The 57,671-nt window shown below is 65.2% G+C and carries 45 protein-coding genes (2 of these 45 running past the window's edge); 28 read left to right on the top strand and 17 right to left on the bottom strand.

What is annotated here, in order from left to right; translation table 11 throughout:
* The 4 genes from hrcA to dnaJ form a co-directional block, all read left to right on the top strand.
* Positions 1-993, top strand: partial view of a heat-inducible transcriptional repressor HrcA gene (gene hrcA / locus B5X78_RS17800; RefSeq protein ID WP_079726053.1) — the 3' portion only. 63 nt of this gene lie to the left of the window's left edge; 993 of the gene's 1,056 nt are visible here — the last part of the coding sequence; its start codon lies off the left edge, out of view; it ends in the stop codon at positions 991-993.
* Between the two features lie 41 nt (positions 994-1,034).
* A complete protein-coding gene (grpE, locus tag B5X78_RS17805; protein WP_079726054.1) occupies positions 1,035-1,553 on the top strand; it encodes a nucleotide exchange factor GrpE in 519 nt (172 codons plus the stop codon).
* Positions 1,554-1,673: 120 nt separating this feature from the next.
* On the top strand, positions 1,674-3,596 hold the full coding sequence (gene dnaK / locus B5X78_RS17810; RefSeq protein ID WP_079726055.1) for a molecular chaperone DnaK: 1,923 nt from the start codon (positions 1,674-1,676) through the stop codon (positions 3,594-3,596).
* A gap of 137 nt (positions 3,597-3,733) precedes the next feature.
* A complete protein-coding gene (dnaJ, locus tag B5X78_RS17815) occupies positions 3,734-4,852 on the top strand; it encodes a molecular chaperone DnaJ (protein WP_079726056.1) in 1,119 nt (372 codons plus the stop codon).
* 44 nt (positions 4,853-4,896) lie between these two features.
* Here dnaJ and B5X78_RS17820 read toward each other — a convergent pair whose 3' ends face one another.
* Complete coding sequence (locus B5X78_RS17820; RefSeq protein WP_079726057.1) at positions 4,897-6,063, bottom strand: acyltransferase family protein; 1,167 nt, start codon at positions 6,061-6,063, stop codon at positions 4,897-4,899.
* A gap of 117 nt (positions 6,064-6,180) precedes the next feature.
* On the opposite strand from B5X78_RS17820, the gene B5X78_RS17825 reads away from it, so the two are divergent.
* From B5X78_RS17825 to B5X78_RS17875, 11 genes are all read left to right on the top strand, one after another.
* Positions 6,181-7,296 (top strand): prephenate dehydrogenase, encoded by a 1,116-nt coding sequence (locus B5X78_RS17825; RefSeq protein ID WP_229731089.1) that lies wholly within the window; start codon positions 6,181-6,183, stop codon positions 7,294-7,296.
* On the top strand, positions 7,293-8,006 hold the full coding sequence (locus B5X78_RS17830) for an MOSC domain-containing protein (RefSeq protein ID WP_079726059.1): 714 nt from the start codon (positions 7,293-7,295) through the stop codon (positions 8,004-8,006). The genes B5X78_RS17825 and B5X78_RS17830 overlap by 4 nt, the downstream gene beginning before the upstream one ends.
* Positions 8,007-8,015: 9 nt before the next feature.
* Positions 8,016-8,735 (top strand): 4-hydroxy-tetrahydrodipicolinate reductase, encoded by a 720-nt coding sequence (gene dapB, locus B5X78_RS17835; RefSeq protein ID WP_079726060.1) that lies wholly within the window; start codon positions 8,016-8,018, stop codon positions 8,733-8,735.
* 207 nt (positions 8,736-8,942) lie between these two features.
* Entirely contained in the window at positions 8,943-10,067 is a 1,125-nt protein-coding gene (carA, locus tag B5X78_RS17840) for a glutamine-hydrolyzing carbamoyl-phosphate synthase small subunit (protein WP_079726061.1), read from the top strand.
* On the top strand, positions 10,067-10,705 hold the full coding sequence (locus B5X78_RS17845; protein WP_139381621.1) for a hypothetical protein: 639 nt from the start codon (positions 10,067-10,069) through the stop codon (positions 10,703-10,705). Before carA ends, B5X78_RS17845 begins: the two co-directional genes overlap by 1 nt.
* A gap of 87 nt (positions 10,706-10,792) precedes the next feature.
* Complete coding sequence (gene carB, locus B5X78_RS17850) at positions 10,793-14,035, top strand: carbamoyl-phosphate synthase large subunit (protein ID WP_079726063.1); 3,243 nt, start codon at positions 10,793-10,795, stop codon at positions 14,033-14,035.
* An 8-nt stretch (positions 14,036-14,043) separates the two neighbouring features.
* The gene (gene greA, locus B5X78_RS17855; RefSeq protein WP_176140926.1) at positions 14,044-14,508 is read left to right on the top strand and encodes a transcription elongation factor GreA; all 465 of its coding nucleotides are present in this window, start codon (positions 14,044-14,046) and stop codon (positions 14,506-14,508) included.
* Between the two features lie 8 nt (positions 14,509-14,516).
* On the top strand, positions 14,517-15,464 hold the full coding sequence (locus B5X78_RS17860) for a phosphoglycerate mutase (RefSeq protein WP_079726065.1): 948 nt from the start codon (positions 14,517-14,519) through the stop codon (positions 15,462-15,464).
* The gene (gene recJ / locus B5X78_RS17865) at positions 15,461-17,230 is read left to right on the top strand and encodes a single-stranded-DNA-specific exonuclease RecJ (protein ID WP_079726066.1); all 1,770 of its coding nucleotides are present in this window, start codon (positions 15,461-15,463) and stop codon (positions 17,228-17,230) included. Before B5X78_RS17860 ends, recJ begins: the two co-directional genes overlap by 4 nt.
* A 90-nt stretch (positions 17,231-17,320) precedes the next feature.
* Complete coding sequence (locus tag B5X78_RS17870) at positions 17,321-19,192, top strand: VIT domain-containing protein (RefSeq protein WP_176140900.1); 1,872 nt, start codon at positions 17,321-17,323, stop codon at positions 19,190-19,192.
* Between the two features lie 141 nt (positions 19,193-19,333).
* On the top strand, positions 19,334-20,302 hold the full coding sequence (locus B5X78_RS17875; protein WP_176140901.1) for a DUF2135 domain-containing protein: 969 nt from the start codon (positions 19,334-19,336) through the stop codon (positions 20,300-20,302).
* A gap of 81 nt (positions 20,303-20,383) precedes the next feature.
* Here the strand turns inward: B5X78_RS17875 and B5X78_RS17880 are convergent, their stop codons facing one another.
* On the bottom strand, positions 20,384-21,601 hold the full coding sequence (locus tag B5X78_RS17880) for an acyltransferase family protein (RefSeq protein WP_229731091.1): 1,218 nt from the start codon (positions 21,599-21,601) through the stop codon (positions 20,384-20,386).
* A 153-nt stretch (positions 21,602-21,754) separates the two neighbouring features.
* Between B5X78_RS17880 and B5X78_RS17885 the strand changes: the two genes are divergently transcribed.
* From B5X78_RS17885 to B5X78_RS17905, 5 genes are all read left to right on the top strand, one after another.
* Entirely contained in the window at positions 21,755-22,636 is an 882-nt protein-coding gene (locus B5X78_RS17885; RefSeq protein WP_079726070.1) for a LytTR family DNA-binding domain-containing protein, read from the top strand.
* A 44-nt stretch (positions 22,637-22,680) separates the two neighbouring features.
* Positions 22,681-23,806 (top strand): peptide chain release factor 2 gene (gene prfB / locus B5X78_RS17890; RefSeq protein ID WP_139381622.1). Its coding sequence is split into 2 segments (ribosomal slippage): positions 22,681-22,755 and positions 22,757-23,806, totalling 1,125 coding nucleotides; the frame shifts between segments, so codons are not numbered across the junction.
* 135 nt (positions 23,807-23,941) lie between these two features.
* Positions 23,942-25,462 (top strand): lysine--tRNA ligase, encoded by a 1,521-nt coding sequence (gene lysS, locus B5X78_RS17895; RefSeq protein ID WP_079726071.1) that lies wholly within the window; start codon positions 23,942-23,944, stop codon positions 25,460-25,462.
* A gap of 325 nt (positions 25,463-25,787) precedes the next feature.
* On the top strand, positions 25,788-26,927 hold the full coding sequence (locus B5X78_RS17900; protein ID WP_079726266.1) for an HD domain-containing phosphohydrolase: 1,140 nt from the start codon (positions 25,788-25,790) through the stop codon (positions 26,925-26,927).
* A 5-nt stretch (positions 26,928-26,932) separates the two neighbouring features.
* Positions 26,933-29,140, top strand: coding sequence for an ATP-binding protein (locus B5X78_RS17905; protein WP_079726072.1), 2,208 nt, complete (start codon positions 26,933-26,935; stop codon positions 29,138-29,140).
* Between the two features lie 148 nt (positions 29,141-29,288).
* Here B5X78_RS17905 and B5X78_RS17910 read toward each other — a convergent pair whose 3' ends face one another.
* Together B5X78_RS17910 and B5X78_RS17915 are read right to left on the bottom strand one after the other, a co-directional pair.
* Positions 29,289-30,158, bottom strand: coding sequence for a crotonase/enoyl-CoA hydratase family protein (locus tag B5X78_RS17910; protein ID WP_079726073.1), 870 nt, complete (start codon positions 30,156-30,158; stop codon positions 29,289-29,291).
* A 235-nt stretch (positions 30,159-30,393) separates the two neighbouring features.
* A complete protein-coding gene (locus tag B5X78_RS17915) occupies positions 30,394-32,085 on the bottom strand; it encodes a long-chain fatty acid--CoA ligase (RefSeq protein WP_079726074.1) in 1,692 nt (563 codons plus the stop codon).
* A 58-nt stretch (positions 32,086-32,143) separates the two neighbouring features.
* On the opposite strand from B5X78_RS17915, the gene B5X78_RS17920 reads away from it, so the two are divergent.
* Positions 32,144-32,662: a nuclear transport factor 2 family protein gene (locus tag B5X78_RS17920; protein WP_229731095.1), complete on the top strand. Its 519-nt coding sequence runs from the start codon at positions 32,144-32,146 to the stop codon at positions 32,660-32,662.
* Positions 32,663-32,670: 8 nt separating this feature from the next.
* On the opposite strand, the gene B5X78_RS17925 is transcribed toward B5X78_RS17920, so the two are convergent.
* Both B5X78_RS17925 and acnA read right to left on the bottom strand, forming a co-directional pair.
* A complete protein-coding gene (locus B5X78_RS17925; protein ID WP_079726075.1) occupies positions 32,671-33,114 on the bottom strand; it encodes a hypothetical protein in 444 nt (147 codons plus the stop codon).
* A gap of 137 nt (positions 33,115-33,251) precedes the next feature.
* Complete coding sequence (acnA, locus tag B5X78_RS17930; protein WP_079726076.1) at positions 33,252-36,011, bottom strand: aconitate hydratase AcnA; 2,760 nt, start codon at positions 36,009-36,011, stop codon at positions 33,252-33,254.
* A gap of 221 nt (positions 36,012-36,232) precedes the next feature.
* Between acnA and B5X78_RS17935 the strand changes: the two genes are divergently transcribed.
* From B5X78_RS17935 to acnB, 3 genes are read left to right on the top strand one after another with little or no spacing between them, the layout of a single operon-like run.
* Positions 36,233-36,520, top strand: coding sequence for an AbrB/MazE/SpoVT family DNA-binding domain-containing protein (locus tag B5X78_RS17935; protein WP_079726077.1), 288 nt, complete (start codon positions 36,233-36,235; stop codon positions 36,518-36,520).
* Positions 36,517-36,927, top strand: coding sequence for a type II toxin-antitoxin system VapC family toxin (locus tag B5X78_RS17940; protein WP_079726078.1), 411 nt, complete (start codon positions 36,517-36,519; stop codon positions 36,925-36,927). The genes B5X78_RS17935 and B5X78_RS17940 overlap by 4 nt, the downstream gene beginning before the upstream one ends.
* Before the next feature lie 54 nt (positions 36,928-36,981).
* Complete coding sequence (gene acnB, locus B5X78_RS17945; RefSeq protein WP_079726079.1) at positions 36,982-39,573, top strand: bifunctional aconitate hydratase 2/2-methylisocitrate dehydratase; 2,592 nt, start codon at positions 36,982-36,984, stop codon at positions 39,571-39,573.
* Between the two features lie 77 nt (positions 39,574-39,650).
* Here acnB and B5X78_RS17950 read toward each other — a convergent pair whose 3' ends face one another.
* From B5X78_RS17950 to B5X78_RS17975, 6 genes are all read right to left on the bottom strand, one after another.
* A complete protein-coding gene (locus tag B5X78_RS17950; protein ID WP_176140902.1) occupies positions 39,651-42,716 on the bottom strand; it encodes a hypothetical protein in 3,066 nt (1,021 codons plus the stop codon).
* A 147-nt stretch (positions 42,717-42,863) separates the two neighbouring features.
* Positions 42,864-45,512, bottom strand: a complete 2,649-nt coding sequence (locus B5X78_RS17955) for an N-acetylmuramidase domain-containing protein (protein ID WP_079726081.1) — start codon at positions 45,510-45,512, stop codon at positions 42,864-42,866.
* Positions 45,513-45,643: 131 nt separating this feature from the next.
* Entirely contained in the window at positions 45,644-46,255 is a 612-nt protein-coding gene (gene hflD / locus B5X78_RS17960; protein WP_079726082.1) for a high frequency lysogenization protein HflD, read from the bottom strand.
* Positions 46,252-47,370, bottom strand: coding sequence for a tRNA 2-thiouridine(34) synthase MnmA (gene mnmA, locus B5X78_RS17965; RefSeq protein WP_079726083.1), 1,119 nt, complete (start codon positions 47,368-47,370; stop codon positions 46,252-46,254). The genes hflD and mnmA overlap by 4 nt, the downstream gene beginning before the upstream one ends.
* Positions 47,367-47,831, bottom strand: a complete 465-nt coding sequence (locus B5X78_RS17970) for an NUDIX hydrolase (RefSeq protein ID WP_079726084.1) — start codon at positions 47,829-47,831, stop codon at positions 47,367-47,369. The genes mnmA and B5X78_RS17970 overlap by 4 nt, the downstream gene beginning before the upstream one ends.
* Positions 47,832-47,840: 9 nt before the next feature.
* Positions 47,841-48,329: a hypothetical protein gene (locus B5X78_RS17975; RefSeq protein WP_079726085.1), complete on the bottom strand. Its 489-nt coding sequence runs from the start codon at positions 48,327-48,329 to the stop codon at positions 47,841-47,843.
* A 72-nt stretch (positions 48,330-48,401) separates the two neighbouring features.
* Here B5X78_RS17975 and clpS point away from each other — a divergent pair, with 72 nt between their 5' ends.
* Positions 48,402-48,728 (top strand): ATP-dependent Clp protease adapter ClpS, encoded by a 327-nt coding sequence (clpS, locus tag B5X78_RS17980; RefSeq protein ID WP_079726086.1) that lies wholly within the window; start codon positions 48,402-48,404, stop codon positions 48,726-48,728.
* Positions 48,729-48,853: 125 nt separating this feature from the next.
* Positions 48,854-51,136, top strand: a complete 2,283-nt coding sequence (gene clpA / locus B5X78_RS17985; protein WP_079726087.1) for an ATP-dependent Clp protease ATP-binding subunit ClpA — start codon at positions 48,854-48,856, stop codon at positions 51,134-51,136.
* Positions 51,137-51,231: 95 nt separating this feature from the next.
* Here the strand turns inward: clpA and infA are convergent, their stop codons facing one another.
* The 5 genes from infA to trxB all read right to left on the bottom strand — a co-directional run bounded on the left by infA (position 51,232) and on the right by trxB (position 55,449).
* Positions 51,232-51,450: a translation initiation factor IF-1 gene (infA, locus tag B5X78_RS17990; RefSeq protein WP_079726088.1), complete on the bottom strand. Its 219-nt coding sequence runs from the start codon at positions 51,448-51,450 to the stop codon at positions 51,232-51,234.
* 87 nt (positions 51,451-51,537) lie between these two features.
* Entirely contained in the window at positions 51,538-52,281 is a 744-nt protein-coding gene (gene aat, locus B5X78_RS17995; protein ID WP_079726089.1) for a leucyl/phenylalanyl-tRNA--protein transferase, read from the bottom strand.
* A gap of 134 nt (positions 52,282-52,415) precedes the next feature.
* A complete protein-coding gene (locus B5X78_RS18000; protein WP_079726090.1) occupies positions 52,416-53,549 on the bottom strand; it encodes a GNAT family N-acetyltransferase in 1,134 nt (377 codons plus the stop codon).
* 3 nt (positions 53,550-53,552) lie between these two features.
* Positions 53,553-54,458: a metallophosphoesterase gene (locus B5X78_RS18005; RefSeq protein ID WP_176140903.1), complete on the bottom strand. Its 906-nt coding sequence runs from the start codon at positions 54,456-54,458 to the stop codon at positions 53,553-53,555.
* Between the two features lie 37 nt (positions 54,459-54,495).
* Positions 54,496-55,449: a thioredoxin-disulfide reductase gene (gene trxB, locus B5X78_RS18010; RefSeq protein WP_079726092.1), complete on the bottom strand. Its 954-nt coding sequence runs from the start codon at positions 55,447-55,449 to the stop codon at positions 54,496-54,498.
* Between the two features lie 104 nt (positions 55,450-55,553).
* Between trxB and B5X78_RS18690 the strand changes: the two genes are divergently transcribed.
* Positions 55,554-55,709 carry a hypothetical protein gene (locus B5X78_RS18690; RefSeq protein ID WP_176140904.1) on the top strand — a complete coding sequence of 52 codons (156 nt, stop codon included), beginning with the start codon at positions 55,554-55,556 and terminating at the stop codon, positions 55,707-55,709.
* 28 nt (positions 55,710-55,737) lie between these two features.
* Positions 55,738-57,671: the 5' portion of a DNA translocase FtsK gene (locus tag B5X78_RS18015; protein ID WP_079726093.1), read on the top strand. The gene runs 442 nt beyond the window's last position; 1,934 of the gene's 2,376 nt are visible here — the first part of the coding sequence; it begins with the start codon at positions 55,738-55,740; its stop codon lies off the right edge, out of view.

Raw genomic sequence — 57,671 nt, forward strand, 5'->3', positions numbered from 1 at the left:
ATCTCGCGCTACATCCACGACGGTGAGCCGGTGGGTTCGCAGACCCTGGCCAAGTACGCCGGGCTGGATGTCAGCGCCGCGACCATCCGGAACATCCTGGCCGAGCTGGAAGAAGTGGGCCTGCTGAGTTCGCCGCACACTTCGGCCGGGCGCATTCCCACCGCGCAGGGCTATCGGGTGTTTGTCGACAGCCTGGTGCAGGTGCAATCGCTGGGCGAACCCGAGATCAGCCGGCTGCGCCACGAGCTGCCCGCCGGCGCGGGCACCCAGGCGCTGCTCGGCAATGCCTCGGAACTGCTGTCGGCGATGACCCATTTCGTCGGCGTGGTCAGTGCGCCCAAACGGGAGCAGTTCGCCTTCCGCTATATCGACTTCGTGCCTCTGGATGGGCGGCGGGTGATGGCGATCCTGGTGTTTGCCGACAATGACGTGCAGAACCGGGTCATCGAGCCGCGCCGGGTCTATGACCGCTCCGAACTGGAAAAGATCGCCAACTTCCTCAATACCCACTTTGCCGGGCGGCCCGTGTCCGAGATTCGCGCCACCCTGCTGCGCGACCTGCGCCAGGCGCGCGCGGAGATGGAAGGGCTGCTGGCGCAGGCGGTGGATCTGGCCGAACAGGCGCTGGCCCCTCCCGGCGACGACGTGGTGCTGGCCGGGCAGACGCGGCTGATGAGCGTGCATGACCTGTCGGATCTGGAACGCCTGCGCGAGTTGTTCGAGGCGTTCGCCCGCAAGCGCGAAATCCTGCAGTTGCTGGAGCGCACCCTGCGCGCGCCCGGCGTCCGCATCTTCATTGGTGAAGACACCGGCCTGGCCCGCCACGACAGCGTCTCGGTGGTCACGGCGCCGTACATGGCCGGGGGCCACGTGCTGGGCGTGCTGGGGGTGATTGGCCCCACCCGCATGGCCTATGACCGGGTCATCCCGGTGGTGCAGGCCGCCGCCGATGCGTTGGGCGCCGCCTTGAATCCGGACAGCCCGACCCAATAAGTGGGCTTTGCGCGGCCGGATCAGCCGCGACGGGACCTCAAATGAACCAGAACGAACACGACCTCGACCCGGGCCAGACGCCCGACCAGCCGGCTGCCGACAGCCCCCTGCATGCCGAACTGGAGACGCTGCGCAACGAGCTCGACCAGTTGCGTGCGAGCAGCCTGATGGAGCGCGCCGACCTGGAGAACCAGCGCAAGCGCGTGCAACGCGACATCGAGACCGCGCGCAAATTCGCCAACGAACGCCTGCTGGGCGAACTGCTGCCGGTCTTCGACAGCCTGGATGGCGGCCTGGTGGCCGCTGGCCCGGAAGCCGGCCCGCTGCGCGATGGCCTGGAACTGACGTACAAGCAGTTGCTCAAGGTGGCCAACGACAACGGCCTGAGCGTGGTGGATCCGGTCGGCGAAGCCTTCAATCCCGAACATCACCAGGCCATCAGCCAGGCCGACGTGCCCGGCGCGGCGCCCGGCAGCGTGGTGCAGGTGTTCCAGAAGGGCTACCTGCTCAACGACCGCCTGCTGCGTCCGGCCCTGGTGGTCGTGGCGCGCCACGACTGAATCCGGCGGTGGCCAACGCTTGAACCGCGCCGGCCCACCCCCACATCCGAGTCATCCCCGGCCCAGCGCCGGACCTCCATCGACATCAGCAATACAGACTTACTAGGGAGCGACCCCAACATGGGCAAGATCATCGGTATCGACCTGGGCACGACCAATTCGTGCGTGGCGATCATGGAAGGCGGCAAGGCGCGCGTCATCGAGAATTCGGAAGGCGATCGCACCACCCCGTCCATCGTCGCTTACACCAAGGACGGCGAAGTCCTGGTGGGCGCCTCGGCCAAGCGCCAGGCCGTCACCAACCCCAAGAACACCTTCTTCGCGGTGAAGCGCCTGATCGGCCGCAAGTTCACCGACGCCGAAGTGCAGAAGGACATGGACCTGGTGCCGTACGGCATCGTCGCCCATGAGAACGGCGACGCCTGGGTGGCGACCGCCGACGGCAAGAACATGGCGCCGCAGGAAATCTCCGCGCGCGTGCTGGAAAAGATGAAGAAGACGGCCGAAGCCTTCCTCGGCGAGACCGTCACCGAAGCCGTCATCACCGTGCCGGCCTACTTCAACGACAGCCAGCGCCAGGCGACCAAGGACGCCGGCCGCATCGCCGGTCTGGACGTCAAGCGCATCATCAACGAGCCCACCGCGGCTGCACTGGCCTACGGCCTGGACAAGGCTGACGGCGCCGATCGCAAGATCGCCGTGTACGACCTGGGCGGCGGCACCTTCGACGTGTCGATCATCGAGATCGCCAACGTCGACGGCGAGAAGCAGTTCGAAGTGCTGGCCACCAACGGCGACACCTTCCTGGGTGGCGAAGACTTCGACAAGCGCGTCATCGATTACCTCGTCGAGGAATTCCTCAAGGACCAGGGCATCGACCTGCGCAAGGATCCGCTGGCCCTGCAGCGCCTGAAGGACGCCGCCGAGCGCGCCAAGATCGAGCTGTCCAGCTCGCAGCAGACCGAAGTGAACCTGCCGTACGTCACCGCTGACGCGTCCGGTCCCAAGCACCTCAACATCAAGCTGACCCGCGCCAAGCTGGAAGCGCTGGTGGAAGACCTGATCAAGAAGTCGATCGAACCCTGCCGCATTGCCCTGAATGACGCCGGCCTGCGCGCCAGCGAAATCAGCGAAGTGATCCTGGTCGGCGGTCAGACCCGCATGCCCAAGGTCCAGCAGGCCGTGGCCGACTTCTTCGGCAAGGAACCGCGCAAGGACGTCAACCCGGACGAAGCCGTGGCCGTGGGCGCTGCGATCCAGGGTGGCGTGCTGGCCGGCGACGTCAAGGACGTGCTGCTGCTCGACGTCACTCCGTTGAGCCTGGGCATCGAAACCCTGGGCGGCGTGATGACCAAGATCATCGAGAAGAACACCACCATCCCGACCAAGGCCTCGCAAACCTTCTCCACCGCCGAGGACAACCAGTCCGCGGTGACCGTGCATGTGCTGCAGGGCGAGCGCGAACAGGCCCGCTACAACAAGTCGCTGGCGCGCTTTGACCTGGCCGGCATCGACGCCGCCCCGCGCGGCATGCCGCAGGTGGAAGTGTCATTCGACATCGACGCCAACGGCATCCTGCACGTGTCGGCGCGCGACAAGAAGACCGGCAAGGAGCAGAAGGTCGAGATCAAGGCGGGCTCCGGCCTGTCCGAGGACGAGATCGCGCGGATGGTCGCCGATGCCGAAGCGCATCGCGAGGAAGACAAGAAGTTCCATGACCTGGTGCAGGCGCGCAACAAGGCCGACGGCCTGCTGCACGCCACCCGCACCGCCATCACCGAACATGGCAGCAAGGTGCCGGGTGACGTGATTGGCCGGGTGGAATCGGCCATCGCCGATCTGGACACCGCCATGAAAGGCGATGACCAGGCGCAGATCGAAGCCAAGTCCAAAGCGCTGGAAGAAGCCGGCCAGTCGTTGTACGCGGCGGCTTCGGCCGGCGCGCAACCGGGTGCCGATGACGGCGCCGGTGGTGCGGGTTCGAACGCCGGCGACGACGTGGTCGACGCCGAGTTCACCGAAGTCAAGGACGACAAGAAGTAAGCAAGCCGGCATTCGATAGCCGGTGACCGGAACGGGAACTGGAGATCGGCGAGGCAGGCGATTCGTCGCACGTCCGCAGGCTCCGGTTCCCTTTCCATTGGGAGCAATGAAATGTGCAAGGCCCACGTGACCCACCCATGAGCAAACGCGATTACTACGAAGTGCTGGGCGTGCAACGCAATGCCAGTGACGACGACCTGAAAAAGGCCTACCGCCGCTGCGCGATGAAGTTCCATCCGGATCGCAATCCGGGCGACAAGGCGGCCGAAGCCTCGTTCAAGGAGTCCAAGGAAGCCTACGAAGTGCTGTCCGACAGCGCCAAGCGGCGCGCCTATGACGCCCACGGGCATTCGGCGTTCGAGCACGGCATGGGCGGTGGCGGCGGCGCCGGGCCGGACATGGGCGACATCTTCGGTGACATCTTCGGCAACATCTTCGGCGGCGGCGGTGCCCGCGCCGCACGTCGCGGCGCCGATGTCGGCTACGTGATGGAACTGGATCTGGAAGAGGCCGTTGCCGGCGTCGAGAAGCGCATCGAGATTCCCACCCTGGTGGCCTGCGAACCCTGCAACGGCAGTGGCTCGGAGGACGGCCAGATTGAAACCTGCAGCACCTGTGGTGGCCGCGGCAACGTGCGCATGCAGCGCGGCATCTTCGCCATGCAGCAGAGCTGCCCGGCCTGCGGCGGCCGCGGCCAGACCATCAAGAATCCCTGCAAGGAATGCCACGGCGCCGGTCGCGTGGAAGAAGAGAAAGTCCTGTCGGTCAAGATTCCGGCCGGCGTGGACAATGGTGACCGCATCCGCCTGACCGGTGAAGGCGAAGCCGGCCCGCCGGGTACGCCGCCGGGCGATCTGTACGTGGAAGTGCGCGTGCGTGAGCACGACATCTTCCAGCGCGATGGCGACGACCTGCATTGCGAAGTGCCGATCCGCATCTCGCAGGCGGCGCTGGGCGACACCGTGCGCGTGCCTACGCTCAATGGCGATGCGGAAATCCGCATCCCCGCCGAAACCCAGACCGGCAAGCTGTTCCGCCTGCGCGGCAAGGGCGTCAAGTCGGTGCGCAGCCGCAGTGAAGGCGATTTGTATTGCCGGGTGGTGGTGGAGACGCCGGTCAACCTGACCAATGAACAGCGCGAATTGCTGGAGAAGTTCGAAGCCACCTTTGTCGGCGACGAAGCGCGCAAGCATTCGCCCAAGTCGGCCACCTTCCTGGATGGCGTCAAGGGATTCTGGGATCGGATGACGTCGTGATCCAACCGCCAGCCGCGCATTGAAGGCGCGCGGCGAGGAAAGAATCAGGTCGCCTGTCGGGATGCTTCCGGCAGGTGGCCTTTCTTTTGCGCGGGCCGACCATTGAACAGCAGGCGCAGGGTGTCGTAGCGCAGGACCAGCCGCTGATGCAGCAGCCAGGGCAACAGCAATGCCGTCGTCAGTACGAGGCCGAATTTGAGCGCCAGGGGCGCCTGCACCGGTGCCAGCCAAGTGGCCAGCACCACCACGATCAGATGGTGAAACAGATAAATCGAATAGCTGGCATCGGCCAGTTGTCGCCAGCCCGTCCACGGACGCGCCAGCCAGCGCAAGCCCACGGCCAACACCGCACGCACCAGCCACCACACCCATAGCGCGCTGGCGGCGGCGAGGGCCAGCTTGGCGATCAGGCCCTGCGGATCCTCGCCCAACCAGTGGATGCCGGCCGCGGTGGCCAGCGCCAGCGCCGCATCCAACAGGGAAAATGCGCTGAACTCGACCAGCAATCCGGCATCGGACTGCAGCCACGCGCCGCCGGCAAAGAACGGCAGGTAGTAGAGCAGTTCGAGCGGATCAATCACGCCCGCCAGGGTCAGCCGCCCCCAGTCCGGTTGCACGAAGGCGATGGCGCGCGGCACCAGCAAGGCGAGCGTGCCCAGCAGCATCAGCAGCCAGGCGCGCCTGCGTGGCAGCCATCGCGGCGTCGGCGAGAGGCGTTGCAGGGCAGGGGCGAGCAGGGCGGCGGCCGCGCAGTACACCAGCAGGTAGACCAGGAACCACAAATGCCCCAGCCAATGGCCGCTGCGCCAGGCCTGTGCCCAGGTGGCCCAGTGCCACTGCGAGCCCGGCGCCGCCTGCGCCGCCAGCCAGCCGACCTGCAGCAGATTGAAGCTCAGCAGCGTGGCCAGCAGCGGCACGCCGATGCGCCGCGCGCGATCCTGCAGAAACCGCGCGGTCGACCAGCGCTGGAGCAGCAGCATCGAGAAGAAGCCGGAAATCAGGAAGAACGCTGGCATGCGGAACGAATGGATGGCGTCGACCAGGCGATCGAAGAAGACCGTGCCATTGGGATCGCGCACCAGCCAGCGACTGCCGAGCGCATACGGGTCGGCCGCGTGGATTACCACGCCCAGCAACATCAGCAGGCTGCGCAGCGCGTCCATGCCATGCAGGCGGTCTGGCGCCTGTGGCAGTTCCCCCGGGTTGGACATCGGCGACCTCCTTCGCTGTCTGCTCAAACGCAGACTGCTGGCGCCAACGGCCGCAACGTCCACCACGCTACGCACCCACAGCTTCTAGAATGGGGGCTCCCCGCGGAGCCCCCATTCGTGTCCCACCCCGTCATCGGCATCATCGGCAGCGCAGGCGCGTATGGGCGCTGGCTGACCCGCTTCTTCCAGCAGCGCATGGGCCTGACCGTGGTGGGCCAGGATCCTGCCGACCCGGCCAGCCTCAGTCCGCAGGCATTGCTGCAGGCAGCGGACGTACTGGTGTTCTCGGCGCCGATTCGCCACACCGTGGCCATCATCGAGCAGTACGTGACGTTGGCCGGAGGCCGCGAGGCGCGCCAGCTATGGCTGGATGTCACCTCGATCAAGGCCGGGCCCCTGGCCGCCATGGCGCGCTCGGGCGCCGAATTCGCCGGCCTGCATCCGATGACCGCGCCGCCCAAGGCGCCGACCTTGAAGGGCCGGGCCACGGTGATCTGCGAGTTGCGGCTGCAGCACTGGCGCGGCTGGTTCGAGCAGTTGTTGCAGGCGCTGGAAGGCGAGTATGTCCGCGCCAGCCCGGAGCAACATGATCGGGTGATGGCGCTGGTGCAGGCCATGGTCCACGCCAGCCACCTGGCCCAGGCCGGCGTGCTGCGCGAACAGGCCGCACAGGTGGGCGATCTGGCGAGCCTGATGCCGTTCCGCTCGGCGTCGTTCGAGATGGACGCCGCCATCCTCAGCCGCATCCTGTCCCTCAATCCGGCGATTTACGAAGACATCCAGTTCGGCAATCCGCATGCCGGCGACATCCTCGCCGCGCTGGGCGTGCAGCTCGCGCGCATGGCGCAGCTGGTCGGGCAGGGCGACGAAGCCGCCCGCGCCGCGTTCCGGCAGGAGTTCCTGCTCGATAACCGCCAGGCCATTGGCGCCACGGCGCTGGTCGCGGGCAACTATCACTACGAACGCATCGGCTACCTGCTCGCCGACCTGGCCGGCGTGCGCGCCATCAGCGTGCACCTGCCGGAAGACCGACCCGGCTCGTTGCGCGAGTTGCTGCAGATCTTCGAACGCGAGGGCATCAGCCTGTCCTCGATCCATTCCTCGCGCACGCCGGAAGGCGAAGTGCATTTTCGCATCGGCTTCGAGACTGCCCTGGACCCGGAGCGCCTGCAACAGGCCGCACGCGCAATCGACGCCAGTGGCCTGGGCCGCATCCTGGAGATTCCCGCATGAGTCTGGACAATTCCGCCGCCGCCACCGTCATCGACGCGGTGTTGTGCGGCAAGGTGGTGGACTTCACCCGTCCTGGCTCGCGCAGCGCCATTGCCAAACAGCCCGTCAGCGCGGCGGTGGTGGTGGGCAAACTCGGCTTGAGCGGTGACGAGCAGGGCGACCTGCGCGTACATGGCGGTCCGGACAAGGCCGTGCATCACTATCCGCATGATCACTACGCCGGCTGGCGCGCGGATATCGGCGCGCATCCGCTGCTGGAGGCGCCGGGCGCGTTTGGCGAGAACCTCAGTTCGACCGGACTGACCGAGGGCGATGTCTGCCTGGGTGATCGCTTCCGGCTCGGCACGGCGCTGGTCGAGGTCTCGCAGTCACGCCAGCCGTGCTGGAAGTTGTCGGATCGCTTCCAGCGGGTCGACATGGCGCGGCGTGTGCAGGACAGTGGCCGCACGGGCTGGTATTACCGGGTGCTGGAAGAGGGCAGGCTGGAAGTCGGTGATCGCCTGGAGCTGACTGACCGCCCCTATCCGCAGTGGCCGCTGAGCCGGATCATCGAAGTCCTTTATCAGCGCACCCTGGAGCCCGCGGTGCTGGCCGACATCCTGCGCTTGCCACTGGTGCCGTCCTGGCGCTCGCTGTTCGAGCGCCGGCAACAGCACGGCCAGACCGAAAGCTGGAACAAGCGCCTGACTGGCCTGGCCGATTCCCACTAAGATGCGGACATGAACAGCACCCCGATTCGAGTCCTCATCCATGGCGCGTCCGGTCGCATGGGCCAGGCGCTGCTGCGCCTGGCGGCGGAACAACCGCACCACCTGCAGGTGGTCGCGGCGGTGACCCGGCGTGCCCCCGTGCAACGGGTGGTGGAGGGCGTGCCGTATTTCGCCGCCAGTGAACTCAATGGCACGCCCGCGTTCGATGTCGCCATCGATTTCAGCCTGCCCGAAGGTTTCGACCCGGTGCTGGCCCTGTGCCTGCAGCGCAAGGCCGCGCTGGTATCCGGCACCACCGGTCTGGACGAGCAGCAGCAACACGCCTTGCAGGCTGCGGCGCAACAGATTCCTTTGCTGTGGGCGTCCAACTTCAGCCTGGGCGTGGCCGTGCTGGCCGAACTGGTGGAACGCGCCGCCGCCGCGCTGTCGGGCTGGGACTGCGACGTGATCGAATCCCATCACGTACACAAGAAGGATGCCCCTTCGGGTACTGCCATCACCCTGGGCCAAGCAGCCGCGGCGTCGGGCGCCCATCCGCACTACGCCAGCCTGCGTGCCGGCGACATCGTCGGCGAACACCAGGTGCAGTTCACCGGTCTGGGCGAACGCATCGAGCTGATCCACCGTGCAACCAACCGCGACATCTTCGCGCGCGGCGCCCTGCATGCGGCGCAGCGGCTGCATGGGCGTGCGCCGGCGCTGTATCGCGTGCGCGATCTGCTGGATTGAGATTGGTCTGCCCCTGCGCCTACTTTGCTGAATACGGCGGGGCGATGATGTCGGAAATGTGAAAAAGGGTGGCGCGGACGAGGTCGCGCCCGTACAATTCCCGCTCGCCTGCTTACCCATCGCCCCGGACCGGATTGACGCCGTGTTCGCGGTTTCTTGCAACCGCAAGTCGGTGGTGCAGGGTTCCTCCACCCCAAGGCGAACCCCGTGACTGAACCCGCAATTCTCGTACTCGAAGACGGCACCGTATTCGAGGGCGAATCCGTAGGCGCGAACGGCCTGTCCGTCGGCGAAGTGGTGTTCAACACCGCCATGACCGGCTATCAGGAGATCCTGACCGATCCGTCCTACGCCCGTCAGCTGGTCACTCTGACCTATCCCCATATCGGCAACACCGGCTGCACCGACCAGGACGACGAAGCGTCGCAGGTCTGGTCGGCCGGCTTGATCGTGCGCGATGTGCCGCGCCGTCCCAGCAACTGGCGCAGCCAGGTGGCGCTGCCGGAATGGCTGCAGGCACGCGGCATCGTCGCCATCGCCGGCATCGACACCCGCAAGCTGACCCGGATCCTGCGCGACAAGGGCGCGCAGAACGGCGCGCTGATGGCCGGCCCGGATCTGGACGTGGACAAGGCGCTGGAAGCGGCGCGCAAGTTCCCAGGCCTGAAGGGCATGGATCTGGCCAAGGTGGTCTCCACGCAGAAGACCTACACCTGGAGCGATGGCCAGCTGGATCTGGATCGCAACCAGTTTGTCCGCGCCGAACCGCGTTTCAAGGTCGTGGCCTACGACTACGGCGTCAAGGTCAACATCCTGCGCATGCTGGCCGAGCGCGGCTGCGAAGTGATCGTGGTGCCGGCGCAGACGCCGGCCACCGAGGTGCTGGCGATGCAGCCGGATGGCGTGTTCCTGTCCAACGGTCCCGGCGACCCGGCGCCGTGCGACTACGCCATCAGCGCCATCCGCGAATTCATCGACCGCAAGATTCCGACCTTCGGCATCTGCCTGGGCCACCAACTGCTGGCGCTGGCCGCGGGTGCGCAGACGCTGAAGATGGGCCACGGTCATCACGGCGCCAATCATCCGGTGCAGGACCTGGACAGCGGCAAGGTCATGATCACCTCGCAGAACCACGGCTTTGCGGTGGACGAAAGCACGCTGCCGGCCAATGTGCGGGTGATTCACCGCTCGCTGTTCGACGGCACCAACCAGGGCATCGAACTGACTGACGCGCCGGCGTTCTCCTTCCAGGGTCACCCGGAAGCCTCACCCGGCCCGCACGATGTGGCGCCGCTGTTCGATCGCTTCATCCGCAGCATGGAGGCGCGTTGATGTCCTTTCGTCGTGGTCTTGCCGCATTGCTGGCCATCGGCTTGCTGCCGGCCGTCGCGCTGGCGCAGACCGGCAAAACCCAGGCCGATCCGATCGACCTGATGACCGACGCCTTGGTGACCATGTTCCCGGTGGGCGATGTGATGCAGGACGCCGCCGACAAGGATCCGACCTGGCCGTTGCAGGACAAAGCCAGTGCGGTGCCGGCGAACCAATTGATCTGCCTGCGCAACGAACTTTCGCGTGAGGGCTTCCGCCGCAACAAGCGCCTGGAAGTGGTGGAGTACGCGCAGCAGCATGCCGCCAACTTTGCCGATGAAACCCGCAAGGCCCAGGCCGTTGCGCCGGTGATGGCGCGCATGGTGGGCGCCGGTATCGTCGCCGCCAACACCGGCACCGAACTGGACCCGACCTCGGCGCTGAAGAACACGACGGTGGACGAACTGCTGGTGTTCAACGATGTGTTCCGCGATCCCAAGTACCGGGACCTGCGCGAGCTGACCGGCTTTGGCGACATCCTCTCGTTCGAGAACGGCCGCCAGGAAGAAGCCGGCAAGGCCACCGGCGAGAAGATTGTGGTGACGCTGATGCTCAAGGCCATGAAGACCTGCGAAGTCGAACCGAGCGCGCTGATCTGATCCGGTTGTAATGCGTCATGCCGCAGCGCCTGCCGGCGCGCGGCTCCCAGGCTCCGGCCTCACGAAATTTGCGGAAGTAGAACGACCATGCCCAAGCGCAGTGACATCAAGACCATCCTCATCATCGGCGCCGGCCCGATCGTCATCGGCCAGGCCTGCGAGTTCGACTACTCCGGCGCGCAAGCCTGCAAGGCCCTGCGCGAGGAGGGTTACCGGGTGGTGCTGGTCAACAGCAACCCGGCCACCATCATGACCGACCCGGAAATGGCCGACGCGGTCTACATCGAGCCGATCAACTGGCAGACGGTCGAGAAGATCATCGCCAAGGAAAAGCCCGACGCCCTGCTGCCGACCATGGGCGGCCAGACCGCGCTGAACTGCGCGCTGGACCTGGCCGACAACGGCGTGCTGGAAAAGTACAAGGTCGAACTGATTGGCGCCTCGCGCGAAGCCATCCGCATGGCCGAAGACCGCGAACTGTTCCGCGTGGCGATGGGCGAGATTGGCCTGGAATGCCCCAAGGCGGCGGTGGCGCACACGCTGGAGGAAGCGCTGGAAATCCAGACCCGCGTCGGCTATCCCACCATCATCCGTCCCAGCTTCACCCTGGGCGGCAGCGGCGGCGGCATCGCCTACAACCGCGAAGAGCTGATCGACATCGTCAACCGCGGCCTGGAACTGTCGCCGACCACCGAAGTGCTGGTGGAAGAATCGGTGCTGGGCTGGAAGGAATTCGAGATGGAAGTGGTCCGCGACACCGCGGACAACTGCATCATCGTCTGCTCGATCGAGAACCTGGATCCGATGGGCGTGCACACCGGTGACTCGATCACCGTCGCGCCGGCGCAGACCCTGACCGACAAGGAATACCAGCGCCTGCGCGATGCCTCTATCGCGGTGCTGCGCAAGATTGGCGTGGATACCGGCGGCTCCAACGTGCAGTTCGGCATCAACGCGCAGAACGGCCGCGTGGTGGTGATTGAGATGAACCCGCGCGTGTCGCGCTCCTCGGCGCTGGCCTCCAAGGCTACCGGCTTCCCGATCGCCAAGGTCGCGGCCAAGCTGGCAGTGGGCTACACGTTGGACGAACTGAAGAATGAGATCACCGGCGGCAAGACCCCGGCCTCGTTCGAACCGACCATCGATTACGTGGTCACCAAGATTCCGCGCTTCGCCTTCGAGAAGTTCCCGCAGGCCGACGCCCGCCTGACCACCCAGATGAAGTCGGTGGGCGAGGTGATGGCGATGGGCCGCACCTTCCAGGAATCCCTGCAGAAGGCCCTGCGTGGCCTGGAAACCGGCAAGGTCGGCCTCGATCCCACCGGCCTGGATCTGGCCAGCGAAGATGGCCTGGCCGAACTGCGCCGCGAAATGAAGGCGCCGGGTCCGGAGCGTCTGTTCTACGTGGCCGATGCATTCCGCGCCGGCATGAGCGTGGAGCAGGTGCACGCGCTGTCGTTCATCGATCCCTGGTTCCTGGATCAAATCGAGGAAATCATCGCCGACGAAAAGCAGCTGACCGCCGATGGCCTGGCCTCGCTCGACAAGACCCGCCTGCGCCGGCTCAAGCGCATGGGTTTCTCCGATGCGCGTCTGGCCCAGCTGGCCGGCACCGATGAAGCCGCCGTGCGCGTGCTGCGCAAGGCGTTGGGGGTCAAGCCGGTGTACAAGCGCGTGGACTCGTGCGCGGCCGAATTCGCCACCGACACCGCCTACCTGTACTCGACTTACGAGGACGAGTGCGAAGCCAACCCGACATCGCGCGACAAAATCATGATCCTCGGCGGCGGCCCCAACCGCATCGGCCAGGGCATCGAGTTCGACTACTGCTGCGTGCATGCCGCGCTCGCCCTGCGCGAGGACGGCTATGAAACCATCATGGTCAACTGCAATCCGGAAACCGTGTCGACCGATTACGACACCTCCGATCGCCTGTACTTCGAGCCGCTGACGCTGGAAGACGTGCTGGCCATCGTCGAGCTGGAACAGCCCAAGGGCGTGATCGTGCAGTACGGCGGGCAGACCCCGCTCAAGCTGGCGCGTGCGCTGGAAGCCAACGGCGTGCCGGTGATCGGCACCAGCCCGGACAGCATCGACCTGGCCGAAGACCGCGAGCGCTTCCAGCAGCTGGTCGACAAGCTGGGCCTGAAGCAGCCGCCGAACCGCACCGCGCGCACGCCCGAAGAGGGCCTGGTGCTGGGTCGCGAGATTGGCTACCCGATGGTGGTGCGTCCGTCATACGTGCTGGGCGGCCGCGCCATGGAAATCGTCTATGGCGAGTCCGACCTGGCGCGCTACATGCGCGACGCGGTCAAGGTCTCCAATGACTCGCCGGTGCTGCTGGACCGCTTCCTCGACAACGCGGTGGAAGTGGACGTGGACATCATCGCCGATGCCACCGGCCAGGTGATGATTGGCGGCGTGATGGAGCACATCGAAGAAGCCGGCGTGCACTCCGGCGACTCCTCCTGCTCGCTGCCGCCATATTCGCTGTCCGCTGCGACCCAGGACGAGCTGCGCCGGCAGGTGGTGGAACTGGCCAAGGCGCTGAACGTGGTCGGCCTGATGAACACCCAGTTCGCCATCCAGTCCAACGATGATGGCGAAGACACCGTCTACCTGCTCGAAGTGAACCCGCGTGCCTCGCGCACCGTGCCGTTCGTGTCCAAGGCCACCGGCGTGGCGCTGGCCAAGATCGCGGCGCGCTGCATGGCCGGCCGCACGCTGGCCGAGCAGGGCGCCACCGAAGAAGTGGTGCCGGACTACTACTCGGTGAAGGAAGCGATCTTCCCGTTCGCCAAGTTCCAGGGCGTGGACCCGATTCTCGGCCCGGAAATGCGCTCCACCGGCGAGGTGATGGGCGTGGGCCGCAGCTTCGGCGCGGCCATGGCGCGCGCGCAGGAAGCCGGCGGCATCAAGGCGCCGAAGCCAGGCAAGGCGTTCGTGTCGGTGCGTGATCCGGACAAGAAGCGCGTGCTGCCGGTGGCGCAGGCGCTGATCGAGCGCGGCTTCAGCCTGGTCGCCACCGAAGGCACGGCCGCCTGGCTGCGTCAGCACGGTTACGCCTGCGAGCAGATCAACAAGGTCGTGGAAGGTCGCCCGCATATCGTCGACCTGATCAAGAACGGCGAAATCGTGTATATCGTCAACACCACCGAAGGGCGGCAGGCCATCGCCGACTCCTTCTCCATCCGGCGCGAGGCCCTGCAGCATCGCGTCACGTATTCGACCACGATTGCCGGCGCCAAGGCGCTGGTGCATTCGCTGGAATTCCGCGGTACGGGCCCTGTGTGGGCCCTGCAAGAGCTGCATAAGGAGCTGCAAGGGTGAGAGCACCACTGACCACCAAGGGCGCGCTGCGTCTGCGCCAGGAACTGGACAACCTCAAGACGGTCAAGCGGCCGGAAGTGATCACCGCGATCGCCGAGGCGCGCGCGCATGGCGATCTGAAAGAGAACGCCGAGTATCACGCCGCGCGTGAGCAACAGGGTTTCATCGAAGGCCGGATCAAGCAGCTGGAAAGCGAGCTGTCGCATTCGGAAATCATCGACGTCAGCAAGCTCAACGCCGGTTCGCGCATTGTCTTCGGCGCCACCGTGACGTTGGCCGACGTGGAAACCGACGAAGAGAAGCGTTACCAGGTGGTGGGGGATCTGGAAGCGGACATCAAGCAGGGCCTGATCGCGATTTCCTCGCCGCTGGCCCGCGCCCTGATCGGCAAGCACGAAGGTGACGCGGTCACCATCGATGCGCCTGCCGGCCAGCGCGAATACGAAATCGTCAGCGTCGCCTACGCCGACTGACGCCGGCCATGGCCAGCGCCACCTTGTTGCTGCCCGAGCGCAGCCGATTGGCCGGGCAGGGTTTGCCGGCCGAAGTGGCGCGCGCCCTCGGTCGCGCCGATCGCAGCCAGGTCGAAGCCGGCGAGCAGGCGCAGCTACGCCGCTATTTCCAGCTTGTGCCGGATCACTGGCCGGTGGCGGCGCTGACCCGGCAGCTGGATGCCGGTGACAGTGAAGGCTCGGCCTGGGTACGCGCCGATCCTGCTCGCATTTCGCCGGACATGACCGGCGCACGCCTGCTCGCCCACGGTGAAGCCTTGGCGGTGGATGCCGACGATCTGGCTCAGCTGTTGCCCACGCTCAAGCCGCTGTTCGGCGATGCTGGCGTGCTGCTGGATGCGCCGCATCCGGCGCGCTGGTACCTGCGCCTGCCGCGCGAATCGCAATTGCCGGCCTTTGCCGCCATCGATGATGTGCTGGGCGACGATCTGTTCGGCCACCTGCCCGAGGGTGATGCCGGCCGCCGCTGGCGCGCCCTGCTCAGCGAAGTGCAGGTGGTGCTGCACAACCACCCTTGGAATGCGCGGCGCGTCGCGGCCGGCCTGGCGCCGATCAATTCCCTGTGGTTCTGGGGCGGTGGGGTGATGCCGCATTCCATCAGCACGCCGTTCAAGCAAATCAAGAGTCCGGATGTGCTGCTGCGCTCTTTGGCGTTGGTGGCAGGCGTGTCGCGCGATGCCGCCGATGGCCAGGAAGTGGATGCCTTGATCGATCTGCGCCATCTGCGCGGCCTGGATGTGTTTGCCCGCGACGCCGTCGTGCCCTTGCTGGCTGCCTTGCAGCGGCGCGAGTTGGACAGCCTGCGCCTGGACTTCGCCGACGGTGCGCAGTTCGAGCTGCGCAACACGCAGCGCTGGCGCTTCTGGCGGCGCGCACTCACGCGGCTGGATGACAACGCGCCCGGCCTGAGCGCATGAAAGCCAACCCACGCATCCGACGCCGCCATGTGCCGGCGTCGGCCGCGACATGGCCCGAGCAGGTGCTGCCGCTGTTGCAACGCATCTATGCAGGGCGCGGCGCCCTTGATGTCGATCAGGCACAACCGCGTCTGGCCCAGCTGCTGCCACCCGAGGGCTTGAGTGGGCTTGCCGCGGCGGTGGGCCTGCTGCAGCTGGCCATCAACGCGCAACAGCACATCGTGGTGGTCGGCGACTTCGACTGCGACGGCGCGACCGCCTGCGCGGTGATGGTGCGCGGCCTGCGCATGCTGGGCGCGCAGCAGGTAACCGCCACGGTGCCCAATCGCATGGTGCACGGCTATGGTCTGTCACCGTCGCTGGTGGATGAGATCGCCGCACTGCAGCCGGAACTGCTGGTCACCGTCGATCACGGCATCGCCTGCCATGCCGGCATCGCCAGCGCCAAGGCGCGCGGTTGGCAGGTGTTGGTGACCGATCACCATCTGCCCGGCGAGTCGCTGCCGGCCGCTGATGTGATCGTCAATCCCAACCAGCGCGGCGACGGTTTCGCCAGCAAAGCCCTCGCCGGCGTCGGCGTTGCGTTCTACGTGCTGCTGGCATTGCGCCGTCAGCTTCGTGACGCAGGCGCATTTGCCGACGCAGGAGGGGCCGTAGGAGGGGCTTCAGCCTCGAACCCCACGACCCAACCCGACCTCAGCCAACTGCTCGATTTGGTGGCGGTCGGCACAGTCGCCGATCTGGTCCCGCTGGACACCAATAACCGCGCGATCGTCTCCGCTGGCCTGCGCCGCATCCGCCAGGGCCAAGCCAACGCCGGCCTGAAAGCCCTGATTGAAGTGTCCGGCCGCGACCCACGCCACCTCACCGCCACCGACATCGGCTACGCCATTGCGCCGCGCTTGAACGCCGCCGGTCGTCTGGAAGACATGGCGCTGGGCATCGAATGCCTGCTCACCGACGATGCCGGCCAGGCACGCGAGATGGCCGAACTGCTCAACAGCATCAATGCCGAACGCCGTGGCGTGCAGCAGCAGATGACCGACGAAGCCAATGCCGCGCTCGCACGGTTGTCTGTCTTCGACGAAGCGCCACACGCCGTCTGCCTGTTTGATGCCGACTGGCATCCCGGCGTGGTCGGACTGGTGGCCTCCAGGATCAAGGAAAGCCTGCATCGCCCGGTCATCGCGTTTGCGCCCGCCGAACCCGGTAGCGAGCAGCTGCGTGGTTCGGCGCGCTCGATTCCCGGCTTCCACATCCGTGACGCGCTGGCGGCCATCGATGCGCGCGCGCCCGGCTTGATCGTCCGCTTTGGCGGCCACGCGATGGCGGCCGGACTGAGTCTGGAACGCGCGCAGTTGGCTGCCTTCGAACGCGCCTTTGTCGAGGTGGCGCGCAGCCTGCTGGACGAGCAGCTGCTGCAGGCCGAACTGCTCAGCGATGGCGAGTTGCTGGCCGGCGAGTTCGACCGCCGCCATGCCGAGGCCCTGCGCGATGGTGGTCCCTGGGGCCAGGCGTTTCCGGAGCCGCTGTTCGATGGCCGATTCGAGGTGGTCGACTCGCGCAAGGTCGGCGACCGCCACCTCAAGCTGTCGCTGCGCGCACCGGGTCGCGCGCAGCCGATCGGTGCGATCCATTTCGGTGGCTGGCGTGAGCAGGCGTTGCCACGGCATATCCATGCGGCGTACCAGCTGGACACCGATGACTACCAGGATCGGCGTGGCATCCAATTGATCCTGCGGCACTGGGAGCCGGTCGGCGACTAGAACGCGGCAGGCCGAAGGAAAAACCCCATCCGGCCGTATGACGCGTTAAGCACAACACCTTCAACGCCAGGCAGGGATTGCATGCATCGGATGACCCGGTTTTTCCTCGTCGCACTCGCGCCCTTGCTGGCCTTGCCGGTCAGCCGTGCCCAGCAGCTCAGCCTGGACCCGCAAGACGCGCCCTTGCTCAGCGTCACCGATGACGCCAACAGCGTGCGGCTGCAGCAAGCCAAAGTCGACACCATCGTGCTGGGCGGGTTGGCCCAGACCACGGTCGAGCTGGTGTTTGCCAACCACGGCGGCCGCCTGCTGGAAGGCCAGCTCAATTTCCCTTTGCGCGATGGCCAGCGCATCACCGGCTTCGCCCTGGATATCGACGGCCACATGCGCGATGCCGTGCCGGTGCCCAAGGCCAAGGGCCGGGTGGCGTTTGAAGCCATTGAACGCAAGCAGGTGGACCCGGCGTTGCTGGAGCAGACCGCAGGCAACCACTTCCGTCTGCGGGTGTACCCGCTTCCGCCAGGCGGCACGCGCACGGTGCGGCTGGTCTACAGCGAAGATCTGGCCTTGAGCCAAGGCAAGTACCGTTTGCCGGTGTCGCTGACGCACGCGCGCGGTGTGGACGTGCTGCAGTGGTCGCTGCGGATACAGGCCGCTGATGCGATGCCGACGGCCAGCGGCACGCTGGCGCGCGAGCTGGCGTTCAAGCGCGTCGCTGGTGGCTGGGAAACCGCCTTGCAGCGCAAGCGATACGAAGGCCGCGGCACGCTGGAACTGCAATGGCCGAATGAGCAGCAGGCACGCGTGTACACACAGCAGTGGGGCGATGAGATCTACTTCCTCGCCGAGCAGCCGTTGCCTCCCGCCATGGCCATGCCGAAACGTCGTCCGCTGCCGCAGAACGTGGCCATCCTTTGGGATAGCTCGGCTTCGGCACGCAACCGCAATCGCGAAGCCGAGCTGAGCGTGCTGTCGCGCTACGTCGCAGCGCTGGGTACTGCTGAGGTCTCGCTGATCCGCCTGCGCGACGTGGCCGAGCCGGTGCAGCGTTTCAGCATCCGCGATGGTGATGCCAGCGGCTTGCTGGGGTCGTTGCGCGAGACAATCTACGACGGTGCCAGCCAACTGGCTGGGTGGAAGCCGCTGCCTGGCGTGCGGGAGTACCTGCTTTTCAGCGACGGCCTGGACAATTACGGCTCGCAGCAAGATCTGCCAGCGTTGCCGCCTGACGTGCGTCTGTATGCGCTGCATGCGGCAGGAGCGCATGCCGACGCCTTGCGCCTGCGTCAGTGGTCCGAAGCACGCGGTGGTCACCTGATCGCCATTGATTCCACATCGCCACAGGCCGCCGTGGATGACTTGCTGTCCGCGCCGGCGCAGTTGCTCGATGTGGAACTGGTGGGCGGTGACGACTGGGTGGTCCCGACCCGGGTGCCGCGCGACGGCGTGCTGCGCGTCGCCGGCCGGCTCACCACGCAACAAGGCCAGCTGCGCCTGCGCTATCGCGACAGCCAAGGGCAGATGCAGGACGTCAAACTGACCATCGATGGCCGGCAGGCCGCGCTGAGCGGCCCGGTGCCGCAGACCTGGGCCAGCTACTGGATTTCGCGCTGGTCGGCCGATCCGCAGGCGCATGCCGAACAGATCCGCCAGATCAGCGAACGCTTTGGTTTGGTGAGTGCGCAGACCTCGCTGATCGTGCTGGAGACGGTGGAAGACTACGTCGAACACGACATCGCGCCGCCGGCAGAACTGCGTGAGGCGTTCGCGCTCCTGCGGCAACGCGATCGAGATCAGCGAGATGACCTGCAGCATCGACGCGTGGAGGAGGTGGCTGCCCGGTTCGAACAACGCATCCAGTGGTGGGAGCAGGTCTGGCCCAAGGGTGTCATGCCGCGCCCGGAGCCGACCGTGGCCTACGAAGCGGCGCGCAGCGCCAGCGAAGCCAATCGTCAGCGGTAGTCGCAGGCGATGGCGGCTCCGCCGCCTCCGCCGCCTCCTGGCTCACCGGCGTATGAGGTTGCCGAGCCCAGGCCCGCAGACGTGTACGCGCCACCGTCACCAGCAGCCGTCGCAGCTGACGCCGCCTCCAGCACCACGACCTTGGATGCGATCGCCATCGATTCCTCCGCGGCAGCCGCTTCGGATGGCGGCGCCGCGACCGCCATCAGCGTTTCCCTGCAAGCTTGGCAACCCGACTCGCCCTACGCCAGGCGCCTGCGCGCCGCCGACGGCAAGCGCGCCTACGCGCTGTACCTGGACGAGCGCGAAGCCCATCGCGACAGCACCGCGTTCTATCTCGACGTGGCCGACATCCTGTTCGAGAAAGGTGAGCGGGACTTGGCCCTGCGCGTGTTGTCCAACCTGGCCGAACTGGGCATCGAAGATCGCGCGCTACTGCGGGTGCTGGCCTTCCGCCTCAACCAGGCCGGTGAACCCGCACTGGCCCTGCCGATACTGCAACAGGTCCGCGACATGGCCGAGGAAGAGCCGCAAAGCCACCGTGATCTGGGTCTGGTGTTGGCGGCCGTGGGCCAGGAACAAGCCGCAATCGAATCCCTGTACACCGTGGTCACGGGCGACTGGGACCGCCGTTTTGGTGGCATCGATTTAATCGCGTTGGGCGAACTCAACGCAATCGTCGCTGCCGCGAAGAAGCCGCTGGACACGCGCCGTATCGATGCGCGCTTGCTGCGGAATCTGCCGGTGGACATGCGCGTGGTGTTGAGCTGGGACACCGACAACAGCGACATGGATCTCTGGGTGACCGATCCCAATGGCGAGAAGTGCTACTACGGTTTCCGCGATACCTACCAGGGCGGACACATGTCGGAAGACCTTACCGGTGGCTACGGGCCGGAAGAGTTTGTGCTGCGCCAGCCCAAGCCGGGCAGGTACAAGGTCGAAGTGAACTTCTACGGCGAACGCCAGGCCCTGTTGACCGGCGGTACCAGCCTGCAGGTTCTGCTATTCCGTCATTACGGCAGCGGGCAAGTGGAAGTCACGCCGGTGGTGTTGCGATTTAAGCAGGCCAAGGACACGGTGCTGGTGGGCGAGTTCGAAGTGCGCTGATGCAGATGCTTCGCTCGCTGGCCCTGGTGTTGAGAAGCTCCCACCGGAATCGATCCGGTGGGGGCACACCGCGACATCGCTTCAGCCTTCGCGGCTGGGCAGCTCGGTGGAGATGGCCATCGTCGACGCTGATCGCCGGGTGGGCGGCGTCTGCCGGAACTTCAAACCAAACAGCGGCCGCAGCAGCGGCACGCGCCGGATCACCTCATAGCCGGCAAAGCACAGGCCAAAAGTCAGCGCCACCAGCAGCAGGCCTTCGGGCAGGGCGGGCATGTGCAGCGGCCGCAGGTTGTACGCGGCGGTGACGATGATGCTCTGGTGCAGGATGTAGACCGGGAACACCGCCGGCACCAGGTAACGCAGCCAGGCGCTGTCGGCATGGCGGAAGCGATAGCAGAAGCCGAAGATCGCGGTGAGCGCACACCACTGGTTCAAGGCCCAGACCGCCCGCTGGCTCATGCGCAGCCAGTCCGGCGCCGGGTTGGCGTCGTCGTAGCCGCTGCCATAGAAGTACAGGATGAGCAGCGCGTAGCCTGCCACGGCAAGTCCCAGCGACCACCAGCGCACGCGCTGCAGCTGCTCCCAGAACGGCGTTGAACGCGCCAGCAAGAAGCCGAGCAGGAACTGCGGGAAGTACTGCAGATGGTTGTACAGATCGTCGAACAGGCCGTGGGTGGACGGGAAGCGGTCGAGCAACGCGATGCGGATGCCGGCCAGCCACAGCCACGGCAGCACGATCACGCTGGCGCCGCGCAGGGCCCGGCCCAGGCCCGTGGACAGCCTGTCGACCAGGCGCGGGGTGAAGCGCGCCAGCACCCACAGCGCCACCGTATAGACCCACAGATAGGCGACGAACCACAGGTGGTTCCAGGTCGGCACGTCCAGGCAGCCGTCGTCGTCGCAGAAGTTCGGGTCGCCGGCCAGGTAGCGGCCCCAGAACGCCAGATAGCCGTCATGGAAGCCGCCGGGCATCCGCGAGTCCAGGACCTCGTAGTAGGACTGCGGCGGCACGATCACCAGCATGCCGAAGATGAGCGGCACCAGCAGCCGCCAGGAACGCGCGCCCAGAAATCCCTTGCTTCCCTTTTGCCAGAGGAAGGCGCTGGCCGCGCCGGAGACCAGGAACAGCAGCGACAGCCGCCACGGCCCGGTCATCAGCATGAACGGCTCCAGCGTCTCGCCGGCATGCGGACTTTTGACGTGCCAGTCCCAGCTCACGTAGTACATGCCCACGTGGTACAGCACCAGCAGGAAGAAAGCGCAGACGCGGATGGCGTCCAGATCGTGGCGGCGTTCCATGGCGGAATCCAGTGAGGGTAGGGCGCCATTGCCGCGCATCCTCGTGGGCGCGGCCATCCGCAGGGGACATCCGGTGCTGGCGCGGGGACGAATCGCGGGCCCACCGGGACGGATGGGGGACGCCGAATCGCGTCCACACCCTAGAATGCGCGGATGACTTCAGCCGCTGACGCCGCCTATCTCCGCTACCAGCCCTGGCGCCGCGTGGTCGAGGTCGGCTTCTGGGTGATGAGCATGCTGACCAATGCGGTCGGCAACAGCATCACCGCGGTGATGGACGTGCACCGCGTCGGCCTGGACTTCAGCGACTGGGAGCCGGTGGTCTGGGAATCATCCAGTTCGATCATCCTGCTGGCGCTGGTCCCGCTGCTGGTCTGGTTCACCCGCCGCTACCCGCTGCACTGGGACACCTGGCGGGCCGAGCTGCCGCGTTACGCGCTGGCCAGCCTGGTGTTCTGCCTGCTGCATGTGGCCGGCATGGTCGGCCTGCGCATCCTGGCGTACCGCTGGCAGGGCAGCGTCTACGAATTCGGCCCGCCGCTGCGCGAGTTGTCCTACGAGTACCTCAAGGATGTGCGCACGTTCGCCGGCATGGTGGTGACCATCGAGTTGTACCGCTACGTGCTGCGCCGCTGGCAGGGCGAGGCCAGCCTGCTCAGCGAGCCGGACGAAGGCCCGCCACTGGAACCGGTGGAGCGGCCGGAGCGTTTCCTGGTGCGCAAGCTGGGGCGCGAGTTCCTGGTCTCGGCCAATGACATCGAATGGCTGCAGGCGGCCGGCAACTACGTCAACCTGCGGGTACGCGGCCACGACTATCCGCTGCGCACCACCATCGCCGGCATCGAGGCCAAACTGGACCCGCGCCGCTTCGCCCGCATCCACCGCAGCTACATGGTCAACCTGGACCTGGTGGCCTCCATCGAACCCCTGGACACCGGCGACGCGCGGGTGCATCTGCGTGATGCCACCGCCTTGCCCTGCAGTCGCCGCTATCGCGCCGACCTGCGCGGGCGGGTCGGGGCTGAGGCCGGCTAATACTGCTAGAATTTGCGGCCGTTTTCCGCCAAATCGCCCCCGCCATGATTGAACTGAACCCCATCCGCCAGCGCATCGCCGATCTGCAGGAACGGCTGGTCTCGCTTCGGGGGTATCTTTGACTACGATGCCAAGCGCGAGCGCCTGGAAGAAGTAAGCCGGGAACTGGAAAACCCGGACATCTGGAACAAGCCCGAATACGCCCAGCAGCTCGGCCGCGAGCGCTCGCTGCTGGACAAGACCGTCAACGGCATCCGCGAGATTGACGAAGGCCTGATCGGCGCCGCCGAACTGCTCGAACTGGCCGAGAGCGAGAATGACGAAGAGACCGCGCAGGCCGTGGTCGAAGACGTCGAGCGCTATGGCGCGCACGTGGACAAGCTGGAGTTCCAGCGCATGTTCTCCGGCGAGATGGACAGCTCCAACGCCTTCGTCGACATCCAGGCCGGTGCTGGCGGCACCGAAGCCCAGGACTGGGCCGAAATCCTGCTGCGCATGTACCTGCGCTGGGCCGAGTCGCGCGGCTGGAAGGTCGAGCTGATGGAAGCCAGCGACGGCGAAGTGGCGGGCATTAAGTCCGCCACCTTCCGCGTCGAAGGCGACTACGCCTACGGCTGGTTGAAGACCGAGATTGGCGTGCACCGGCTGGTGCGCAAGTCGCCGTTCGATTCGGACAACCGCCGCCACACCAGCTTCACCTCGGTGTTCGTGTCGCCGGAAGTGGACGACAACATCGACATCGAGATCAATCCGGCCGACCTGCGTACGGACGTGTATCGCTCCTCTGGTGCCGGCGGCCAGCACGTCAACAAGACCGAGTCGGCGGTGCGCATCACCCATGTGCCCACCAACACGGTGGTGGCCTGCCAGACCGAACGCAGCCAGCATGCCAACCGCGATCGCGCGATGAAGATGCTCAAGGCCAAGCTGTACGAACTGGAAGTGCAGAAGCGCAACGCGGAAAAGAATGCGTTGGAAGCAACAAAGTCGGATATTGGCTGGGGCAGCCAGATTCGCAATTATGTGCTGGACCAGAGCCGCATCAAGGATCTGCGCACCGGCGTGGAGCGCAGCGACACGCAGAAGGTGCTTGATGGCGATCTGGATGAGTTCCTCGAAGCGAGCCTGAAGTCCGGCCTGGATGCCGGCGCCAAACGCATCGACGCCTGACCGCGAGGAACGGGCCAAGGCCCCCGTAGGAGGGGCTTCAGCCCCGACCAGCAGGCGTCGATGAGATTGTTCGGGGCTAAAGCCCCTGCTACAGAATCGATTTTCCCCTTTCTACACACCAGCTGACCGCCCAACATGACCGAACCGACCCTGCCGCAGACCCCCGCCGACGAGAACAGCCTCATCGCCGAGCGTCGCGCCAAACTCACCGCCCTGCGCGGGCAGGGCATCGCCTATCCCAACGACTTCCGCCGGGTCGACTACGCCGGTGATCTGCAGGCCGAATTTGCCGACCAGGCGCTGTGGACCTCCGAGGCGCTGGAAGACAGCGAACGCCGGGTCAGCGTGGCCGGTCGCTTGATGGCCAAGCGAGTGATGGGCAAGGCCAGCTTCGTGCAGATCCAGGACGAGTCCGGGCGCATCCAGCTTTTCCTGCAGTCGAACACGCTGGGCGAAACCTATGACGCGTTCAAGGGCTGGGACATCGGTGACATCGTCGCCGCAGAGGGTGCGCTGACCCGCACCAAGACCGGCGAGCTGTCGATCAAGGCCGATACCCTGCGTCTGCTGACCAAGGCACTGCGGCCCTTGCCGGACAAGTGGCACGGCCTGTCGGACGTGGAGCAGCGTTACCGCCAGCGCTACGTGGATCTGATCGTCAATCCGGACGCGCGCGAAGTGTTCGTCAAGCGCTCCAAGATCATCCGCGCCATCCGCGAATGGCTGGACGCGCGGCGCTTCCTGGAAGTGGAAACGCCGATGATGCATTACATCCCCGGCGGCGCCGCGGCCAAGCCGTTCACTACCCACCACAATGCGCTGGGCCTGGATCTGTACCTGCGCGTGGCGCCGGAACTGTATCTCAAGCGCCTGACCGTGGGCGGCCTGGAGCGGGTCTACGAAATCAACCGCAACTTCCGCAACGAGGGTGTCAGCACCCGCCACAATCCGGAATTCACCATGCTGGAGCTGTACGAGGCCTACGCCACGTACAACGAGATCATGGATCTCACCGAGTCGGTGATCCGCGATGTGGCGCATGAAGTGCTGGGCACCGGCGTGGTCACCTGGGAAGGCCAGGACATCGATTTGGAGCCGGCCTTCCGCCGCTGGCGCATGGACGAAGCCGTGCGCCACCACAATCCGGAGATCAGCCTGGCCGACTGCACCGATCGCGACGCGCTGGTGCGCCATTGCCAGCGCCTGGGCATCCACGTCAAACCGTCGTATGGCTGGGGCAAGCTGCTGCTGGAAATCTTCGAGAAGACCGTCGAGCACACCCTGATCCAGCCGACCTTCATCACCGACCATCCGGTGGAAGTCTCGCCGCTGGCGCGTGCCAATGATCGGAACCCCGGATATACCGATCGCTTCGAGCTCTTCATCAATGGCAAGGAGCTGGCCAATGGCTTCTCCGAGCTCAACGATCCCGAAGACCAGGCAGCGCGCTTCCAGGCCCAGGTGGCGGCCAAGGAAGGCGGCGACGACGAAGCCATGCATTTCGACGCCGATTACATCCGCGCGCTCGAAGTCGGCCTGCCGCCGACCGGCGGCCTGGGCGTGGGCATCGATCGGCTGGTGATGTTGCTGACCGGTTCGGATTCCATCCGCGATGTGCTGCTGTTCCCCTACATGCGTCCCGAGCAGCACGGCTGAGGTGCGCCCCTGCGGGGCAGGGGAGTGACGCGGAAGGTCCAAAGCGGCATGGCCGGATTGCCAAGCAGACGGGCCAGCGGGCTCGGCGGACGCCGGAAAAGCGTCGGCGGGCGCGAGCGGAAAACCCGCCCGCCCAAGCACTTATTGTGAACTCCGTCAAAGTTTTCACATGAAACGTTCAGCCATGGCCTCCATGGCATGCTTCATGCGTCAAATTTTCCGCGGACAAGCCGATAACCATGGGCAAGATCATGGAAGCGGTTCGACAGCGGCGATGACATCCGGCCAACACCGGCCGGGTATCACCACGATTCTGGAAGCCCCGATGCTAGATGCCAGTGCACACAACAGCGGAGTATCCTTGCCCGACAGCCATTTGATGTGGCCTCAAGGGGCGGGAAGCGCTTTGAATATCGTCATCGTCGATGATCAGACTTCGGCGCGCACGATGCTGCGCCATGTGATCGAGGATATTGCCTCGGAACTCAACGTGCACGACTTCGGTGATCCTCAGGTCGCGCTGGAATGGTGCGAGACCCATCGCACCGACCTGCTGCTACTGGATTACCGCATGCCGGGCATGGATGGCCTGGAACTGGCGCGCCGGTTCCGCCGGCTGCCGATGCATCGGGATATCCCGATCATCCTGATCACCGTGGTCGGTGATGAGCCGATTCGCCAGGCCGCGCTGGAAGCGGGCGTGATCGACTTCCTGGTCAAGCCGGTGCGTCCGCGCGAACTGCGCGCGCGTTGCCGCAATCTGCTGCAGCTGCGCCAGCAGTCGGAGAACGTCAAGCAACGCGCCCTGTCGCTGGAGCAGCGCCTGCTCTCGAGCATGCACGAAGTGGAAGAGCGCGAACGCGAGACGCTGTCGCGCCTGGCGCGCGCCATCGAGTACCGCGACAGCGGCACCAGCGCCTACCTGGAACGCATGGCCCATGTGGCGGCGTTGATTGCCGAGCAGTTGGGCCTGCCCGAAGACGAAGTGCGCGCCATCGAACTCGCCGCGCCACTTCATGACATGGGCAAGATCGCCATTCCCGATTCCGTGCTGATGAAACCCGGTCCGCTGACCGAGGACGAACTGGCGGTCATGCGCCGGCATCCCAAGATTGGCCACCAATTGCTGTCCGGCAGCCAGAACCGTTTCATCCAGACCGGCGCCATCATTGCCCTGCGTCATCACGAGCGTTATGACGGTAGCGGCTACCCCGATGGCCTGGTCGGCGACGAGATCCCGTTGGAAGCCAGGATAGTGGCGGTTGCGGATGTGTTTGACGCGCTGATTTCCCCGCGTCCCTACAAGAAGGCCTGGGACAAGGATGCGGCGCTGGCTTATCTGTATGCGCAACGCGGCCGGCTGTTCGATCCGGCCTGCGTGGATGCGCTGATTCGTGGTCGCGAACGTCTGGATGACATTTGCCAGCGCTACTCGACGGTGCAGAACCGTCCAGGGATGGAGTAAGCCTCATGGAACGCAATCTGGCTTCGTGGATTCAAAGTCGCCTGGCCAACCGGCCGGACAGCGAGCACGGCCAGACGTCGATCCGCGTGATCATCTTCACCGGCGTCATTCTCTACATGGTTGGCGCCGCGCTGTACGGCAGCCTGACCCCGGACGTCTACATCTGGTCGGCGATCATGAGCGGTGTGGGCGCCGGCGTTGGCCTGGCCCTGCTGATCGGCATCCTGATCAATCCCGGCAAGTCGCACACGCGCCGCATCATCGGCATGCTCACCGACTACGGCCTGATGACCGTGGCGATGGTGCTCAAGGGCGAACCGCTGGCCTGGTTGTACGTGATCCTGATGTGGGTCACCGTCGGCAACGGTCTTCGCTACGGCAACAAATACCTGATTGGCGCGGTGGCGTCGGCCGGCATCAGCTTCGGCACGGTGCTGGTGCTCAACGACTACTGGCGGCAGAACCTCAGCCTGGGTTTGGGCCTGTGGGTAGGCCTGATCGCGGTGCCGATGTATCTGTCCGGCCTGTTGCGCGATCTGACCCGCGCCACCGAGGAAGCCCGCCGCGCCAACGAAGCCAAGAGCCGCTTCCTGGCCAACATGAGCCACGAATTCCGCACCCCGCTCAACGGTCTGGCCGGCATGTCCGAGCTGCTGGCCACCACCCGCTTGGACAGCGAACAGCGCGAATGCCTTTCGACCATCCAGGCCTCCACCCGCAGCCTGCTGGGGCTGGTGGAAGACGTGCTGGACATCTCGGCCATCGAGGCCGGCAAGCTCAAGCTCAACCTGGTCGATTTCGCCCCGCGCGAGCTGGTGGACAGCATCGGCCTGATCCTGCTGCCGCAAGCGCGCGGCAAGCAGCTGAACTATGTCGTGCAGTTCGACGATGACGTGCCGACCCTGCTGCGCGGCGACTCCGGCCATCTGCGCCAGGTGCTGCTCAACCTGGCCGGCAACGCGGTCAAGTTCACCGACCACGGCGAAGTGCGCCTGCATGTCAGCGTGATTGGCGCCGACTTGCCGATTGGCCTGCAGACCGGCAACCGTACGCGCCTGCGCTTCACCGTGACCGACACCGGCATCGGCATTCCGGCCTCGGTGCGGGATCGCCTGTTCGAAGCGTTCGAGCAGGCCGATGTCAGCTTGGCGCGCCGCTACGGCGGCACCGGCCTGGGCACCACCATCGCCAAGGGCCTGACCGAGGCCATGGGCGGCACCATCGGCTTCGAGAGCAGCGAGCAGAAGGGCAGCTCGTTCTGGGTGGAACTGCCGTTCGAGGACGTGCAGCCGCGCAAGATCACCCCGGCCATCCAGGCGCCGGCGCATTGGCTGGAAGACAGCGCCAAGCCCGGCGCCGAGAACATCATCGCGTTCTCGGATCCGTTCCTGCGCCATCGCGCCCGCGTGCGCAGCATGCAGATCCTGGTGGCCGATGATCATGAAGCCAACCGCATGGTGGTGCAGCGCCTGTTGCAGAAGGCCGGCCATCGGGTCACCTGCGTCAATGGCGGCGAAGAAGTGCTCAATGCATTGGAGTCGTTCGATTACGACGCGGTGATCTGCGACCTGCACATGCCCGACGTCAGTGGCCTGGATCTGCTCAAGCAACTGCGGGTAATGGAAGCCGGCAGCAGTCAGCGCACCCCGGTGCTGATCCTGAGCGCAGACGTGACCCCCGACGCCATCCGCAACTGCGAACGTGCCGGCGCGCGTGCATTCCTGGCCAAGCCGGTGGTCGCCACGCGCTTGCTGGATACGCTGGCCGACATCGCCACCAACAGCGCGATCACTCCGCCGACCAGTGCGCCGGCCACCACGATGCGCGCGGGCGATGAAATCCTCGACATGACCGTGCTGGATGAACTCAGCGCGCTGGGGATGGGCGAAGCCTTCGAGCGCGAATTCATCGCCCAATGTCTCAACGACGCTGACGGCTGCATCGGCGCCATGGCGCATGCGATGGAACACGGCCAGGGCGAACACCTGCGCGATCACGCGCACGCGCTGAAGGGCGTGGCCAGCAACCTGGGCCTGGTCAAGCTGGCCGCGGCCGCGAGTGAACTGATGCGCCTGGCCGACTGGCAGGTCGCCCGCGAATGGCGGCAACGCCTGGCCGCGGTCAACTCGTATCTGGCGCAAGGCCGTGCCGCGCTGGAAGCACGCGAGCGCGGACGCAATGCGCCGGGTGCCGGTTCGCACGAACGTAGTTGAATGTGCTTGCGCCGGTCATCGGCGCCAGAGGCGTAGGCGGGCGGTCTGAGCCGGCCCGCCATTCGTGGGATCACGTTGCGTAATCCCCGCCCCCTGTGATGGCTCGTGTCTTGCTGACTACGGTGTTGCCTTCACTGCGTGCCGCTTTTCAGGCCGCGTGCGAACTGGCGCGCTTTTCCTGTGCGCGCACGATGCGCTCCATCATCCGCAGCGACTTGTCGCCCAGCGCCAGCGCGGTATCCACCCACACCTCGGTGATGTTCATCAGCTCATCGTAGCTGACCCGCTGGGCCAGGCCGCGCACGCTGTTCATGGCCAGGTGAGAGTAGGGCGCACGCTGCTGCTGGCGGATCAAGTCCTGCACGGCCGCTTCGCCCTGGCCCTTCGGCACCAGGATGTCGACGATGCCCATCTTGTAGAACTCATCGCTGCTGTACATGTTGCCTTCCAGGATCAGGCGCTCGGCCAGGTGAGGCGCAACGCGCTTGCACAGGAACGAGTAGGCGCCCATGCCCGGGAACAGCCCGAACAGCACTTCCGGCAGGCCCATTTCCACGCCTTCCTCGGCCACGATGGTGTGGCAGGCCAGCGCCATTTCCAGGCCGCCGCCGAGCGCGTCGCCTTGCAGCAGCGCGATGGTGCGCACGTCGCCACCCAGACCGGTGTGCAGCGTATAGACGCCGTCGATGCAGCGGCGCGCATAGGCAAGCAGGTGTTCGCGATCATTGGCGCGGATCAGCTTGGCGAACAGATCCAGGTCACCGCCCAGGTTGAAGGCCGAGCCGGCCGACGCCAGCACGAAATGGCGCAAGCGGCCGGATTGACGTTCGCTTTCACGCAAGGTGATGGACGAAGTGAAGCTCCACATTTCATCCAGCAGTTCGCTGCGGAAACAGGGGCGGGAGCCTCGGGCAGCGTCGTTGTGCATGTACATCCAATGGCTGTTGCCATCCGGCGCGGATTCCACCCGAATGGTGGAGTACTGACGGGTGCGCTGTAGCTTTTCGACGTTGTTCATGAAGACTCCTCAGTGGCGGTGGGCCAAGTGGTGATGCGTTGCGGGGGATGTATTGCCGGGGTTGGCACGCGGGATGCTACACCTGAACGAATAGTTAAAAGGTCTTTGACGCGGTACCTATGGCATGGGACTGGTATTCTGCCCTGCCAATATTCATAAATGTGATGAGCATCTCAAAATTGCCCCTCAAGTTTTCCGGGGCAGTAAAAAAGCCGGCTTGCGCCGGCTTTCTGTTTCAGCGGACGTTGGCGGGCCTGGGAGGCTCGCGCAGCTCCTTGCGGAGGATCTTTCCGACGTTGGTCTTGGGCAGTTCCGAGCGGAATTCGATGTAGCGGGGCTGCTTGTAGCCGGTCAGGTTGTCGCGGCAGAACGCCTTGATGCGTTCCTCGGTCAGCGACGGGTCCTTCTTGACCACGAAGACCTTGACCGCCTCGCCGGAGCGCTCATCCGGCACGCCGATGGCAGCCACTTCCAGCACGCCTTCCAGGCCGGCGATCACGTCCTCGACCTCGTTCGGGTACACGTTGAAGCCGGACACCAGGATCATGTCCTTCTTGCGATCGACGATGTAGAAAAAGCCGTTCTCGTCCATCTTGGCCATGTCGCCGGTGTGCAGCCAGCCGTCGCTGTCGATGACCTTGGCGGTTTCTTCCGGGCGCTGCCAGTAACCCTTCATCACCTGCGGCCCCTTGATGCACAGCTCGCCGACTTCGCCCAGCGCCACCGGATTGCCGTCGTCGTCCTTCAGGCAGGCATCGGTGGAAGGAATCGGCAGGCCGATGGCGCCGTTGTAGTCCTTCAGGTCCATCGGATTGATGCAGGCGGCGGGCGCGGTTTCAGTCAGGCCATAGGCCTCCACCAGGGTGACGCCGGTGACCTTTTTCCAGCGTTCGGCCACGGCGCGCTGGACGGCCATGCCGCCACCCAGGGTCAGGTGCAGGCGCGAGAAGTCCACGTTTTCGAAACCCGGCGTATTCAACAAGCCGTTGAACAGGGTGTTGACGCCGGTGATCGCGGTGAACTTGACGTCGCGGATTTCCTTGACGAAGTTCGCCATGTCGCGCGGGTTGGTGATCAGGTGATTGGACGCGCCGAACTTCATGAAGACCAGGCAGTTCGCGGTCAACGCAAAGATGTGGTACAGCGGCAGCGCGGTGACGATCAACTCGCCTTCGGGTTTGACGTCGCGGCCAATCCACACCGACGCCTGCTGCATGTTGGCGACCATGTTGCGATGGGTCAGCATCGCGCCCTTCGACACACCGGTGGTACCGCCGGTGTACTGCAGGAAGGCGATGTCGTCCGGGGCGATATCCACTTCGGGCAATGCTTGCCGGCGGCCCAGGGTCAGGGTGTCCTTGAAGCGCACGGCACCCGGGATGTCGTACTCGGGCACCATCTTTTTCACGTACTTGAGCACGAAGTTGACGATCGCGCCCTTCGGGAAACCGATCAGATCACCCAGCGCGGTGGTCACCACCTGCTTGAGCGTCGAACCGCCGCTGATGGCCTCCTGCACCGTCTTGCCGAAGTTGTCGACCACCAGCAGCACGCTGGCGCCGGAGTCCTGCAACTGGTGCTTGAGCTCGCGCGGCGTGTACAGCGGATTGACGTTGACGACAGTCAGGCCGGCACGCAGCACGCCGAAGATGGCGATGGGGTACTGCAGGCAGTTCGGCATCATGATGGCGACGCGGTCGCCCTTCTTGAGCTTGAGTTCGTTGAGCAGATAGGAAGCGAACTGCTGGCTCAACGTATCGACGTCACCGTAGGTCAGGGACTTGCCGAAGTTCGAGAACGCAACCCGATCCCGGTAGAGACTGATCGCTGATTCCAGTACCGACACGACCGAGCGGTACTCCTCCAAATCAATCTCGCGGGGAACCCCTTGCGGATAGCTCTTGAACCACGGACGCTCCTGGATCATCGTTTGACTCCCTCCCCAAGGGTTTAACTGTTCGGGCTTATTTATGACAGCAACGCCAATGCGTTTACTGCTGGTGACAGCCCGGAGCATACCGTTCCGGATGGAAAAGGCGAAGGGCTACCAAAGCGTAATGTCGCGACTCACAGTCATCCGGCGCTTTGCCATCGCGCCGGTCCTGCTGTTGGCGCTGGCGGCATGCAGCAGCGAACCACCCGAGCAGGCGCTGCGGACGCAACTCGCGCAGTTGCAGCAGGCAGTGGAGCAGGGCGAGGTGCAGGACGCCATGGCCCAGGTCAGCGAGGATTTCAGCGGGCCGCGCGGCATGGATCGTGCTGCGCTGCACAACCTGCTGCGCATGCAGGTGCTGGCCAATCGGCGCGTGGGCGTGACCACGTCGCCGTATCAGATCCAGCTGCGGGAGGATTCTGCGACCGTGCGATTCGATGCCGTCCTGACGGGTAGCGCGCAGGGACGATGGCTGCCCGACCAGGCGCAATCCTATGCAGTGACACTTGGTTGGCGATTACGCGATGACCAGTGGAGCCTGTATCACGCCGACTGGCAGGCGAATCGCTGATGCGGGGTTCACGAGCGACAACGCGAATACGGTGATGCGGATACCAGGGTCCTGAGGTGCGCAGACTGCTCCGGGCCAGCCGCCGCGCCTTCGTCATGCGGTTCGATGCTGACCTTGTCAGTGACTTCGTCGGCGTTGAACGCCATCAGCACCGGGTAATTGCCGTCGCGGCCGAACGGAAAGAACCATTGCGTCGGCCCCTCGTAGTCGTAACCACCATAGCTGGCCGCGTACTCCAGGCTGCTGGCCTGTTCGAACTGGCCCGCGCTCACCTCGAAGCGGATGCCTGCCGCGTTCACTTCAAAGCGCGGCAGGCGATCGCAGTTCCCGCCAGGCGCATAACGCCCCTGCAGTGCGACGAAATCGCGCATGCCCTGGACTTCGACCGCCGAAGCGGGCGCAGCGATCAACAACGTGAGGGCCAGGGCCCCGGCAATCCGACGTGTCTGCATGGTCCGCTCCGATGGGACCACGGCATGGTCCCTATCTGCCCACCACGCGGAACAGCGAAGCAACCGGCAACCACTGGGCGGAGCCGCCGATGCGACATTGCGGTAGGAGGGCCGGGTTTCCGCCCGGCCCGCGTTCGTCAGGCTGCCTTGCGCGCCGCCAACTGGCGAAGCACGTAATGCAGCAGACCGCCGTGACGGAAATATTCGACTTCCTTCGGCGTCAGCAGCAGCACCTTGGCTTCGAAGGTGATCTGCTTGCCATCCGCCCGCTTGGCGGTGACCGTGGCGCGCTTGGACGCACCGTCCTGCAGGCCGGTGATGTCGAACACTTCCGAGCCATCCAGGCCCAGCGTCTGCGCGTTCTCGCCTTCCAGGAACTGCAGCGGCAGCACGCCCATGCCGACCAGGTTGGAGCGGTGGATGCGCTCGAAGCTCTCGGCAAACACCGCCTTGACCCCGAGCAGGTTGGTGCCCTTGGCGGCCCAGTCGCGCGAGGAGCCGGTGCCGTATTCCTTGCCGGCCAACACCACCAGCGGCACGCCCTCGGCCTTGTACTTCATGGCCGCGTCGTAGATGGACAGCTTCTCCGGCGCACCGCCGCCGGCCGGGAAGTGCAGGGTATTGCCGCCTTCCTCGCCGCCGAACATCAGGTTCTTGATGCGGATGTTGGCGAAGGTGCCGCGCACCATCACGTCATCATTGCCACGGCGGCTGCCGTAGCTGTTGAAGTCCACCGGCTGCACGCCACGCGCGATCAGGAAACGCCCGGCCGGCGAATCCTTTTTGATGTTGCCGGCAGGCGAGATGTGGTCGGTGGTGATGGAATCGCCAAACAGGCCGAGCACGCGCGCACCGTGGACATCGGCGATGGTACCGATGGCGTTGGTCATGCCTTCGAAATAGGGCGGGTTCTTGATGTAAGTGGACTCGCCATCCCAGGCGTACAGATCGCCGTCGGGCGAAGCAATGGTGTTCCAGCGCGTATCGCCCTTGAACACGTCGGCATAGTTCTTGGCGAACATTTCCGGGCCGATGGTCTTGGCGATGAAATCGCCAATCTCGCCATTGCTCGGCCAGATGTCCTTCAAGTACACCGGCGCGCCATCGGTGCCAATGCCAAGAGGTTCGCGGGTCAGATCGATATCGGTGGTGCCGGCAATCGCGTAGGCCACCACCAGTGGCGGCGAGGCCAGGTAGTTCATCTTCACTTCCGGGTGCACGCGGCCTTCGAAATTGCGGTTGCCCGACAACACCGAGGTCACCACCAGATCGCCGGTGGCGATGCCGGCGCTGACTTCCACCGGCAGCGGGCCGGAGTTGCCGATGCAGGTGGTGCAGCCGTAGCCGACCACGTAGAAGCCCAGCTTCTCCAGGTCATCGAGCACACCGGCCTTTTCCAGGTAATCGGTGACCACGCGCGAGCCTGGTCCCAATGAGGTCTTGACCCACGGCTTGCGATCCAAGCCCTTGGCCGCGGCGTTTCTCGCGAGCAAACCCGCGCCAATCATCACCGCGGGGTTGGAGGTGTTGGTGCACGAAGTGATGGCGGCAATGACCACCGCGCCGTCTTTCAAACGCACGGTTTTGCCTTCGGTCTGGATGTCGGCGTAGCCGCGGCTCAGCGCCTCGTTGCCTACGGCCGAACCGCCGCCTTCAGCGACGAAATCGGCGATGGCCGGGCTGCGCTTGTCGCGCGCTTCCACGAACGGCACCAGGCTGTCGCGGAAATTCTGCTGCACATTTTCCAGCAACACGCGATCCTGCGGACGCCTGGGGCCAGCCAGTGAAGGTTTGACGTCGCCCATGTCCAGTTCCAGCGTATTGCTGTAGCTGGCGTGCGGGCTGTTGGCGTCGTGCCAGAGGCCTTGCGCCTTGGCATAGGCTTCGACCAGCGCGATCTGCGCGGGGCTGCGGCCGGACAGACGCAGATAGTTCAGGGATTCGTTGTCGATCGGGAAGATGCCGCAGGTGGCGCCGTATTCCGGCGCCATGTTGCCAATCGTGGCGCGATCGGCCAGCGGCAGATGCTGCAGGCCATCGCCATAGAACTCGACAAACTTGCCGACCACGCCCAGCTTGCGCAGCATCTGGGTGACGGTCAGCACCAGGTCGGTAGCGGTCGCCCCTTCCGGCAACTTGCCGGTCAGCTTGAAGCCCACCACCTGCGGAATCAGCATCGAAGAAGGCTGGCCGAGCATCGCCGCCTCGGCCTCGATGCCACCCACGCCCCAGCCCAGCACGCCGATGCCGTTGATCATGGTGGTGTGCGAATCGGTGCCGAACACCGTATCCGGATAGGCCAGCAACTCGCCATCCTTCTGCGCGGTCATCACCACGCGCGCCAGGTTTTCCAGGTTCACCTGGTGGACGATGCCGGTATTGGGCGGCACCACCTTGAAGTTATCGAACGCCTTCTGGCCCCAGCGCAGGAAGCTGTAGCGCTCCTTGTTGCGGTCGAACTCGATCTTGCCGTTGAGATCCAGCGCGTCGGGCTTGCCGAACACATCCACTTGCACCGAGTGATCGATCACCAGTTCGGACGGAATCTGCGGATTGATCTGATCCGGATTGCCGCCCAGCTTGACCACGGCATCGCGCATCGCCGCCAGGTCGACCACGCAGGGCACGCCGGTGAAGTCCTGCAGCACCACGCGCGCCGGCATGAAGGCAATTTCGGTATCCGGCTCGGCATCGGGTTTCCACTGCGCCACCGCCTGGATATGGTCCGGCGTGACGGTCACCCCGTCCTCGCAGCGCAGCAGGTTCTCCAGCAGGATCTTCATGGAGTAGGGCAGGTGCGCGATGTCGAAGCGCTGACCCAGTTTGGGCAGGCTGAAGTAGCTGAAAGATTCGCCGTTGACGTCCAGACGACTGCGGGTGGCGAAGGAATCACTCATGGGGAGGCTCCTGTAGCTGGGGGAGGGCGCGCGACGAGGTGCGTCGGGCCGCACATCCGTGGCGTCTTGTTCGGTACTGCCGTTCATTATCCACGGATTGCGTGGAGGGCCCGATACGACCATCGAGTGAAGTTCTGCTCCTCTACCGGGAGCGGGGCTTGCCGGTGGAGTATGCATGAAAAAGTACGTATAATTGCCGCATACCCCAGCGGGAGCCCGCCATGGAAGCCACCGTCGCCGAACGCGGCCAAATCACCCTGCCCAAGGCCGTGCGTGATGCATTGGGCCTGACCAAGGGCAGCGTGCTGAAAGTGGAGCTGGAAGGCAGCCGTATCGTCCTGCGCAAGAGCGTGGATGACGCGGTCTCGCGTGCCCGCGGCCGTTTCAAGCTGGATGGCTTCGACAGCACCGACGACGCCATGCGCGCCATCCGCGGCCGCGCCCCGGGCGAGCCGCTGGTCGCCGCATCGGCCACCGCCGACGAGCCGTCCGGGACTGACGCGCAATGATCGCCCTGGATTCCTCCGTGCTGATCGATTTGCTGGCCGACGGCCCGCAGGCCGACGCCGCCGAAGCCTGCCTGCGCCAATGCCTGAGTGCAGGTCCGGTGGTGATCTGCGACGTGGCCCTGGCCGAAGTGTGCAGCGCGCTGCGCGACGGCTCCGAAGCCTTGGCGGTGCTGGAAGAGATGAGCATCCGTTTCAGCCCGCTGGAAGCCAAGTCGGCCCTGCGCGCGGGCGAGATGCAGCGCCGCCACCGCCAGCGCGACAGCCTGCAGGCGCGCGCCGTGCCCGATTTCCTGATTGGCGCCCATGCGCTGCTGCAGTGCAATGGCTTGATCACCCGCGATGACCGTTTCTACCGCGACTACTTCAAGGGCTTGAAGTTGATCGTGCCTGTTGCCGAACAAGCCTGAGACACCCCGTAACGCCACCTGTTTCCCGTCTTTCACCGAACACCGGAGCCACCCATGTTGGAAGCCTACCGCCACCATCTTGCCGAGCGCGCCGCGCTGGGAATCCCGCCGCTGCCGTTGACCGCCCAGCAGACCGCCGACGTCATCGAGCTGCTGAAAGCGCCGTCGGCCGGTGAAGCCGAATTCCTGGTGGATCTGATCACCAACCGCGTGCCGGCCGGCGTCGATGACGCCGCCAAGGTCAAGGCCTCGTACCTGGCCGCCGTGGCCTTCGGCAGCGAAGCCTGCGCACTGATCAGCCGCGAGCGCGCCACCGAACTGCTCGGCACCATGCTGGGCGGCTACAACATCCATCCGCTGGTGGAACTGCTGGATGATGCCCAGGTAGGCGCGATCGCCGCCAACGCGCTCAAGCACACCCTGCTGATGTTCGACGCCTTCCACGACGTGCAGGACAAGGCGCAGAAGGGCAATGCCAACGCACAGTCCGTGCTGCAGAGCTGGGCCGATGCCGAATGGTTCACCAGCAAGCCGGAAGTGCCGCAGAGCCTGACCATCACCGTGTTCAAGGTGCCGGGCGAAACCAACACCGACGATCTCTCGCCGGCGCCGGACGCGACCACACGCCCGGATATCCCGATGCACGCCCTGGCGATGCTGAAGAACACCCGCGAAGGCGCCGCCTTCACTCCGGAACAGGACGGCAAGCGCGGCCCGATCGCCTTCATCCAGTCGCTGGCCAACCAGGGTCACCCGGTCGCTTATGTGGGCGACGTGGTCGGCACCGGTTCCAGCCGCAAGTCGGCGACCAACTCGGTGCTGTGGTGGACCGGTGAGGACATTCCGTTCATCCCGAACAAGAAGTTCGGCGGCGTCTGCCTGGGCAGCAAGATCGCGCCGATTTTCTACAACACCATGGAAGACGCCGGCGCGCTGCCGATCGAGCTCGATGTGTCCAAGATGGAAATGGGCGATGTGATCGAGCTGCGTCCGTATGACGGCAAAGCGCTGAAGAACGGCGAGGTGATTGCCGAATTCCAGGTCAAGAGCGACGTGCTGTTCGACGAAGTGCGCGCCGGTGGCCGCATTCCGTTGATCATCGGTCGCGGCCTGACCGCCAAGGCGCGCGAAGCGCTGGGCCTGGCGCCGTCCACGCTGTTCCGACTGCCGCAGAACCCGGTCGACACCGGCAAGGGCTTCACCCTGGCGCAGAAGATGGTCGGCCGCGCCTGCGGTCTGCCGGAAGGCAAGGGCATGCGCCCGGGCACCTACTGCGAGCCGAAGATGACCTCGGTGGGTTCGCAGGACACCACCGGCCCGATGACCCGCGACGAGCTCAAGGATCTGGCGTGCCTGGGTTTCAGTGCCGACCTGGTGATGCAGTCGTTCTGCCACACCGCCGCGTACCCCAAGCCGGTCGACGTGAAGACCCACCACGAGCTGCCGGCGTTCATCAGCAACCGGGGCGGCATTGCGCTGCGTCCGGGCGACGGCGTGATCCACAGCTGGCTCAACCGCATGCTGATGCCCGACACCGTCGGCACCGGCGGCGACTCGCATACGCGCTTCCCGGTGGGCATTTCGTTCCCGGCCGGTTCGGGCCTGGTGGCCTTCGCCGCGGCCACCGGCGTGATGCCGCTGGACATGCCGGAATCGGTGCTGGTGCGCTTCAAGGGCGAGCTGCAGCCGGGCGTGACCCTGCGTGATCTGGTCAACGCCATTCCGTTGTACGCGATCAAGCAGGATCTGCTGACCGTGGCCAAGCAGGGCAAGAAGAACATCTTCTCCGGCCGCATCCTGGAAATCGAAGGTCTGCCGGATCTGAAGGTGGAGCAGGCGTTCGAGCTGTCCGATGCCTCGGCCGAGCGTTCGGCCGCCGGTTGCACCGTGCACCTCAACAAGGAACCGATCATCGAGTACATCAACAGCAACATCACGCTGTTGAAGTGGATGATTGCCGAGGGTTACCAGGATCCGCGCAGCCTGCAGCGCCGCATCAAGGCGATGGAAGGCTGGCTGGCCGACCCGCAGCTGCTCAAGGCCGATGCCGATGCCGAATACGCCGCCGTGATCGAAATCGATCTGGCCGACGTGCACGAGCCGATCGTCGCCTGCCCGAACGATCCGGACGACGTGAAGACCCTGTCGGAAGTCTCCGGCGCGGTGATCGACGAAGTCTTCATCGGTTCGTGCATGACCAACATCGGCCACTTCCGCGCGGCGTCCAAGCTGCTGGAAGGCAAGCGCGACATCCCGACCAAGCTGTGGGTGGCCCCGCCGACCAAGATGGATGCCGCCGAACTGACCAAGGAAGGCCACTACGGCACCTTCGGCACCGCCGGTGCGCGCATGGAAATGCCGGGCTGCTCGCTGTGCATGGGCAACCAGGCGCAGGTGAAGGAGGGCGCCACCGTGTTCTCCACCAGCACCCGCAACTTCCCCAACCGCCTGGGCCGCAACTCCAACGTGTACCTGGGTTCGGCCGAACTGGCCGCCATCTGCTCGCGCCTGGGCCGCATCCCGACCAAGGCCGAGTACATGGCCGACATCGGCGTGCTCAACGCCAGCAGCAACGAGATCTACCGCTACATGAACTTTGATCAGATTGCCGATTACAAGGATGTGGCGGATACCGTGGCTGCGTAATCAGTCAGGTCTCGCGCGAAATAGAGAACCCGGCCCGGTGCCGGGTTTTCTTTTGTGGCAGGCGGCAGTCGGGCTTCTCAGAACTTGAAAAGACCCAGCATCCCTTGCAGCGAGTTGCCCAGGTCAGGTGACAGCGTGGCCGCCAAAACGGTTACCGCCAGCACCAACTTGCCGCCCATGGCCTGCAATAGATCGGTAAAGGACACGCGCGCACCGTCTTGGGTGAACATCTGGCCAATCAACGTGGCTTGTTCCGCGCGATAGGTGATGTAGGCACTGGCCGCCAGGGCGAGCAACATCATGCCCAGCGCGATCATGCTGTGCTCCCACTCGAACGCGAAAGGGTGCACATGGATCATCGCAAGCACGGTCACCGGGCCGATGAAGGCCGCCCACAAGCAGCTTCGCACGGTCACCAGGGCGAACTTCAGTTCGGCCACGGTGCGGTCCTGCCAGACCCTGATGTCGTCGGGGTCGTGCTGTTCGCTCCAGTTGTTGAGCCGGCGCGGCGGCGGCGCCAGCGGCCAGTCCTCGCCGCCTTTGTCCAGCGAATGCCAGTCGCCATCGCCGAAAACCACCGTCAGCGGTGAACTGGGGGCAATGCCCAGATGGCGAGGACTGGGCCAGCCGGCGGGAATCAGCCGCTTGGGCAATTCATCCATGACCTGCTGGCGGATGTCGCGCGTGAGGCAACAGAGGCGGTGGGCCTGCAGGAACGCCTGCAACAGGAAATACACGCACGCCAGCAGGATCAAGAACGACATCAATACCGTAGGGGTGGTGTCATCCACCGTGACCGGCCGGCGCACGCACCAGGCCAGCAAGGGCGGCACCGACAGCAACAGGGCAATGATCAGTGCGGAGCCGTGAAAATCGCGGGCGGCGTGCGGATTGCGGCCGGGATGGACGACGCCGCCACGCCAGTGCCCATGGCAACGCTGATTCCATGCATGCAAGCGTGCAAGCACCAGCAACACCAGCCACAGGTACAGACCCATCAGGATGGCGGCCATGCCGGCATCGCGCCCATGCACGAGCCGCATGTAATTGCCCAGCGCAGGATTGCTTGCACGAGATATCGCGTCGGTACCGGCGCTGTGGGCGACCCACAACATTTGCAGCCAGTCGACCAGCAAGGTGACGAACAGCAGCAGGCTGAGCAAGCACAGCAACGTCACCATGATGTCCGGAGTGCGGTCACTACGCATTGGCGGTTCTTGCAGGCGGCGGCTCATGGGCAAACGATCGCGTGTCCACTTCGGCAGTGCACGCATCCACCATTCGACTTCCCGTACAGCATGGCGGAATGCAGGCAGGATGGTGCGGCCTGGTCGCGACGAACCCCACAGCCACAGGCTGGCCGCCAGCAACAGCGAGCTGGCGCCCCACATGATCGGCAGCAGGAAATTGGCCGACAGGGTGCGCCAGTCCGAGGCGATCAAGGTGCCCATGCTGCCGGTGGAATCGCCATCACTGCCTGAGAATTCGATCTGCTGGGTACCAGCCAGCGTGACCACGGTCATGCGCCGCGAACCGCGTGCCTTGTCCTCCGGCGGTGGTGTCAGGCTCGGATTCAACAGTACCTGGCTGGCGCGGAACAAGCCGGCGGCGTAGTCGGTGGCAAAGTTGAGCCGCCGCCTTTCCCGGTCAGGATGCTCGGCGCGGTCACGCGAAGCGGCCGCCCGCCACTCCTCGCGAGTGCGGCGTGAGCGCTCGCGCTCATTGCTCCCGGAGGCTTTCCATCCGCACTCATGCCAGATGGCATCGCGGTCCTCGCGCGTGTAACAAAGTTGCATGCGCGTGTGCGGCAGCATCAGCGTGCCACGATTGCTGCTGCGGTAGTCAGGGTGCGCCAGCAAATGATCGCCTTCCAGTGTCACCGGCAGTGCGGACGGCGTCGCCTGGCGGACCACATCCAGCATGTAGAGCCGATCACGGATATCCGTGGCCACGACCAACACGGCCCGCGGCTTTATTTGTACGGACAATTTGTCCATCAGCTGTTGCAGGCTCAGCTCGTCGGAACGCGAGGTCAGGGAGGGTTGGTACACCGGCGGCAGGTCAAGGCTGATGCCGGCGTCCTGCATGTCGAGCTCCAGATTCTGGTTGGGCACCAGCGACAGCGACACATCGCCCTTGTTGCGAGCCTGCATCTGAGCGTGTTCCGCGCGGATGGCGGCAATGTTCTGCGGAAACTGCATCAGTTGCGGCGCCTGCTTGCCTTGGCAGGGTGTATCACGCGCCGCTTCTTTCAGCAGTTCCACACGCTGCGCACCTTCGCCGAAGGAGGATTGCTCAGCCAGGATCACCACGCTTCCCGGGCAAACGCCGTGGTGCTGCCAGAGATAGGCGAACAGCGTTTCCAGCTGCTGATGCTGCTGCCAATGCACGTAACTGCGGTATCGCAGGTGTCCCTGCGCTACGGCGTTCTGCAGCAGGAGAGCGTTGCTGTCCACGGTAGCCGATGGGCTCATCAGGTCCAGATGCACGCTGGACTGTCGTGCCACTTCCGCCAGCGACGTCATGGAGCCGGAAAAGGTCGGGCCCAGTACCTGCACCCAAGCTGTGTCGTACTCACCAGCGCGGGCGGACGGTGCGTGCTTCGGACTTTCGTCGCAGCGTACCAGCTCGCCGGGCAGGGCGCTGCGATGGCCGGCATTCAAGCTGCGCGCGCGGAGCACGGCCTTGCACATGGCGATGCGCTGCACACCGAATACCGGCGACTCACCGACCAGGTACAGAACAAAGTAGACCACTGCGGGTTGGATGTCCGCCCGCTCGCGCCATAGATCCCGGCGGAACAGCAGTACGCCGGGCAGACGTTGGTGAGGGCGGGCATCCGCCGGATCCTTGCCAGCCGCGCGCCACGGCAGCGCATGGCCTTGCAGCACGTAGCCATTCAACTGGAAATTGCGGACCAGCGTGGCGACCTGGATATCGAACGAGCGGCCCAAGCGCGTATCCACCGGATCGGCCACCAATGCCACTGCCGCGCGCCAGCCTGTACTGTCGTTCTGATCCATGCTGGCTAAAGGATCCAGGGGCTGTAGCAGGTCGTTGGTGTAGTAGGTCGGCGCCACCTCGGCAGTTGTCGCATTTGCTGGCTGCCCTTGAATCGCCAGCCACAGCAGAAGCGCGTACAAGACACATCGGCTCAAGTCGACGACTCGGTATGGCCGATGCGCTCGCAACACCACAGCGAATGTGCGATCCATGGCGGGCACCTCCTGCGCCAGTTCCGGGAATGTCTCGAGCGGCCAACGCGCGTCCCTCCTGCCGCGCGGCGCGGCTCATGCCTTGCGGATCATCTCGAAGATCAACTCTTGCAATGCCTTGTCGTCATCCAGCGTGCCGTGGGTGACGGCTTCGGTGGGCCGGCTGGAAGACTCGCGCAGGCTGCTGGCGCTGGGCAGGCTGGCCAGCGTCGATTGCGGACTGGACACCGCGAGCGTGCGCGCGCCCCAGGGCAGGGTGGCGCGTGCCGGCACCAGGTCGCGTTCCAGGCCTAGGATGGGAGTTTCGCTGCGGTCTTCGAACGAGCGCGACACCAGGTACAGCAGCGAGTGGCCGTAGGGTTTGCAGGTCGAATCCGAACGTTCGGCCGCGTCAGTCAGATGCGCGATCAGCAGTTTTGCCTGCGTGCCCAGCGGCGCCTTGCCCAGCCGCTGGTTGAATTCGTCCACCCGCACCGCCGGCGCAATCAGCGAGACCGAGCGCAAGTTGAAGTCCGCGCCAATCGCGCTTTCGCCCAGATGGTTGTGCAGGATGGCGCCGGCCGAGTGGCCGATCAGGTGCAGGCGAATCTTCGGCAGCTTGGCTTGCTGGCTCTTGAAGCGCTTGAACAACAGGCCGACGCCGGAGCGGGGGTCGGAGCCGATCTTGCCGGCGTTTTCCTTCATCTCCCGCCACAGCGGACGGCCGATGGGGCGCGCCAGGGTCTCGATGCGCTCGTTCCAGAATTCCTTCAGTTCGTCCTTGAAACGGCTCCAGGCGCCGCCGGCACGCGCGGAGGCATCGCTGACGATCTTGTCCTCGATCAGGTTGACCACGGTCTTGATGGCGCCGGTTTCCCACATCAGGAAAATCGGGAAGATGCGCTCGTTGTAGAGCTTGGGCACCCAAAAGCGCGCGGACGCCGCCGCAGCGTCTTCATTGTTCAAGCCGCCATGCGCGTAGATCGCCACATCGACCGTGCCGTCCCTGCCAATCGACCATTCCTTGCAGGCCTCGACCAGGTGGATGCCGAGCAGGGCGTCGATGTCCGACTCCTGCGTGCGGAACTGGCCACGGCTGCTGAGGCGGCCGTTGTTCTCCATGTTGATGATGAAAGGACTGAGCTCGTGCGCGGCCAGCACCGGGTTGCTGGAGACCACCGCCCGACGTGAGGGATCGTTGGGGTCCACGCGCAGCGACACCGCCTTGGCGATGGCTTCGTGTTCGGCGGTGACCACGCCCAGCTGTGCGACCCAGCAATCCATGGCGTTTTCCAGCCAGTCGCTGTAGCTCAGGATCGCAAGACCTCCATCGCCCCACTCATCGCCCCAGGAATTGTGGATGATGAAACCATCGCGGGTGTAGCCGACGATGGCGAACGCGTGGCCGCCATCGGGATCGCCGCGCAGGCAGCGGATCACGCTCAGGCGCACGGGATCTTCCGGGCGCACGCGCGCTTCAGCGCGGAACAGCTCCTGCCAGCCGCGATGGCTCAGGCCGCTGGCGTACAGCGCGCCAACCTGATCGATGGCCACGTGCATGTCGCGCAATGACTTGGGGTTGATGCGGTAGTACGCGCCCAGCGGACGCTTGATGGCGTCTGTCCACCAGTCCGATTCGGCCTTCGGCTTGGGTTTGGGCATCGCCACCTCGGGCCAGAGCCGTGCGGTCGATGCGCCATGCCGCAGCCAGCCCTTGAGCGCGCCACGCAGGGAGGAGCCGCTGTCCACGTCTTCGCCGCCGTCATCGTTTTCCGCCCACTCGTCATAGCGGCGCGCCATGCTGTAGAGCATGTGCGGCGATACCGGCTCCACGTGGCGGCCGGCGCGCACCAGCAGGTATTCGATCACCACCGCCAGCGCGTAACCGGTACAGGCGCTGGTCTGGCCCTGGTTGAGGATGGGCCGCGTGTCATTGGGGTAGTGCACATCGTGCGGTGCGCTGGAGACCGGCGGCTGGTATTCCCAGTCACGCAGATCCACGGCGTCCGGGCGCACATTGAGGATGCGGTTGTTGCGGCCGATGCGCTCGGCGGCCAGCGGCGATTCCAGCAGTTCCAGCGGCGCCATTTCCGGCCTACCAGGCGGCAGGGGGCTCGCTACAAGCGACTTGGCAGCGCGTCCGGCGCGACTCTTTCCGCCCAGCCGCGCGTAGGCATCGGCCATTTTGGTGTCGTACTGGTTCTTCTTGTATCCGGGGCCGTTGTAGAGGCGGGCGAAGGTCGCCCATTGCTTGCCCCGCAGTGGCGCGATCAACGGCGAACGCGCACGACCCACCAGGTTGGCAAAGCCTTCCACCTGCGCCTCGGCATCGCGCGAATGCGCTTCGACAAAGCGGCCGACGCTGTCGAATCCGCACAGCGCATAGTTGAAACCCATGATCTGGAACGCGCCCCAGCTGGCCGATTGCATGGCCGCGGCCGCATCCAGCGCCGCGGCTTTTTCCAGGCGTTCCCACTCGCCGCGCGCGCTACCGGAATACTGCTTGCGATCCCATTTGGGATGACTGAGGTTGGGATGGCTGGCGCTGAAGCGACCCGCCGTCAGCCGATGGAAGACATGGCCTTCAAACAAGATCTTGGGGCGTCGATCCGGCGCGGGCAGGAATCCGCTGCCGCTGGATTCCACCAGCGCCACCGCCTTGAGTGCGGCCACTTCCACGTCCAGGCGTGCGGCCAACTCGTTCCACTTGTCTTCCGATACCGTCCATTTGCGGTCCGTGTCCATCGCCACGCTCCGTCGTTGTCCCTTTCAGACGACATGAACGAGAACGCCGCGCTTTGCGCGAGGCGGACAAAACCGGCATTGCGGCCGACGAATGGCGTCGGGATCGCGGATTCAGTGCCGAAACAACGCGATCACGACAGGTGCGCGTCGATCGCCTGCACCATGGCGCGACGCGAAAACAGGAAGTCCCAGTAGCTGCCGCCCAGCTGCCGCCACAGCACCGCCGCGCGCACGGCGGCCAGCAGGATCGCGCGGATCTCGGCGACCACGCCGGGTTGGCCCAGGTAGTGCGGATTGCCTTGCACCATCACCCGCGGCTTGAGCTGGCTCAGGGTATCGGCATACAGCCCGCCGAGGCCGGCAATCACTTCCGGATGGGTACTGGCATTCTGGCTCGCCTGCGCCGACAGGCGCTCCACGCCCTGCGCAACTTCGTTGGCCAACGCATGGTCGCGGATGAAACGTCGCTCCAGTTGCAGCACCGACAGCCCCAGGCGCGGCAAGGCGTCATCCTGGTTGTCGCCGCTGAAGTAACTGCGCAGCAGGCGCAAGCCGGCCTGCAATGACTGGGTGTGGCCGAACACCGCGCGCGTGTCGACCGCATCGATGCGAAACACGCTGTCCAGCGCGGTCTGCACCACCGCGGCATCGGAATGTCCGGTTTCGGCGATACGGCGCACCTGTTGCAGGGCTTGGGCGAGCGCGGCCAGGGCCAGCACTCGGTCAGAAAAAGATGCACTCACGCCGCTTGCTCCGCGATTCTTCGTTCCAGGGGGGCGTCGGTGGAGGCGATCACCGCGCCGCCCAGACAACTGTCACCGTCATACAAGACCACCGACTGCCCCGGCGTGACGGCACGCTGGGCACGGGCGAATTCCACCGTCAGCGTGCCGTCATCGGCGACATTGACCGTGCAGGCTTCGTCGGCCTGGCGATAGCGGGTCTGCGCAGTGCATTCAAAGCGCCGCGCCGGTGCGCTGCCACGCGTCCAGTGCGCGACTTCGGAGTGCAGTACGTGCGACTGCAGCCACGGGCTCTGGGTGTCCTGATCCACGTACAGAATGTTGTTCGCCACATCCTTGCCCACCACGTACCAGGGCGCCGCAGGACGACCGCGCACGCCGCCGATCTGCAGGCCTTCGCGCTGGCCCAGGGTGAAGTAGAAGACGCCCGGATGTTCGCCGATACGCTGGCCCTGCGGATCGCGCATCTCACCGGCGCGCGCGGGCAGGTAACGGCCGAGGAACTCGCGGAAATCGCGCTCGCCGATGAAGCAGATGCCGGTGGAGTCTTTCTTGTCGTGCGTGGGCAGGCCGGCTTCGCGCGCCACCGCGCGCAGTTCGGATTTCTGCATCTCGCCAATCGGGAACAAGGTCGCCGACAGTTGCTGCTGGCCCAACTGGTGCAGGAAGTAGCTTTGGTCCTTGTTGCGATCCACGCCACGCAGCAACTGCCAGTGGCCATCGGCGAAGGCGACGCGCGCGTAGTGGCCGGTGGCGATTTTCTCCGCGCCCAGTTCGCGTGCCGCATCCAGAAAATGCTTGAACTTCACTTCGCGATTGCACAGCACGTCGGGATTGGGCGTGCGGCCGGCCGCGTACTCGGCGAGGAAATGTTCGAACACGCCTTGCCAGTATTCCTGCGAGAAATCGCGGAAATGGAAGGGGATACCCAGGCGACCGCAGACCGAGACCGCATCACGGCGATCTTCCTCGGCGCGGCAATCGCCGCTGCCGTCATCGGCCCAGTTCTGCATGAACAAGCCGGCGACCGACTCGCCCTGCTGCACCAGGCGCAGCGCGGCCACCGACGAATCCACGCCGCCTGACACGCCGACAATGATCCGCGGCACGCTCATGGCATCAGCTGCAACATGTCCAGCGGATAGCGCCGACCACCGAGGAAATCCTGCACCGCCTGCCAGACCAGCGGGCTGCGATGGCGGGCCTGGGCCTGCTGCAGCTCGGCCGGGGTCAGCCAATGGGTGTCGACGATGCCTTCGTCCAGCGGACGCGCCGGGTCATGCCGCAGCGGTTCGGCGGCGAAGGCAAAGCGCAGGTAGTGGCGGCCGGTTTCCTCGGCCTTCCACTGGTAGGCGCCGACGAAGGCGGTCAGGCGCACGTCCCAGCCGGTTTCCTCGCGGGTTTCGCGCAGGGCGGCATCGAGCAGGCTTTCGTCCGGTTCCAGGTGTCCGGCCGGCTGGTTGAGCACCAGTCTGCCCTGGGCGCGTTCTTCGACCAGCAACAGCCTGCCGTCGCGCACCACCACGGTGGCCACGGTCACGTCGGGCTGCCAGAAACGGCCTTCGCGATAGCTCACGGGCGGGCCTCAATACTCATCGGATTTCTGCGGGTCGGTGGCCAGTTCCAGTTCCATGGCATCGGCCGAGACAGCGGCGGCGGCAATGGCGTCTTCCAGTTCGCCGGTGCTGGCGGTGGCGGCAATCTTGGCCACGTATACCGCGCTGCGCCCCTGCTTGACCCACGAGCCGATGATCAGCGCATTGGAGGCTTCCATCAGTCGATTGGCCACCACCGCGGGCAGGGCGTCGGCCGGCGACTGGTAGGCGTAGGACCAGAGTTCGCGGACGCGGTGGTTGCCATAGGTCTCCACCTGCGAGCGGATGTACACAATCTGGCTGCGCTCGTCGTTGTCGCCGGTGGCCATCAGCACCTTGTAATCACCGTCCTCATCCACCTGGTATTCGTAGCCCAGTTCCTTGAGCTGCCTGGCCACGGCCGGATCGGCGTCGGCGGCCCCGGCGGGCACGGCAAGGGTGGCGCACGAGAGCAGGAGAGCGGAGGCGATAACCTTCATAGGGTGGTTCCAAGGATGACCGGTTAATTGTGCGTGCAAGCCGGACGGGCGTCCAATCCGTATAATTGGGCCATGCCACGCAGGAATGAAAACGAACGCGACCACGACCATGGCCTGATGGTGGAGACCAGCAAGCCGGAAGTGGCGCCGCCTCCGCAGTACCAGGTGCTGCTGCTCAACGACGATTACACCCCGATGGATTTTGTCGTGGTGGTGCTGCAACAGTTCTTTACGATGGACCTTGAGAAGGCCACCCAGATCATGCTGCACGTGCATACCCGGGGACGCGCCGTGTGCGGCGTCTACACGCGCGAAGTGGCAGAGTCGAAGGTGGCGCAGGTGAACGAGTTTTCACGGGTGAACCAGCACCCGTTGCTGTGCACGATGGAGAAGTCCTGAGATTCCAGGGTTGTGGGGGCGTCGGGGCCGGTTGCAAGGCAACGTTTCCTGAACACTGAAATCCGGGAGGGTGATGGAAATTCACCCTTGGGGCCGCATATTGTCGGCATCGGACGGAGGCAACCATGTTCAGTAAAGATCTCGAGCAAACCATCGGCCAGTGCTACAAGCGCGCCCGGGAAGCCCGACACGAATTCATGACGGTGGAGCACCTGCTGCTCTCGCTGTTGGAAAACCCGTCGGCCCAGGCGGTGCTCAAGGCCTGCAGCGCCGACACCAGCCGGCTCCAGCACGACCTGGAGCAGGCTATCGAGGCGTCGGTCTCGCGCCTGGCCGAAGATGACGGTCGCGATACTCAGCCCACGCTGGGTTTCCAGCGCGTGCTCCAGCGCGCGGTCTATCACGTGCAGTCTTCCGGCAAGAAGGAAGTCACCGGCGCCAACGTGCTGGTGGCCATCTTCGGCGAGAAGGATTCGCACGCGGTCTACTTCCTCAACCAGCAGGACGTGACCCGCCTGGATGTGGTCAATTACCTGTCGCATGGCATCGCCAAGCAGGGTGAGGACGGCGAAACCCAGGGCAGCCAGGAAGGCGAGGGCAAGGCCGAGGGCCTGGATGGCGAGGGCAAGGGCGACGCCCTGACCGAGTTCGCCAGCAACCTCAATGACCTGGCCCGGCAGGGCAAGATTGATCCGCTGGTAGGCCGCGCCGACGAAGTCGAGCGGACCATCCAGGTGCTTTGCCGCCGCCGCAAGAACAATCCGCTCTACGTGGGCGAGGCTGGCGTGGGCAAGACCGCCCTGGCCGAAGGCCTGGCCAAGCGCATCATCGATGGCGAAGTGCCGGACGTGCTGCTGGACGCCACCATCTATTCGCTCGACCTGGGCGCGCTCGTCGCCGGCACCAAATACCGCGGCGACTTCGAGAAGCGCCTGAAGGGTGTGTTGGCCTCGATCCGCAAGATTCCCGGCGCCATCCTTTTCATCGATGAAATCCACACCATCATCGGCGCCGGTTCGGCCAGTGGCGGCACCATGGATGCCAGCAACCTGATCAAGCCTGCGCTGGCGTCGGGTGAGCTGCGCTGCATCGGCTCGACCACCTTCCAGGAATACCGCGGCATCTTCGAGAAGGACCGTGCCCTGGCCCGTCGCTTCCAGAAGATCGACATCGTCGAGCCGACCGTGGGCGAGGCCTACCAGATTCTGCAGGGGCTCAAGCCCAAGTACGAGGCCCACCACGGCGTGACCTACGCCGACGAAGCCCTGCAGGCGGCAGTGGACCTGTCGGTGAAGCACATCGGCGATCGCCTGCTGCCGGACAAGGCCATCGACGTGATCGATGAGGCCGGCGCCCGCCAGCGCCTGCTGCCCGAAGCGCAGCGCAAGGAACTGATCGACATCGAAGAGATCGAGATCATCGTGGCCAAGATGGCGCGCATCCCGGCCAAGCAGGTGACCTCGTCCGACAAGGACGTGCTCAAGCACCTGGAACGCAACCTCAAGATGGTGATCTTTGGCCAGGATCCGGCCATCGAGACCCTGTCCTCGGCAATCAAGCTGGCCCGCTCGGGCCTGGCCAATCCGGACAAGCCGATCGGCAACTTCCTGTTCGCCGGTCCCACCGGCGTGGGCAAGACCGAGGTGACCAAGCAGCTGGCCCTGCAACTGGGCATCGAACTGGTCCGCTTCGACATGTCCGAGTACATGGAGCCGCATTCGGTAAGCCGCCTGATTGGCGCACCTCCGGGCTACGTCGGCTTCGATCAGGGGGGCCTGCTGACCGAGAAGATCGTCAAGACCCCGCACTGCGTGTTGCTGCTGGACGAGGTGGAGAAAGCCCACCCGGACATCTTCAACATCCTGCTGCAGGTGATGGATCGCGGCGTGCTGACCGATACCAACGGACGCGAAGCGAACTTCAAGAACGTGATCCTGGTGATGACCACCAACGCCGGCGCCACCCAGGCTTCGCGTCGTTCGATTGGCTTTACCCAGCAGGACCATTCCACCGATGCGATGGAAGTGATCCGCCGCAGCTTCACCCCGGAATTCCGCAACCGCCTCGACGCGGTGGTGCAGTTCCAGGCGCTGGGCTTCGACCACATCCTGCGCGTGGTGGACAAGTTCCTCATCGAGCTGGAGATGCTGCTGCAGGAGAAGCACGTCAGCCTGTCGGCTACCCCGGCCGCACGCGATTGGCTGGCCCAGCATGGCTTCGACCCGCTGATGGGGGCACGACCGATGTCTCGCATCATCCAGGACAAGGTCAAGCGCCCGCTGGCCGACGAGCTGCTGTTCGGCAAGCTGGTCGATGGCGGCCGCGTCAGCATCGATGTCCGCGATGGCGAACTGGTGGTGGACAGCCAGGCCGAGCCGGAGAAGCTGTTGCCGGCCACGGTCAACTGACCGGCACGCCAGGCGCCAGAGCACGCCACGTCAGAAACGAAGAAAGCGGCCAATGGCCGCTTTCTTTTTCAATGACTTGCGAACTTTAGTTCACGTCACTTCATACGATAGGTGATGCGACCCTTGGTCAGGTCATAAGGGGTCATTTCGACCTTGACCTTGTCGCCAGTCAGGATGCGGATGTAGTTCTTGCGCATGCGGCCGGAGATGTGGGCGATGATTTCGTGCCCGTTTTCCAGCTTCACCCGGAACATGGTGTTCGGCAGGGTCTCGGTGACCGTACCTTCGAACTCGATGGAATCGTCTTTCGACATGCAGACCTGTGGTGTGTGGGCCAGCATGGCCCGGGGCGATAAAGTCCGCGATTGTACGCCGACCGGGCCTTTCGTGCAAAAAAACCGTTAATGGTCGGGCCCGTGGGCCAGTGAAGCGGCCTTGCGCGGGCTGAAGCGCTCGCGCCAGTGGCCCGGAGCAAAGGGCAGGTCCACCTGCTGGCGGATGCACGCCAGGAACCGTTCGCGCGACCAGGGTTCGGCGCCGAGGCTGCGCGTATGCGGGTTGGCCACCTGCGCATCGATGAGCGGGAAGTCCCAGCCGTGCAACACCTGCGCCAGCGTCGCCAACGCGACCTTGGAGGCGCCGCTGACCGCGCTGAACATGCTCTCGCCAAAGAAAGCCCGGCCAATGGCCAGGCCATACAGGCCGCCTACCAGACGGTCACCGTCGAAGACTTCGATCGAATGGGCAATGCCGTGCCGATGCAGCTCGCCATAGGCCTGGCGCATGGCATCGGTGATCCAGGTCCCGTCCTGGCCGGCGCGCAGGGCCGCGCAGGCGGCCACCACGTCGGTGAAGCAGGTATCGGCGCGCACCGTCCACGTGCAATCGCGCAGCTCGCGGCGGAAACGCCGGCTCAGATGCACGCCGTCGGTGCGGAACACCGCGCGCGGATTCGGCGACCACCACAGCAACGGTTCGCCCTCCGAAAACCAGGGGAAGATGCCGCCGCGATAGGCGTTGAGCAGGCGCGGCAGGCTCAAGTCGCCACCGACGGCCAGTAAGCCATCCGGTTGCCGCAGCGCCCATTCCGCAGGCGGGAACGGCGCCTGCGGATCATCGGACAGCAGATAAGGGCGTTGGCTCATGCCGGCATTGTCGCCGTTTCGGAAGGTAGCGCATCGGCTTGGTTCGAGTCGGGGCTGAAGCCCCTCCCACACCCACAGCCACTCTAAGAGCCACTGCAGGAGGCACTTCTGTGCCGACCCCATCCGTCAGCGGTTCACTCAACGGAAGGTGGCTGCTTGAACGGCGAATGCGCCGCCAGGTTGCGCGCATAGCGCTGGATGGCGAGGGCCTCTTCGCCGCACCACTCACGCAGGGCGTCGCGGAAGGTGGGTTCCGCAATCCAATGCCGGCTGCGCACCAGCGTAGGCAGGAAACCGCGGGCCAGCTTGTGTTCGCCCTGGGCGCCCGGCTCGAACACGCGCAGGCCTTCGCGCAGGCAGTAATCAATGCCCTGGTAGTAACAGGTCTCGAAATGCAGGCCGGGCAGGGTGGTGTGCGCGCCCCAATAGCGACCGTAGAGGGTGTCGCCTCCGCGCAGGCACAGGGCGCCGGCGATGACTTCGCCATCGCGCTCGGCCAGGAACATGACCAGCTGTCGTGGCAGCGTCCGCGCCAGGTGGCGGAGGAAGGCCAGAGTCAGCGCCGGCGAGTTGCCGTACTCGCGGAAGGTCATCAGGTAGAAACCGAACATCGCGATCAGATCGTCATCGCTGGCTTCGTCACCGTGGACCACGCGAAAAGTCACGCCGGCCTTGGCCACCTTGCCCCGTTCCTGGCGAATGTTCTTGCGATGCTTGTGATCGAAGCTGGCCAGAAATCCGTCGAAGTCGCGCCAGCCCCGGTCGTTGCGCCAGTGGTACTGCACGTCCAAACGGCGCAGCCAGGTGCTGTCGAACGCCGCGTCTTCGTCTTCGCGATGGAAGTTGACGTGTGCCGAGGACCAGACGTCCTGCTGCGCCTGTTCGGTCATGGCCCGCAGCAAGGCGACGCGGGCAAGCTCGCTGCGCGCGAGCAGTCGCGGCCCGGTCACGGGCGAGTAGGGCACTGCGAACAACCACTTGGGAAAGTAATCCAGGCCGGCCCGCGCATACGCCTGCGCCCAAGCGTGATCGAATACGAACTCGCCGTGCGAGTTGTGCTTCTCGTAGCCGGGTGCGGCGGCGATCAGTTGCCCGCTGTCCCACAAAGTCAGATGGCGTGGTGTCCAGCCCCAGTCTTCACGCAGGCAGCCATGCGCTTCCAGGCCATGCAGGAAGGCGTGACTGACGAAAGGATGCGGCTCGGCCAGCAGACCATCCCATTGGCTAGCGGCCACGTCGGCCAGTGACGAAAGCAGGCGGACGTGCATGGCTCAGCGCTGCAGCTGCAGCACGTCGATGACGGGCGGGTTGAACAGGCGCAAGGGCAGGCCGATTTCACCCAGACCGGAGGTGGTGAACACGCGCACGCGGCCGTGCGGTGTCTGCAGCCATTGCTCGCCGCGGTCGAAGCCGTGCCGGGTCGGAATCACCTTGTGGTACAGCCAGGGAATGCGGATCTGGCCCCCATGCGTGTGCCCGGCCAGTACTAGCGTCGCATCGCCCGGCCGCAACTGCATCGCGCTGTCGGGATTGTGGACCAGCAGTAGGGTTGGCACGGCTGTCGTCGCCTGGCGCAGAAAGTCCGGATCGTCCTTCTGCGCCCAGCGATCCCCGAGTCCGGCCCAGCGGTAGCCAAGGCTTGTCGGCTGCAACTGGCCTTCGATGATGCGCACGCCATGCGCCTGCAGCGCAGCGCGCAAGGCCAGGTCGATATCCGGTCCCGGCATCTGCTGGTCGTGGTTGCCCAGCACCGCGTAAACCGGCACCCGCAGGCGCGACAAAGGGGCGAACATCACCTGCAACGATTCCCGCCGCGCCTGCGGCTCGTAGGTCAGATCGCCGGCAATCGCCACCGCGTCCACCTCGAGCTGGTTGAGCCGATCGACCACGCGCTGAAGGTAGGCCGGACTCTTGTATACGCCCAGATGGATATCGCTGATCAAAGCGATGCGCGCCTGCACGCCAGGGTCGGGGAGCGTGGTTTCCCGTACTTGGATCCACTGCGGCTCGACGAAGCGCGCCCAGACAAACACCAGGCTGCCCAACAGCAGCAGGCCGGTCAAGGCCCGCTGCAGCGGCCGCCGCTGCTTCCACAGCCGCCACAGCAACCAGCCAATGAAGGGCCACGCCAGCCAGCTGGCATGGAACAGACACTGCTTGATCAGCAGCTTGTCCATGGCGTGGGTCGGTCGTGGCTGCTGCGGCGTGGCTGGCTCAGGCGTCCTTGTCCAGGTAGCGCTCGGCATCGAGTGCGGCCATGCAGCCAAAGCCGGCCGAGGTGATGGCCTGGCGGTAGTGCTGATCGGCGACGTCACCGGCCGCGAACACGCCCGGCACGGTGGTGGCGGTGGCGCCGCCATCCAGGCCCGACTTGATGCTCAGGTAGCCGTTGTTCATGCCCAACTGGCCTTCGAACAGGCTGGTATTGGGGGTGTGGCCAATCGCCACGAAGAAACCATGCACGGGCAGATCGCGGGTGCTGCCGTCCTGCACCGACTTCACCCGCAGGCCGGTGACGCCGGCTTCATTGCCCAGCACTTCGTCCACGGTGTGATGCCAGACCGGTTCGATCTTGCCGGCCTGGATCTTGGCGAACAGTTTGTCCTGCATGATCTTTTCCGCGCGCAGGCTGTCGCGGCGGTGGACCAGGTAGACCTTGCGGGCGATGTTGGCCAGGTACAGCGCTTCCTCGACGGCGGTATTGCCGCCACCGACCACCGCCACGTCCTGGTCGCGGTAGAAGAAACCATCGCAGGTGGCGCAGGCGGACACGCCGCGGCCCTTGAACGCTTCTTCCGAAGGCAGGCCCAGGTACTTGGCGGTGGCGCCGGTGGCGATGATCAGCGCATCGGCGGTGTATTCGCCGTTGTCGCCAATCAGCTTGAACGGCCGCTGCGCCAGGTCGGCGGTGTGGATATGGTCGAAGATCACTTCGGTATCGAAGCGCTCGGCATGCGCCTGCATGCGCGCCATCAGATCCGGGCCCATCAGGCCGTGCGCATCGCCGGGCCAGTTGTCCACTTCCGTGGTGGTCATCAGCTGGCCACCCTGCTGCAGGCCGGTGATCACCACCGGCTTGAGATTGGCGCGTGCGGCGTAGACGGCGGACGTCCAGCCGGCGGGACCGGAACCCAGGATCAACAGGCGGCAGTGCTTCGAAGTGCTCATGTATACTCGCGAAAGAGGGATTTGGCCTGGCGATGCCGGCATCAATCGCCTCATCGCAGGCGTCATAGAGTGCGGGTGCGGTCTGGATCGATCAAGGCGCGCGGATGGAAAGCGTTGATGCACGACTCAAGCAGATGCCAATCGAACGGGCGCCCCGGCAGCGCCTTTTTTTCTGCCGTACCGCCAAGCCGTGCCAGATTGACGGCGACCCGGGTGAGGGGCTGAAATTCATCGAACTGTCGTTTATTATCAACGACTAATGTGACATTCCTAAGGTCTGGTCGAAAGGTGGCAAAAGCGAGCTCCGACAATCCCACTGCTGCCGCCAAGGTCAAGGGCGCCAACGCCGCCGCGCGCAAGCAGCCGGCCGCCGCCAACCCGCGCCGCCAGCGGCTGTGGCGCGACCTGGCGCTGATCGCGATCGCGCCCTTGCTGCTGTATCTGTTCGCCAGCCTGTTTTCCTTTTCGCCCGATGATCCCAGCTGGTCGCAGGCGGGCAGCGTTACCGCGCCGATCCACAACTGGGGCGGGCGAGTCGGAGCCTACCTGTCGGATCTGTTGCTGTACCTGTGCGGCTATGTCGCCTTCCTGCTGCCGGTGATCCTGGGTGCGGTCGCCTGGATCGCCTTGTTCGGCATGGATACCGATGGCGATGGCGAAGCCGATCTCGGACCGGCCTTGCGGCTGGTGGGCATGGTGGGCTTCCTCATCTCGGCCACCGGCCTGCTGTACCTGCGTGGTTTCTCGGCCGAGCATTTTTCTGCCGGCCCCGGCGGCATCCTCGGCACGCTGGTCGGCAAATCGCTGCTCAGCCTGTTCGGTGGCCTCGGTGGCAACCTGTTCCTGCTCGCCCTGTTCCTGGTCTCGGTCACGCTGGCCACCGGGTTGTCCTGGTTCGCGGTGATGGAGCGGATCGGCAAGGGCGTGCTGGCGCTGCCGGGCATGTTCCGCAAGGGCAGCCAGCAGGCGGCGGAATGGCAGCAGACCCGCGCGATGCGCGAGGAACGCGAGGAAGTACGCCGTACCGACGCCGTGCAGCGCGCCAAGCGCGAGCCGGTGCGGATCGAGCCGCCGCCGGCGCCGGTCATCGAGAAGAGCGAGCGGGCCAAGCGCGAGCAGCAGATTCCGCTGTTCCATGGCACCGGCGGCGATGAGTCCGGCCTGCCGCCGCTGTCGCTGCTGGACGATCCCAAGCCGCAGACCAAGGGCTATTCCGAGGAAACCCTGGAAACCCTGTCGCGCCAGATCGAATTCAAGCTCAAGGATTTCCGCATCGATGCGCAGGTGGTGGGCGCCTACCCGGGCCCGGTGATCACGCGCTTTGAAATGGAGCCGGCGCCGGGCGTCAAGGTCAGCCAGATCAGTTCGCTGGACAAGGACATCGCGCGCGGCCTGAGCGTCAAGTCGGTGCGCGTGGTCGATGTGATCCCGGGCAAGTCGGTGATCGGCCTGGAGATCCCCAATACCAGCCGCGAGATGATCTTCCTGAGCGAGTTGCTGCGCTCCAAGGAGTACGACAAGTCCGGCAGCCCGCTCACGCTGGCGCTGGGCAAGGACATCGCCGGTCGCCCGACCGTGGCCGATCTGGCGCGCATGCCGCACCTGCTGGTGGCCGGCACCACCGGCTCGGGCAAGTCGGTGGCGGTCAATGCGATGGTGCTGAGCCTGTTGTACAAGGCCAGCCCGAAAGATCTGCGCATGCTGATGATCGATCCCAAGATGCTGGAACTCAGCGTGTACCAGGGCATTCCGCATCTGCTGGCGCCGGTGGTCACCGACATGAAGGAGGCCGCCAACGGCCTGCGCTGGTGCGTGGCCGAAATGGAGCGGCGCTACAAGTTGATGAGCGCGGTGGGCGTGCGCAACCTGGCCGGCTTCAACAAGAAGGTCAAGGATGCGCAGGACGCCGGCCAGCCGTTGATGGACCCGCTGTTCAAGCCCAATCCGGATCTGGCCGAAGCGCCGCGTCCGCTGGAGCCGATGCCCTTCATCGTCATCTTCATCGACGAATTCGCCGACATGATGATGATCGTCGGCAAGAAGGTCGAAGAACTGATTGCGCGCCTGGCGCAGAAGGCACGCGCCGCCGGCATCCACCTGATCCTGGCCACCCAGCGTCCCTCGGTGGACGTGATCACCGGCCTGATCAAGGCCAACATCCCGACCCGCATCGCCTTCCAGGTCAGCTCGAAAATCGACTCGCGCACCATCCTGGATCAGTC

Origin of the sequence: Pseudoxanthomonas indica, from assembly GCF_900167565.1 — a bacterium.
Classification (GTDB): Bacteria; Pseudomonadota; Gammaproteobacteria; order Xanthomonadales; family Xanthomonadaceae; genus Pseudoxanthomonas_A; species Pseudoxanthomonas_A indica.

Excerpts from the sequence above, each read along its gene's own strand:
- grpE (WP_079726054.1), top strand. The coding sequence starts at position 1,035 with ATGAACCAGAACGAACACGACCTCGACCCGGGCCAGACGCCCGACCAG.
- dnaK (WP_079726055.1), top strand. The coding sequence starts at position 1,674 with ATGGGCAAGATCATCGGTATCGACCTGGGCACGACCAATTCGTGCGTG.
- dnaJ (WP_079726056.1), top strand. The coding sequence starts at position 3,734 with ATGAGCAAACGCGATTACTACGAAGTGCTGGGCGTGCAACGCAATGCC.
- B5X78_RS17820 (WP_079726057.1), bottom strand. The coding sequence starts at position 6,063 with ATGTCCAACCCGGGGGAACTGCCACAGGCGCCAGACCGCCTGCATGGC.
- B5X78_RS17830 (WP_079726059.1), top strand. The coding sequence starts at position 7,293 with ATGAGTCTGGACAATTCCGCCGCCGCCACCGTCATCGACGCGGTGTTG.
- dapB (WP_079726060.1), top strand. The coding sequence starts at position 8,016 with ATGAACAGCACCCCGATTCGAGTCCTCATCCATGGCGCGTCCGGTCGC.
- B5X78_RS17845 (WP_139381621.1), top strand. The coding sequence starts at position 10,067 with ATGTCCTTTCGTCGTGGTCTTGCCGCATTGCTGGCCATCGGCTTGCTG.
- carB (WP_079726063.1), top strand. The coding sequence starts at position 10,793 with ATGCCCAAGCGCAGTGACATCAAGACCATCCTCATCATCGGCGCCGGC.
- B5X78_RS17860 (WP_079726065.1), top strand. The coding sequence starts at position 14,517 with ATGGCCAGCGCCACCTTGTTGCTGCCCGAGCGCAGCCGATTGGCCGGG.
- recJ (WP_079726066.1), top strand. The coding sequence starts at position 15,461 with ATGAAAGCCAACCCACGCATCCGACGCCGCCATGTGCCGGCGTCGGCC.
- B5X78_RS17870 (WP_176140900.1), top strand. The coding sequence starts at position 17,321 with ATGACCCGGTTTTTCCTCGTCGCACTCGCGCCCTTGCTGGCCTTGCCG.
- B5X78_RS17880 (WP_229731091.1), bottom strand. The coding sequence starts at position 21,601 with ATGGAACGCCGCCACGATCTGGACGCCATCCGCGTCTGCGCTTTCTTC.
- B5X78_RS17885 (WP_079726070.1), top strand. The coding sequence starts at position 21,755 with ATGACTTCAGCCGCTGACGCCGCCTATCTCCGCTACCAGCCCTGGCGC.
- lysS (WP_079726071.1), top strand. The coding sequence starts at position 23,942 with ATGACCGAACCGACCCTGCCGCAGACCCCCGCCGACGAGAACAGCCTC.
- B5X78_RS17900 (WP_079726266.1), top strand. The coding sequence starts at position 25,788 with ATGCTAGATGCCAGTGCACACAACAGCGGAGTATCCTTGCCCGACAGC.
- B5X78_RS17905 (WP_079726072.1), top strand. The coding sequence starts at position 26,933 with ATGGAACGCAATCTGGCTTCGTGGATTCAAAGTCGCCTGGCCAACCGG.
- B5X78_RS17910 (WP_079726073.1), bottom strand. The coding sequence starts at position 30,158 with ATGAACAACGTCGAAAAGCTACAGCGCACCCGTCAGTACTCCACCATT.
- B5X78_RS17915 (WP_079726074.1), bottom strand. The coding sequence starts at position 32,085 with ATGATCCAGGAGCGTCCGTGGTTCAAGAGCTATCCGCAAGGGGTTCCC.
- B5X78_RS17920 (WP_229731095.1), top strand. The coding sequence starts at position 32,144 with ATGCGTTTACTGCTGGTGACAGCCCGGAGCATACCGTTCCGGATGGAA.
- B5X78_RS17925 (WP_079726075.1), bottom strand. The coding sequence starts at position 33,114 with ATGCAGACACGTCGGATTGCCGGGGCCCTGGCCCTCACGTTGTTGATC.
- acnA (WP_079726076.1), bottom strand. The coding sequence starts at position 36,011 with ATGAGTGATTCCTTCGCCACCCGCAGTCGTCTGGACGTCAACGGCGAA.
- B5X78_RS17935 (WP_079726077.1), top strand. The coding sequence starts at position 36,233 with ATGGAAGCCACCGTCGCCGAACGCGGCCAAATCACCCTGCCCAAGGCC.
- B5X78_RS17940 (WP_079726078.1), top strand. The coding sequence starts at position 36,517 with ATGATCGCCCTGGATTCCTCCGTGCTGATCGATTTGCTGGCCGACGGC.
- acnB (WP_079726079.1), top strand. The coding sequence starts at position 36,982 with ATGTTGGAAGCCTACCGCCACCATCTTGCCGAGCGCGCCGCGCTGGGA.
- B5X78_RS17955 (WP_079726081.1), bottom strand. The coding sequence starts at position 45,512 with ATGGACACGGACCGCAAATGGACGGTATCGGAAGACAAGTGGAACGAG.
- mnmA (WP_079726083.1), bottom strand. The coding sequence starts at position 47,370 with ATGAGCGTGCCGCGGATCATTGTCGGCGTGTCAGGCGGCGTGGATTCG.
- B5X78_RS17975 (WP_079726085.1), bottom strand. The coding sequence starts at position 48,329 with ATGAAGGTTATCGCCTCCGCTCTCCTGCTCTCGTGCGCCACCCTTGCC.
- clpS (WP_079726086.1), top strand. The coding sequence starts at position 48,402 with ATGCCACGCAGGAATGAAAACGAACGCGACCACGACCATGGCCTGATG.
- clpA (WP_079726087.1), top strand. The coding sequence starts at position 48,854 with ATGTTCAGTAAAGATCTCGAGCAAACCATCGGCCAGTGCTACAAGCGC.
- infA (WP_079726088.1), bottom strand. The coding sequence starts at position 51,450 with ATGTCGAAAGACGATTCCATCGAGTTCGAAGGTACGGTCACCGAGACC.
- aat (WP_079726089.1), bottom strand. The coding sequence starts at position 52,281 with ATGAGCCAACGCCCTTATCTGCTGTCCGATGATCCGCAGGCGCCGTTC.
- B5X78_RS18000 (WP_079726090.1), bottom strand. The coding sequence starts at position 53,549 with ATGCACGTCCGCCTGCTTTCGTCACTGGCCGACGTGGCCGCTAGCCAA.
- B5X78_RS18005 (WP_176140903.1), bottom strand. The coding sequence starts at position 54,458 with ATGGACAAGCTGCTGATCAAGCAGTGTCTGTTCCATGCCAGCTGGCTG.
- trxB (WP_079726092.1), bottom strand. The coding sequence starts at position 55,449 with ATGAGCACTTCGAAGCACTGCCGCCTGTTGATCCTGGGTTCCGGTCCC.
- B5X78_RS18690 (WP_176140904.1), top strand. The coding sequence starts at position 55,554 with ATGGAAAGCGTTGATGCACGACTCAAGCAGATGCCAATCGAACGGGCG.